The sequence below is a fragment of the Prevotella amnii DSM 23384 = JCM 14753 genome (genome assembly GCF_000378745.1).
Classification (GTDB): Bacteria; Bacteroidota; Bacteroidia; order Bacteroidales; family Bacteroidaceae; genus Prevotella; species Prevotella amnii.
In genome coordinates this window covers 1-42,652 of the sequence record NZ_KB905283.1, presented here as the reverse complement: position 1 = coordinate 42,652, position 42,652 = coordinate 1, and the positions used below count along the sequence as shown (strand labels likewise).

General features: G+C 34.8%; 27 protein-coding genes, 1 tRNA gene and 2 pseudogenes. 16 read left to right on the top strand and 14 right to left on the bottom strand.

Features of this window, described 5'->3' with window-relative positions; translation table 11 throughout:
* Positions 1 to 843, top strand: an 843-nt coding sequence (locus F596_RS10950; protein WP_019036408.1) for a transposase, incomplete at its 5' end; no start/stop codon positions are given.
* A gap of 134 nt (positions 844 to 977) precedes the next feature.
* Here F596_RS10950 and secDF read toward each other — a convergent pair.
* The 3 genes from secDF to F596_RS0107125 form a co-directional block, all read right to left on the bottom strand.
* The gene (secDF, locus tag F596_RS0107135; protein ID WP_019036407.1) at positions 978 to 4,004 is read right to left on the bottom strand and encodes a protein translocase subunit SecDF; all 3,027 of its coding nucleotides are present in this window, start codon (positions 4,002 to 4,004) and stop codon (positions 978 to 980) included.
* A 103-nt stretch (positions 4,005 to 4,107) separates the two neighbouring features.
* Complete coding sequence (locus F596_RS0107130) at positions 4,108 to 5,205, bottom strand: endonuclease/exonuclease/phosphatase family protein (protein WP_019036406.1); 1,098 nt, start codon at positions 5,203 to 5,205, stop codon at positions 4,108 to 4,110.
* A gap of 34 nt (positions 5,206 to 5,239) precedes the next feature.
* Positions 5,240 to 6,196: a rhomboid family intramembrane serine protease gene (locus tag F596_RS0107125; RefSeq protein ID WP_019036405.1), complete on the bottom strand. Its 957-nt coding sequence runs from the start codon at positions 6,194 to 6,196 to the stop codon at positions 5,240 to 5,242.
* 241 nt (positions 6,197 to 6,437) lie between these two features.
* Here F596_RS0107125 and F596_RS0107120 point away from each other — a divergent pair, with 241 nt between their 5' ends.
* The 12 genes from F596_RS0107120 to F596_RS0107065 all read left to right on the top strand — a co-directional run bounded on the left by F596_RS0107120 (position 6,438) and on the right by F596_RS0107065 (position 26,361).
* Positions 6,438 to 6,713, top strand: a complete 276-nt coding sequence (locus tag F596_RS0107120) for an HU family DNA-binding protein (RefSeq protein ID WP_008450638.1) — start codon at positions 6,438 to 6,440, stop codon at positions 6,711 to 6,713.
* Between the two features lie 308 nt (positions 6,714 to 7,021).
* Positions 7,022 to 8,575: a glycine--tRNA ligase gene (locus F596_RS0107115; protein WP_019036404.1), complete on the top strand. Its 1,554-nt coding sequence runs from the start codon at positions 7,022 to 7,024 to the stop codon at positions 8,573 to 8,575.
* A gap of 57 nt (positions 8,576 to 8,632) precedes the next feature.
* Positions 8,633 to 9,265 (top strand): BamJ family beta-barrel-assembly machinery protein, encoded by a 633-nt coding sequence (gene bamJ / locus F596_RS0107110; RefSeq protein ID WP_008450640.1) that lies wholly within the window; start codon positions 8,633 to 8,635, stop codon positions 9,263 to 9,265.
* A gap of 274 nt (positions 9,266 to 9,539) precedes the next feature.
* On the top strand, positions 9,540 to 10,973 hold the full coding sequence (locus F596_RS0107105; protein ID WP_019036403.1) for an MATE family efflux transporter: 1,434 nt from the start codon (positions 9,540 to 9,542) through the stop codon (positions 10,971 to 10,973).
* Between the two features lie 571 nt (positions 10,974 to 11,544).
* On the top strand, positions 11,545 to 12,192 hold the full coding sequence (locus F596_RS0107100; protein WP_008450656.1) for a DUF47 domain-containing protein: 648 nt from the start codon (positions 11,545 to 11,547) through the stop codon (positions 12,190 to 12,192).
* A 3-nt stretch (positions 12,193 to 12,195) separates the two neighbouring features.
* Positions 12,196 to 13,212, top strand: a complete 1,017-nt coding sequence (locus F596_RS0107095; RefSeq protein ID WP_008450616.1) for an inorganic phosphate transporter — start codon at positions 12,196 to 12,198, stop codon at positions 13,210 to 13,212.
* 619 nt (positions 13,213 to 13,831) lie between these two features.
* Complete coding sequence (locus F596_RS0107090; protein WP_008450651.1) at positions 13,832 to 16,831, top strand: SusC/RagA family TonB-linked outer membrane protein; 3,000 nt, start codon at positions 13,832 to 13,834, stop codon at positions 16,829 to 16,831.
* A gap of 67 nt (positions 16,832 to 16,898) precedes the next feature.
* The gene (locus F596_RS0107085) at positions 16,899 to 18,503 is read left to right on the top strand and encodes a RagB/SusD family nutrient uptake outer membrane protein (protein WP_008450599.1); all 1,605 of its coding nucleotides are present in this window, start codon (positions 16,899 to 16,901) and stop codon (positions 18,501 to 18,503) included.
* 52 nt (positions 18,504 to 18,555) lie between these two features.
* Positions 18,556 to 20,283 (top strand): BACON domain-containing protein, encoded by a 1,728-nt coding sequence (locus F596_RS0107080; protein ID WP_019036402.1) that lies wholly within the window; start codon positions 18,556 to 18,558, stop codon positions 20,281 to 20,283.
* Between the two features lie 12 nt (positions 20,284 to 20,295).
* The gene (locus tag F596_RS0107075; protein WP_019036401.1) at positions 20,296 to 23,151 is read left to right on the top strand and encodes a S8 family serine peptidase; all 2,856 of its coding nucleotides are present in this window, start codon (positions 20,296 to 20,298) and stop codon (positions 23,149 to 23,151) included.
* Between the two features lie 14 nt (positions 23,152 to 23,165).
* Positions 23,166 to 24,113, top strand: a complete 948-nt coding sequence (locus tag F596_RS0107070) for a PorV/PorQ family protein (RefSeq protein WP_019036400.1) — start codon at positions 23,166 to 23,168, stop codon at positions 24,111 to 24,113.
* A gap of 253 nt (positions 24,114 to 24,366) precedes the next feature.
* A complete protein-coding gene (locus F596_RS0107065) occupies positions 24,367 to 26,361 on the top strand; it encodes a ComEA family DNA-binding protein (protein ID WP_019036399.1) in 1,995 nt (664 codons plus the stop codon).
* Positions 26,362 to 26,394: 33 nt separating this feature from the next.
* Here the strand turns inward: F596_RS0107065 and F596_RS0107060 are convergent, their stop codons facing one another.
* From F596_RS0107060 to F596_RS0107045, 4 genes and pseudogenes are all read right to left on the bottom strand, one after another.
* On the bottom strand, positions 26,395 to 27,687 hold the full coding sequence (locus tag F596_RS0107060) for an L-cysteine desulfidase family protein (RefSeq protein ID WP_008450635.1): 1,293 nt from the start codon (positions 27,685 to 27,687) through the stop codon (positions 26,395 to 26,397).
* A 153-nt stretch (positions 27,688 to 27,840) separates the two neighbouring features.
* Positions 27,841 to 29,010 carry a M20 aminoacylase family protein gene (locus tag F596_RS0107055; protein ID WP_008450626.1) on the bottom strand — a complete coding sequence of 390 codons (1,170 nt, stop codon included), beginning with the start codon at positions 29,008 to 29,010 and terminating at the stop codon, positions 27,841 to 27,843.
* 295 nt (positions 29,011 to 29,305) lie between these two features.
* Positions 29,306 to 30,364, bottom strand: a pseudogene (ftcD, locus tag F596_RS0107050) (glutamate formimidoyltransferase); the annotation flags it as partial.
* Between the two features lie 404 nt (positions 30,365 to 30,768).
* Positions 30,769 to 31,626, bottom strand: coding sequence for an enoyl-ACP reductase FabI (locus F596_RS0107045; protein WP_008450614.1), 858 nt, complete (start codon positions 31,624 to 31,626; stop codon positions 30,769 to 30,771).
* A 172-nt stretch (positions 31,627 to 31,798) separates the two neighbouring features.
* Between F596_RS0107045 and F596_RS0107040 the strand changes: the two genes are divergently transcribed.
* Positions 31,799 to 31,869: transfer RNA gene (locus F596_RS0107040), tRNA-Gln, on the top strand.
* Between the two features lie 260 nt (positions 31,870 to 32,129).
* Here F596_RS0107040 and F596_RS0107035 read toward each other — a convergent pair.
* From F596_RS0107035 to folP, 6 genes are all read right to left on the bottom strand, one after another.
* Positions 32,130 to 32,897 (bottom strand): UDP-2,3-diacylglucosamine diphosphatase, encoded by a 768-nt coding sequence (locus F596_RS0107035; protein ID WP_008450605.1) that lies wholly within the window; start codon positions 32,895 to 32,897, stop codon positions 32,130 to 32,132.
* 72 nt (positions 32,898 to 32,969) lie between these two features.
* The gene (locus F596_RS0107030; protein WP_008450631.1) at positions 32,970 to 33,290 is read right to left on the bottom strand and encodes a metal-sulfur cluster assembly factor; all 321 of its coding nucleotides are present in this window, start codon (positions 33,288 to 33,290) and stop codon (positions 32,970 to 32,972) included.
* 114 nt (positions 33,291 to 33,404) lie between these two features.
* Positions 33,405 to 34,613: an acetate/propionate family kinase gene (locus F596_RS0107025; RefSeq protein ID WP_008450649.1), complete on the bottom strand. Its 1,209-nt coding sequence runs from the start codon at positions 34,611 to 34,613 to the stop codon at positions 33,405 to 33,407.
* Positions 34,614 to 34,675: 62 nt separating this feature from the next.
* Positions 34,676 to 35,725 (bottom strand): phosphate acetyltransferase, encoded by a 1,050-nt coding sequence (gene pta, locus F596_RS0107020; RefSeq protein WP_019036397.1) that lies wholly within the window; start codon positions 35,723 to 35,725, stop codon positions 34,676 to 34,678.
* A gap of 82 nt (positions 35,726 to 35,807) precedes the next feature.
* Positions 35,808 to 36,572 carry a diadenylate cyclase CdaA gene (gene cdaA / locus F596_RS0107015; protein ID WP_019036396.1) on the bottom strand — a complete coding sequence of 255 codons (765 nt, stop codon included), beginning with the start codon at positions 36,570 to 36,572 and terminating at the stop codon, positions 35,808 to 35,810.
* Positions 36,573 to 36,578: 6 nt separating this feature from the next.
* A complete protein-coding gene (gene folP, locus F596_RS0107010) occupies positions 36,579 to 37,394 on the bottom strand; it encodes a dihydropteroate synthase (RefSeq protein ID WP_019036395.1) in 816 nt (271 codons plus the stop codon).
* 288 nt (positions 37,395 to 37,682) lie between these two features.
* Between folP and F596_RS0107005 the strand changes: the two genes are divergently transcribed.
* Positions 37,683 to 38,585, top strand: a complete 903-nt coding sequence (locus F596_RS0107005; RefSeq protein WP_019036394.1) for a hypothetical protein — start codon at positions 37,683 to 37,685, stop codon at positions 38,583 to 38,585.
* Positions 38,586 to 38,934: 349 nt separating this feature from the next.
* Positions 38,935 to 40,486, top strand: a pseudogene (locus F596_RS11530) (tyrosine-type recombinase/integrase).
* 575 nt (positions 40,487 to 41,061) lie between these two features.
* On the opposite strand, the gene F596_RS0106990 reads toward F596_RS11530, so the two are convergent.
* A complete protein-coding gene (locus F596_RS0106990) occupies positions 41,062 to 42,063 on the bottom strand; it encodes a hypothetical protein (RefSeq protein ID WP_019036392.1) in 1,002 nt (333 codons plus the stop codon).
* Between the last annotated feature and the right edge of the window lie 589 nt (positions 42,064 to 42,652).

Below are 42,652 nucleotides of genomic sequence, written 5' to 3'. Positions count from 1 at the left end.
ACAGATGCGAAGTTGCATAAAAAGATAATCAAAAACGTTCTGAAGATAGTTCATGACAAGTGTCTTCCTCTACGACAGAGTTATACGCGTACGCTGAAAGGAATTTACCGTTCCCAACGTTTTCGTAATCATCCCAAGAATCGTAAGAAAGCTCTTAAGGCAGATAGGCAACTAAGGACCATAGCAGGAAGATTAGTAAGAGAATTAGAGCGTAATCTTGAGGGAAAGAAAGGATATGAGAAGATGTTTGAGCTATATTATAGAGTTCTTTCTCAGAATCGAAAGTCAAAGAACAAAGTATATTCCCTGCACGAACCAGATGTGGTTTGCCTGAGCAAAGGTAAGGAACATAAGCAATATGAGTTTGGTAATAAAGTATCTATTCTTCGCTCATGGTCAGGACTTATTCTTGGTGCATGTTCTTTTAGGAATGAATATGATGGGCATACTATCGAAAAGACATTGGAACAAACCCGAAGGATGACAGGAAAGCAGGTTGATAAGTTAGCAGGAGATAGAGGGTATAGAGGTATAAAGCAGATTGGGCAGACAAAGATACTCATTCCAGACGTTCCTAAAGCTAAAGACAGCTACTACCAAAAGAAAAAGAAACACAAACTATTTTGTAAACGAGCAGGTATAGAACCAACAATAGGACATCTTAAAGCAGACCACCGATTATCTCGCAACTTTTATAAAGGTGTGAAAGGAGATGCTATCAATGTATTATTAGCTGCGGCAGCATATAACTTCAAAAGAGCTATGAGAGCTCTTTTGTGCCTTATAAAAAGAATCAGCATAAAGCTTGTCAGTACAAACTTTATGCTGAAATATAGTTTTTAAGGGACGACTAAGTACTTCCTCTTTAGATAATACTAATGACTTATGCAAATGAAAAAGTGGGCTTACTTAAAAAATAAGCAACCCCACTTAAACTTTTTCTATCTAATTATTTCTTATTAAATAATTTCTGAAAATTATACATGTGATAACACATCAACCTTCTCCTTACTATTATCTATCTTATGCCCCATAACCAAATAAGCTATAGGAGATGCTATAAATATAGAAGATAAAGTACCTATGACTATACCTATAATCATTGCAAAAGAGAAACTACGTGTACTATCTCCACCAAGAATAAAGATAGCAACCAATACTATCAATGTGCTGACTGATGTATTTATGGTTCGAGATAATGTTTCATTTATAGATTCATTAAATAACTTCTGAATACCATACTTTGCCAACGTTGATTTATGTTTTGCCATATTCTCACGTATTCGGTCAAATACCACCACTGTATCATTAATGTCATAACCTATTACTGTTAAAATAGCACCTATAAAAGTCTGATCTATTTCAAGAGAAAAACCTATCCAGCCATGGCATAATGAGAAAATACCTATTACAATAGTAGTATCCAATACCAAACCTACTATAGAACCTACCGAGAAGCCTATGTTTCGGAAACGAAGTAATATATACAAGAAGATAAATACTATTGCCAAACCTACACTTACGAAAGCATTAAAAGTAATATTCTTAGCAATAGAAGGACCCACCTTGGAACTCTGTATTATAGATCCTCCCTCGCGTATATCAGGATTCTTAAATTTAGCTACACTCGACTGCGTAACATAGTTATACTTCTTTAAAGTATTATAAAGAATAGTTTCTGCTAAATCATCATCGTTTGCACGAGAATCAATGTTCCAGTTTGTTGATACACGAATCGTTTTTCCATCTGTACCTATTGCTATAACACTTGTATTAGCTACTTTTCCCTTATTAACTCCATCTGTATTTACAAATGCATTATTAAATACTTTACGAATATCTTCTACCTGTACAGGCTTAGACAACGTAATTACATAGTTACGACCGCCAGTAAACTCTATACCACGACTTAGGCCACGAACATAAAAACTAACTATACATATTATCGCAGCTATAATCCAAACTGTAAAACTCTTCTTATGCATCTTCATAAAGGAATAGGTGGAATTCCTAAACATATTCCTGCTTATACCCGTACTAAATGTAAGATGACGCCACTTATCATTATTTACCCTATTTTCAAAAACTAAACGAGTTAAGAACACTGCTGTAAAGAATGATATTATAAGACCAATTATCAATGTTGTAGCGAAACCTCTAATAGGACCAGTTCCTGTTACAAGAAGAATAATACCAGTTATCAATGACGTAAGGTTAGAATCGAATATGGCAGAAAAGGCATTCTTATAGCCCTCATGTAATGCTTGTTTCATACTCTTCCCTAAGCGTAACTCTTCTTTTATACGCTCGTAGATAAGAACGTTAGCATCAACTGCCGTACCCAATGTAAGCACAATACCAGCAATACCTGGCATAGTAAGTGCCGATTGGAAAGATGCCAAAATACCAAGTGTGAAGAATAGATTAACCAATAATGCTAAATTTGCTAACATTCCTGGAATAAAGCCATACATAGCTATAATATAGAACATTAACAAAACAAAGGCTATAGCAAACGAAATAAGACCTTGCTGAATAGATTGAGCTCCAAGAGTTGGTCCTACTACCTCTTCTTGAACAATCTTTGCTGGAGCTGGCATACGACCAGACTTTAAGGTATTAGATAAATCTTTTGTATCTGCCACTGTAAAAGAACCTGTAATAGACGATTGTCCACCATCTATTTCTCCATTAATACGTGGAGAAGTATATACTACACCATCTAATACTATGGCTATAGCTTTACCTACATTAGCCTTAGTCAATGCTGCCCATTCATGTGCACCTTCTGAATTCATGCTCATACTAACCTCTGGCTTGCCATACTGGTCAAACTGATCTTTAGCATCAGTAATTACATCACCCTCTAAAGGAGCACGCCCATCAGAAGTGGTAACCTTTAAAGCATGAAGCTCATACATATTCTTTACTTGAATATGATCTGCAGGCTTAGCACTCCACAAAAGCTTCAAATTAGCAGGTAGCACCTGTTTAGCTATATGGCTATGAATAAGTCTATTAACAGCAGCCGTATCACGCACATTACAATACCCTACAAGACTTAAAGCCTCACCGGGAACCATTTGTAGCCTTGATAATAAAGGGTGTTGCTTCTTTAACAACTCTGCTCCTGCATCGTTTTTACCATTATCAACAACCTTTCCAAAAGCCTTCTTAGCAGCATTTAAAGATAATTTCTTAACAGATGCAGAACCTATCTTAGCAGAACCAGCCTTAGTAGTATCCGCTTTTGTACTTGCATTAGCAAGACGTTGATCAAGCTGTTGTAAATAAGGAGCTATCTCTTGATTGTTATATGTTTCCCAAAACTCCAAATTAGCAGATCCTTGTAATAACCTACGCATACGCTCAGGCTCACGAATACCAGGCATTTCCACCATCAATCTACCTTCTTGACCTTCTAATTTCTGGATATTAGGCTGCACTACTCCATATTGGTCTATACGGTTACGAACCACATTATATGAGTTGTCAATAGCAGATTTTACCTCCTCACGCAAAGCTTCTATAACCTCTTTATCTGTACTTTGTGTGCTTACTTTGCCTTTTAATTGCTGAGTGGCGAAAACTTCTGCAAGTTTATGCCCTGGAGCATTCTTCTGATAAGCCTTAACAAATAGCGGAATAAAATCTCCCTGACCTGAAGCTTCTTCTGCTTTAGCTTCATTAAGCGACTTAACATAAGCAGCATCTGTCTTATGATCTGCCAACATATCAATAACATCAGGTACTGAAATTTCCAGCACAACATTCATACCACCCTTTAAATCAAGACCTAAACCAATCTGAGTTTCAAGGCATTTCTGATAAGAATAAATACCCAGATATTTCACAGAATCTTTATAATCCTGACGCGCTATAGGGTCTTTAATCTTTGCAGCCTGACTATCATAGTAGCTTGTAGCTACAGAAAAAGACAGGTAAAAGATACTTGCAAGCGTTAATAATACGGCTACGCAAATGACTAATCCTTTGTTTTGCATTTTATTTATTTGATTTAATTATAATTTACTATATAATATAAGGTGTGCAAAGATAATGATTTTTTCACATTATGAGAAATTAATTATATATAAATCATTGTTTTTAAGGCTTTGGATAATATTTCAACCAACAATAAATAGGGTAATGATCCGAATTTTTTATTGATTTATCTACCTTCGCCCCATATGGTTCAAACTCGTTAGAAGCAAAAATATGATCTATCCGAAAATACATTCTATTCTCATTATAAGTCCATCCTATACCATTCCCACTACTCTTATAACTATCATTCAACACCTTACTTATAGTATAATAGCTATAACTTATAGGATTATCATTAAAATCACCACAAAGAATTACTGGTATATTTTTATCTAAATGCTTCTTAACAAAAGTAGCAACAGCATCTGCTTGGGGAGCTCTACGAGCCATTGTGTTTCCTATTTTATCCACCAAAGAAACAAACTTATTAATCCTATCTCTGCCAATTACATTACCCGTTATAATATTATTAAAGTCTGCTTTATCATTGGAACTTAAACCATAGCTCTCAAAATGATTATTTACAAGTAAAGTTTTTGTACCGTTTATATTAATATAATATGCCACACTCATATTAGATTTTGAGGGGTAAGGTATTATTTCTCTATGTAAAATAGGGAATTTACTTAATAGCATTAAATCGTCCGTACCCGTTTTTTTCTTTATATTATCAATATAAGGATAACTCTTTTTTAAATATCGCATTATCTTAGCAGCTTTTGGCGTATATAGTGTTGCTTCCTGCAAACACACTATATCAGCTTTACTTCTAACGATATATTTTACGATAGGATTAATTTGTCCCGACACATCGTCCCATGTATCAAAGAGAAACACGTTATAAGACAATATTTTAATAGTTCCGTGTGGCTTGTCCTTTGGTAAATTAAAAGGTATATAAGCACGAATAGGAAAGTAAGCTAAAAAAAGTCCTAAGATAGGTAACCATAATACCTTTTTTTTAATAAACACCCAAAGCACTAAAAATGCTATATTTACTATTAGCATTAAAGGAAACCACATTCCTATTGTAGCCCAAACAGGATGTTTTGCAGGATTTACAATACCACTATACCCAATAAATAGTAATAAAATAATTGAAAAAATATTTAAAACAACAAGTATTCTAAATGCAAGTTTTTTAAAAAACTTTCCCATCACAAGACTACCTTATTTATTTATATTTACATTATTAATGCTTACTACTATCAAATAACTGCTGCTTTTCGTCTGCTGTTAAACTATCATAACCATTCTTACGCACCTTGTCAAGTATGCGGTCTATCCTCTCTTGCTCCTGCTTTTTACGAGCATTATAATCCCAATCACTCTCTTGCGGCTGTGCATCTTGTGGCTTATCAAAACTCCAACTATCAGTATTTACGTCCTCACTATGCTGATAAGCATCATTATTACGTTGCCTCCAGCTATGTTTTATTTTACTAAAAAAATCGCTATCTTTATTAGAACGGAAATTATTATAACCACTATATGGGTGTTTTTTCCAATATTTTATAAGAATAAAGCCAAACAACATTCCTCCCAAATGTGCCAGATGAGCCACTCCATCATTGCTCGTCCCAATAGCGGAAAATAGTTCCATTAACACAGAACCTAATATTATCCATTTAGCTTTTATAGGAATAGGTATAGGGATAATAAACATTCGCTGATCTGGAAATAACATTCCAAAGGCTAATAATACTGCATAAATAGCCCCAGAAGCACCCACTGTAGTCCACATATTAAGATAAGCATTCATTGTTATAGCTTTACCATACATTGCTACCGACTGATAAGCAGACAACCCCTCTAAAGAATAGCTAACAAGCTGCGCTAACTCTTGACAAATACCAGCTCCTATGCCACATACAAAATAGTAAAAAAGAAACTTCTTTGCTCCCCAAACACGCTCTACTATCATACCAAACATCCATAGCATAAACATATTTATTATAATATGGGTAAAGCCTCCATGCATAAACATATATGTAACAAACTGCCATATATGAAAATCGGAAGCAAGAATAAAGTGTAAACCAAAGATATTTGTGAGGTCTATCCCTACTTTTTCAAATACATAAGTAGCAATGAAAACTATGACATTAATAAAAAGCAAATTTTTGGTTACTATCGGAATATTACGCATCAGTGTTATTTTTTAATTCTAATTATATCTTTTTTAATTCTTAATACCTCTCTCTAATACCGTACAAAAATACAAAAAAAACGCGTTTTAAAGTACGATACGCGGTTAATATCCACTATTTTTCATAATTTTCTACATTTTTCTTTAGAATTTATTTGATTTATAAAATGATTGCCTTATATTTGCAGATGTAAGCAGATCTTTTATCATAAATTAATCCTCAAATACAAATTAAAGAATTATGAACAAATCAGAATTAATCGATCAGATCGCTGCTAATAGCGGTTTAAGCAAAGCAGATGCAAAAAAAGCACTAAATGCAACTACTGAAGTTATCAAAAACGCATTAGTAGAAGGTGAAAAAATACAGTTAGTAGGTTTTGGAACTTTCTCTGTTAACGAACGCCCAGAGCGCGAAGGCATCAATCCTTCTACAAAGGAAAAAATAAAAATAGCAGCAAAAAAAGTTGCTAAATTTAAGGCAGGAGCAGAGCTAACTGATGCTCTTAACAAATAAGATATAAATAACTTTGAAAGAAAACAAGGCAGCCGTTAATGGTTGCCTTGTTTTCTTTATTATCCAACCATAAGATAATATTATAAATAGGTATAAACAATAAATATACTTTTATTATATACAACACCACAAAGAATATCTTTCACCACACATTTTTACTATATCTATTAGTATTTTGCCTTTAGCTTTATAGCAAGAATTTTACAAATTTAATTCTATCTACTAATAAAGTTTATTATATTGTTGTATCTTATTGTAGGTAAAAAGTAGTAACTTTGTAGCAAAATATATAGATAAAAAAGCGAATTATGGCACAAGATGATGTTTTCAAAAAGATCGTAAGCCACTGTAAAGAATATGGCTTTGTTTTTCCAAGTAGTGATATATATGATGGGCTTGGTGCTGTTTATGACTATGGTCAGAATGGTGTTGAGCTAAAGAACAACATTAAACAGTATTGGTGGCAATCTATGGTGTTATTACATAGCAACATAGTAGGCATTGACGCTGCTATATTTATGCATCCTACTGTATGGAAAGCAAGTGGGCATGTTGATGCTTTTAATGATCCTTTAATAGATAATCGTGATTCTAAAAAACGTTATCGCGCAGATGTATTAATAGAGGACCAAATAGCCAAATATGATGAAAAGATTGCTAAGGAAATAGCAAAAGCTGCAAAAAAATTTGGTGATAGTTTTAATGAAGAGCAGTTTCGCACCACTAATCCACGAGTTTTAGAGCATCAAAAGAAACGAGATGACCTGCATGCACGATACGCTGAAGCTATGCAGGATCCTAATCTTAAGATGTTAAAACAAATAATTCTCGATGAAAACATAGTAGATCCTATTAGTGGTACTAAGAACTGGACCGACGTAAGACAATTTAACCTTATGTTTTCTACAGAGATGGGATCAACAGCAGAAGGTAGTCAGAAGATTTATCTACGTCCAGAAACTGCACAGGGCATCTTTGTCAACTTCTTAAACGTGCAGAAAACTGGTCGTATGAAGTTGCCTTTTGGTATAGCGCAGATAGGTAAAGCTTTTCGTAATGAGATTGTTGCGCGCCAGTTTGTGTTCCGAATGCGCGAATTTGAACAAATGGAGATGCAGTTTTTCTGTCAGCCTGGCACAGAGATGAAGTGGTTTGAATATTGGAAAGCTCACCGTTTAACATGGCATGAAGGCTTAGGCATGGGTGATGAAAATTATCGTTTTCATGATCATGACAAGTTAGCACATTACGCAAATGCAGCTACAGATATAGAGTTTCACTTGCCTTTTGGTTTTAAAGAGATAGAAGGTATCCACTCACGTACCAACTTTGACCTCTCACAACACGAGAAATTCTCTGGACGTCAGATAAAATATTTCGATCCTGAGCTTAACGAAAACTACACTCCGTATGTAGTAGAAACCTCTATTGGTGTAGATAGAATGTTCCTTTCTGTAATGTGCCATGCTTACCAAGAAGAAAAATTAGACAATGGCTCTTCACGTATTGTGCTCAAATTGCCAGAACCATTAGCACCTATTAAATGTGCTGTATTACCATTAGTAAACAAAGATGGGCTTCCTGAAAAAGCACAAGAGATAGTAAACGACCTAAAGTTCCACTTTACTACTCACATGGAAGCTAAAGACTCTATTGGTAAGCGTTATCGCCGTCAAGACGCTATAGGTACTCCTTTCTGCGTTACTGTAGACGGTAACACGCTTAGCGAGGGTACTGTTACCTTACGTTATCGCGACACTATGGAACAAGAACGCGTACCTATTTCTAAACTACGCGAAATAATAGAAGACCGTGTTTCTATAACATCTTTACTAAAGAAAATAGACATTGACAATAAATAAATATTAAAAAGGTTATCAGAGCTAAAACTCTGATGACCTTTTTTTGCTTTTATACTTATGAAAATAAATTTCAATAACTTTAGGTTCAACATCGTTACATTACTTACTGCATTGTTTGCAGCATTATGTTTTGCTGCTTGTTCTCAGACCGATAATACCGTAGAAGAGTTCCCTAATTGGCAACATAAGAACGATACTTATTGGACTAAACTATATAATGATACTAAAAAAAAGATTGATGCAGGAGATACCTCATGGCGATTGATTCTTAATTATTCAAAAGATGGGCAACATAGTGCTTCTGATAAAGTTCTATCTTATAACCCTACTGACTATATTATTGTAAATGTTAAGAAATCAGGAACTGCTTCTCAACGTCCTATTTATACAGACTCTGTCAGCTATCACTGTCAAGGACGCATAATTCCCTCTGTAAAATATACAAGTGGGCTTATCTTTGAGCAGTCTTGGACAGGAAAAAAGTTTGATAACAGGCTTGATCTTCCTTTTAAAAATTATGTTAGAACTTGTACAGATGGGTTAGCTACAGCTCTTCAAAATATGCACTTAGGCGATCACTGGACCGTTTATGTACCATATCAGTTAGGTTATGGTAGTACGGATAAAGGTAATATTCCACCATACTCTATACTCATTTACGATGTTACGCTTGTAGATATAATAAAATGATAGCCTTTCTTTTTTCATAATATTAGGTGTTATAAATATTTCTTTTTTCTAATTGCAACTATACTAAAAAGGAAACATGGTGTTATTAGAAACGCAATAATCATATAAATATAATTCTGCCACATCAAAACTCTTTTAGATTTCAACGTTTACTATAATATACCTATATAAGTGGAATTATTATCCTTTCTTTGAAATGCAAATTTCATTGGATATTTTTTTATAGCTTACATGGAATATTCCTTTTTAGTAACAATTGGATTTATATAAGTAAATGCTAAAAGTCAGTAATAAAAAGGTTAACATACTATTAGCTAAAATACGTAACAGAAAAGAGCTAACAACGCTTGAGAAGCTCAATCTGATTATTCAGTTGAGTATACCCTCTATATTAGCACAGATCACCTCTGTTATGATGTTTTACATTGATGCATCAATGGTAGGGTCTCTTGGTGCAAGAGCCTCAGCGTCTATAGGTCTTGTTGAGCCTGCAACATGGCTTTTTGGCTCATTAGTAGGTGCGTTTACTATGGGTTTTTCTGTGCAAGCCGCTCATTTTATAGGTGCTAACGACTTTGCTAATGCCCGTTCTGTAATGCGCCACGGATATATCTTTGGTGCTTTTTGGAGCATACTTTTAGCTACCATAATGGCTCTAATATCCAGATCCTTACCAATATGGCTCGGTGGAGGTATAGATATTCAGAAAGATGCATCTGTTTACATCTTAATTTTTTCTATAGCAATACCAATACACATGATAGAAAGCATGTCAGCTGCCATGCTTAAATCATCTGGCGACATGCATCACGCAAGTATTATTGCCATTATGATGTGCTTATTTGATATCGTTTTTAATTTCTTTTTTATCTTTCCTACACGTGTTATAACTTTCTTAGGTCATAGTTTTAGCATGTTTGGTTTGGGGTTAGGCGTAGAAGGGGCTGCTTTGGGTACACTATTATCCTTCGCCGTTGCAGCTATACCTCTATGCTATTATGCTATATATAAAAGTCCTATCCTCGCATGGAAACTTGATACTAACCGTTTTGTTTGGGTATGGGCATATATACGTAATGGCATAAAAATAGGTGCTCCTATGGCTCTTCAGTATATACTTATGAACGGTGCCCAAGTTATATCGATGGCTATTGTAGCTCCTTTAGGCAATATTTCTATAGCAGCCCATTCGTTTGCCATCACGGCAGAAAGCCTTTGTTATATGCCCGGTTATGGCATTGGCGAAGCAGCTACTACGTTAGTAGGTCAAAGCGTAGGTGCACAACGCAAAGATCTATGCCAAAGCTTTGCACGAATGACCGTGTTTTTAGGTATAGCAGTAATGGCTCTAATGGGCATTATTATGTATATTTTTGCAGCAGAAATGATTAATATGCTCTCTCCTGTAGGTGCAATAAGAGAATTGGGTACCTCTATACTTCGCATAGAAGCCTTTGCAGAGCCTCTCTTTGGTGCATCTATTGTAGGCTATAGTGCCTGCATTGGTGCTGGAGACACGTTTATACCTTCTGTTATCAACCTTGGCTGCATGTGGTTAGTACGCCTTACTGTAGCTTATGGGCTATCTTCGCACTATGGTCTGCGTGGTGTTTGGTTTGCTATGGCATTAGAATTATCGTTGCGTGGCGTACTCTTTCTTATACGCATCTTTAGAGGAAAATGGATAAAAAAGAGTATTATTAAATAAACACTATTATAAAGAAAACTTTATAATAACAAAACTATACCCTTAGGAAAAGGGTATTTACAATAAGAGCAAACAACAAGTTTTTTTATATTAAAGTTCACTTATATATACACTATACACACTTCATTTAGTTAAAAAATAATTTATTTTTAGTAGAAAAATAAATTAAAAACAAAGTAAAAATAATCTATTTTTCTTTCATGTATATATCCTTTCGTTTATCTAAAGATAATTTATCATATTACGAAAGACTACTGTTTAAAGTGTCTTAAGATATTACTGCTATGCAAAATGGGTTATAACAATATTGTAACTATGATAAAGCCTCCATGCTTTTAAGTTTTATATAAAAAGATATTATAAAAACGAAAAAGAGGAAAGCACCTTTATAAAATAAAAAAAATCCACCTCTTCACACCTTAAATAATCACAACACCTTATATAATATTCCATGGTATTGAAGCAAATTATATTTAACGAATAGTTAAACAATTTGTAACAAAGATGTAACACTCTTTCCTTATTTTTGCAGCAGATAATAAAACAATGATTTAACAATATATTATACAATATGCAAAATTCTATTTTAAGCAGGTTCACTCCTAAAGAACCTAAGTTTTTTAATTTCTTAAAGCAAGTTAGTTCTATAAGTAAAGAAGCATCATCTCTTTTAGGAGAAGCCTTAAAAACAAAAACTCAAGAAGAGCATTTAGACTACTTCCATAAAATAAAAGATAAAGAGCACAAAGCTGATATACTTGCTAATAAAATATTTGAAGCATTAGAAGCCTCGTTTATAACCCCATTTGACCGTGAAGACATCTCAGAGCTATCAAACCGTTTAGATGACGTTATAGATTATATCAACGGCTCTTCTAAGAGAATAGCTATTTATAATCCTCACGTAATACACCCTGCTATTATTAAGTTAAGCGATCTTGTTATTGCTGGAGCTAAAGCAGTAGACGATGGTATTAACATGCTTTCATCGCTTCGTAATAATAAAAAAGATGTAAAAGAGATAGTAAACAGTCTTCATAAATTAGAAAATGAAGCTGACGAGGTATACGAAATGGCTATAAGAGAAATATTTGAAAAAGAAACCAATGCTATAGAACTTATGAAGACAAAAGAGGTTTTAAGCGAACTTGAGAGAACTACCGATGCTATAGAGCATGTTGGCAAGATTTTAAAAACTATCATCGTAAAATACGCATAACCCATGACTCTCTTAATTACTATAATAATATTGGGGTTAATATTCGATTACATCAATGGTTTTCATGATGCAGCTAACTCCATTTCTACCATTGTTACCACTCGCGTGCTAACTCCTTTTCAAGCTGTTATTTGGGCAGCATTCTTTAATTTTGTTGCATTCTTCATATCTAAATATATCATTGGCGAGTTTGGTATTGCTAATACTGTTTCTAAAACTGTTTACGAACATTATATTACCCTACCCATCATCTTAGCTGGTGTTATAGGAGCTATAATATGGAACCTTCTTACATGGTGGAAAGGAATACCCTCTTCCTCTTCACACACATTGATCGGAGGGTTTGCTGGTTCTGCTATCATGGCTAATGGTCTTACAGCTATACACCTATCAGTTATTTTAAAAATAGCAGCTTTCATCTTTTTAGCTCCCTTGGTAGGTATGATTATAGCGTTCTTTTTTTCGCTAATCGTTTCTTACAGTTGCAAGCATATCCCTCATAGTAAAACTAATGTATGGTTTAGGCATTTACAACTTCTTTCATCGGCATTATTTAGTATAGGACATGGCATGAACGATTCGCAAAAGGTTATGGGCATAATAGCTGCAGCTATGGTAGCAGCACACCCTTTAGGAATAGGAATGGGAATACAGTCGGTAGAGAATATTCCTGACTGGGTAGCATTCTCCTGCTTCGCTGCCATATCTCTCGGAACAATGTCAGGCGGATGGCGTATAGTAAAAACTATGGGTACTAAAATAACAAAGGTTACTCCTTACGAAGGTTTTATATCAGAAACAGCAGGTGCTCTTACCCTTTACATTACAGAATATTTTCACATACCTGTCAGTACCACACATACCATAGCAGGGTCAATAATGGGAGTAGGAGCTACAAAACGTCTTTCTGCCGTACGTTGGGGAATAATGAAAAATTTATTATTCGCTTGGATATTAACCATACCTGTTAGTGCTATATTAGGAGCAGCTATTTATTATGTAGTGCAATTGCTTGCTTAAAACATTTCTTTTATATTAAAATAAGAAATAAAGGATTTTTATAGCTGTTTGCCTTATAAAATGTCCTTTATTTTTCTCGTTTTGTAACATATTGATATTAATTTAAAACATAAATGTTAGCTAATTATTAACATAAAAGTTTTAAGAAAAACATAATTATTAAGATAAAAAAATATCTTTTTTTCAAATATCATACCTTTATTGCTATTTTAACAAAATCTATTTATAATACCTATATATCATAGGAATTATACACCATTTACTATAATAAAACCACTACTAAGTGATATAAATACGGTAAAAAAACAAAAAAAATATTAACAATAAAAGCAACTACAAAATATATATATACTTTTGTAACTTAATTTATAATTTACATTATTATATGTAACAAAATATCAATAATACATAGCTTATAACAAATAAACATTATGAAGTATATGGCTATTTTTATCATTAAAGCTATATAATATACATTTATAGAATTAAAATTATAAAACGATAATAAAAGCGTTATATATTTCTTATTTGTGTATTTACTAAAATATATCCACAAAGCTGGTTGTGAAATTATTTCCAAAATTAGTATTAAAAGTATAAAAACTGATTATTACATTTTATGAAAATTAGAATTTGGCTGTTTACCCTATTTTTATTAACAGGACTTAGCACCATTTCAGCTCAAACCATTACAATAAATGGTAACATTGTAGATGAAAATGGCGAAGCATTACCTGGAGTGTCTATTGTTACTAAATCAGAGCCTAAGAAAGGTTGTGTATCTAATACTGATGGTACATTTACACTTACCGCACACAGTGGCGATCTGCTTATCTTCAATTTTATTGGATATAACCGTATAGAGCAGGCTGCACAATCTCAAATGCACATCAAGATGACACCTACAGAGCAAATGATGAACGATGTAGTAGTGGTAGGATATATGGAGCGTAAAGTAGCTAACACTTCTGCCTCTGTTGTTAAAATAGGTGCAAAAGACTTGGCAATGAAACCCGTTGCTAACCCCTTAGACGCTATACAAGGCAAGGTAAGCGGTTTGCAAGTATTCTCCTCGTCTGGAGAACCTTCTTCACAATTGTCTATGGCTTTACACGGACAAGGCTCAATAGGTGCAGGTACAGGCTTGTTAATAATCATGGACGGTATGCAAGTAAGTATGGCTGTGCTACAATCTATGAACGCTAACGATATAGAGAGCATACAGTTTTTAAAAGATGCCGCAGCCACTTCTATTTATGGTGCACGTGCCGCTAACGGTGTTATGTACGTTACAACAAAGCGTGGTAAGGTAGAAAATCGTCCATACATTTCCTTTAGAGCGCAATATGCTGTTTCTTCATTAGCTAATACCGATTATTTTGACCAGCTAATGAGTGGTCCTGAGCTGTTGCGTTATTATGAAGAGACAGGTATATATACACCAAAAGAAATTGCAACCTTTAAGGATAAATATTTTAAGGAAACAGATTTTCAATGGTATAAATACGTTTACCAGCCAGCACCTATGTATAGTGCTGATGTATCGTTATCAGGTGGTACACCAGCAATGAGATATTATATCTCAGGAGGAGCACTAAGCCAAGATGGTTTACGTATGGGCTCAAGCTATAAAAAAATCTTTGGACGTATTAATCTTGACACAAAGCTAAACAATTGGCTTCGTACTAATATAAATACCCAAATAGCATACGACGATACAAAGGTATCACCTTTTGGCAGCAAGAATGCTGTTGGTGGTGGAGTAGCCGCTATGAATGCACCTTTTGCATCGCCATACGATCCTTATACAGGAAAAGAATTAGAGCGAGTGCCACTGCTCGACATTAGCACTCCGCAACATGTCATCTCTACTAACCCTGCTAAAAACAATGCTTTAATATTATCGCTTAATGGAAACGCAACCATTACACCATTAAACAACCTAACCCTACGCTCTTTAGTAGGCTTAGAGCTTAATTATGGCAACAATAGTTCGCGTACACTACCAAGTTATTATCGTGCTTATGGCAATGGTAGCTCACAACGTGGATACTCTATGGTGTCTAATATTACCATTACCAATACCGCTACTTACGAGGTCAATTTAGGTAAACATTATATCACCACACTCTTAGGACACGAATATACTAATTACAAAGACGATAGTTTTAGTGCAGGTGGTTCTGGTTTGCTTGATAACAGACTATATTTACTTAATAATGTTACCAAAAATAAGTGGCTAAATGAAGATAATAACTCTTTTGCCTTTCTATCTTTTTTTACACAAATATCATATGATTATTTACATAGATACTTTTTAGATATAGTTTTACGTAATGATGCCTCATCAAGATTTGGTAGAAATAAGCGAAATGGCTTGTTTTGGTCGGCAGGATTATTGTGGAAAGCTAAAAAAGAAACACTTCTTAAAGATTTAGATTGGCTAAACAATTTAGACCTTAAAGCAAGTTATGGTACTCAAGGAAACTCATCTATACCTCCATATAGCACAGATGCATACGTGGGAAAGGTGGGACAAAAGAGAGGTGAAATAAGCTTAGGGCTTATCAGTCAAGGAAATCCTAATTTAAGTTGGGAAAAGCAAAGCAAACTAACACTTGGCATAAAGACACGATTATTAAATAGTTTTGATATAGACATAGAATATTATCACCGCATAACAAGTAACATGCTTTTTCAAATGCCATTAGCTTTCACATCAGGATTACCTGTTGGTGCTGAAGGATATCCTTATAGATATGAAAACGTAGGTAGATATTTAAACCAAGGTATAGACTTTCAGTTAAATGCAGACCTTGCACGTGGAAAAGATTGGAGCATTTCTTTTAATATGAACTTTAACTATAACAAAGATAAAGTTTTAGAATTGTTTGAAGGAAGAAAGTCGTGGCATGAACCTGGAGGACAATTAATATACATCGTTGGTAAACCTATTACATATATATTACCAATATATAAATGGGTAAATCCAAAGACAGGCGCACCAGAATGGTACAAACCTGGGACAGATAAAAACGTTATGCACTGTGATGACAATGATGTAATAAGCGAGTGGTCAAGCACACTTGAACAAAACACAGGTATCAGTGCTTATACTCCATTTACAGGTGGCTGGGGTATAGCTGCCCGTTGGAAAGGCTTTTACCTAAATGCCGATTTCTTTGTAGCATTAGGCAAGCACATGATTTCTATGGATAAGCAATATTACGAAAACGATTATTTTGTACGTGACCGTAAAGAAAACTCAAATGGCTCACGCCGTTTATTTGACTATTGGAAACAACCAGGCGACAAGACCGAATTCCCTTCATTAAAATGGGTACGCAATCCTGCACATCAAAGTACCTATCTTGATACAAAAATGTTAGAAAACGCATCGTTCATGAGGCTTAAAAACTTTACATTAGGATATGAGTTTCCTAAAAAAAGCATAGGTTGGCAACATATAATACAATCGGCTAAAGTGTTCTTTACTGGGCGAAACCTCATTACCTTTACTAAGTTTAGAGGTATTGACCCAGAGATTAATCGTAATGTATCATTTGGTGTAAATCCAAATACTAAACAAATGAGTATAGGTGTGGAAATTACATTATAAAAACCTTTATGTATAACATAAATAATGGTGTATAATATTAATCAACATAACTAACAAATAGATTAAAATGAAAATAAAATATATTACTTTTATAATATTACTTTTTGGCTTTATCTTGCAAGGGTGCGACCTTGACAGGTATCCTGCCGATAATATACTATATAGATATTCATATAAAAACATGCAAGATGCCAAAGAATGGGACAATGGAATATATTCCACCTTACGAGGTAAATTTGGCGGAGGATATATTTTACCACAAGAAGTACAAGCAGATATGCTTAATGCACATGCTGCATTTGGAAACTTATACTCCGATTTTCACGGTTGGACTATAAAAGCAGATAATGAAGTCATACAAGAGATTTACCACTCTTATTATTCTGCACTAAATGATGTAAATGTTGTTATAACGCAATTACCACAGTTAGAAGTAAAAACAAATGACCAAACTACCAAAAACCATTATTTAGGTAATGCTTATTTCGCACGAGCGTTTTACTATTTTAACCTTGCTATGCGATGGGGAATGGTGTATAACGAAAAAACAGCTGATAAAGATTTGGGAATAATATTAGTTACACAGCCTGCTACTATAGATAAACCCAAAAGAGCTACCAACTCACAAACATATAAACAGATATTAAGCGATTTGCATAAAGCTGACTCTCTATTAAGCGATGTACCTGTAAAAGCAGGAAATAGCGAGATAAGTGCTGATGCTGTTAAGGCTTTACGCGCACGTGTTTATTTATATATGGGAAAGATGCTTCCCGCTTTTAACGAAGCAAAAGAGCTAATAGACAAAAACACTTACCCTCTAATACCACCATACGAATCAAAACCTGGTAGTAAAATTAACCCACGTGAAGACGCTTTTGCTCAAATGTGGTTTTATGATAATGGCACAGAACAAATTTGGCAACCATTTGTTGATAAAGAAAACGAAATTCCTACAACAACTCCTCTTTATGGAGCTGATTTAAGCACAACAACATATTGGGACGAAAAACAACCATCTGATGACATCACAAACTATAATAAGCCTCCATATGTTCCTACACGTGAAGTTATTAACGACCTTTTTAATAGCGAAACAGATCATCGTGCCCTGACGTTATTTGAATATGTATACACCACTGTTAATGATAAAGAAGATCGTACACCACTATTTGTTATATCAAAATTTAAAGGAAATCCAAATTATGCAACTCTTACAAGTAAACATTGGGGTGGATACGTACCAAATGGTAACCAGGCTCCTAAACCTTTTCGTATAGCTGAACAATATCTAATTGCATCAGAAGCCGCATATAACTTAGGTGATATTCCAAATGCAGAAAAGTATCTTAACCTATTACGCTTATCAAGAGGAGTAGCTGTTACAAACGCCACAGGAGAACAATTATATCAAGAAATAAAAAAAGAACGATCACGCGAGCTTGCCTATGAAGGATTTAGATTGTGGGATTTACGCCGCTGGAAGCAGGGATTCAGTAAACGCTCTTTCCAAGGCGCAAAAGATTATTATAAAGTCCCTGCAAAATTTTATGCTCCAGGATTTGACGTAAACATTAAACCTGATAATTATATGTTTATTTGGCCTTTCCCACTAAACGAGACACAGATTAATAACAACATAATTAACAATCCCGGTTGGGAAGATAAATAAAATATTTTTCTCAATTTATACACATACATTATTATCTATAAAGTTATAACTTATGCATAATAGTCATATAAAAACATTTATTTTTTTACTACAGATAGTATTTATGGCAACAGCATGCCAAAAAGATATTACCTTAGGAAATACAGATAACTTGTTAAGTCAACAATTACAAGCAGTAACACTAAACAAGCAGGAGACAACAAAAACTATCGACCTAAGTATGCTCGGTGATAATTGGCAAATACAAGATAACACAAGTGCTTGGCTCACTGCTACTAAAAAAGAAGGAACTCTTCTATACTTACATGCTAAAGAGAACAATAACGCCAACGAGCGTTATGCACAAGTGATATTATCTACCTCGTATGGTAAGCAAATAGTATCTATAACGCAGTTTGGCAGCGACCCTATAATAAAAGTAGCCGAGTGTAATGGAACTATAATATATAACCACGAATCTCATAAAGACATAGAGCTAAATATTATTTCAAACTCAGAAGAATGGAGTGTAGAACAAATAGAGCCAGAAAATAACTCATGGCTAACATTTAGCGCAAAGCAAAAAGAAAAAAAACTCTTACTTAACATCTTACCCATTGAACGCAATAGCAAATGGGCTCAAACAAGCAGAAGTAGTAGATTGTTTTTAACAAATGGAAATAGCCATTATCAACTTATTATTACTCAAAATGGATATGTTCAGTTCCAGTTTCCTGTGTGGGACTTTAACAACTTTGATATTAACAAAATCACTGATTTAGAAAACAAACGTAATAATCAACGAGATAAAGCATTTGAGAAAGACTTTTTATTACCATTTAAACAAGATGTGGAAAAGGCTTATTATGCTTTTCACTCATCAGGTGAACAAGCTCCATATATATTTTATCAACCTACCAATAGTAGAAATGGTATATTTTGCGCATGGCTGAAAGCTCCTAAAGAAAAACTCTTCCAAAAGGAATCATACGACTCTTGGCTAAAACAAAATGGGTTTAAATTAGGTAACAAACAAATGTTTGACACAGAAACAGAATATTATAGTGAAGATATAAATAAGACTCGATTAGTACATGTATACAATTCTGTAGATAATTATAAAATGCATGGAGGTATTTACAGAAGTGCATGTATGAAATATATCGAATCGCCTAATAGTCTTACTTTAAATACAAACGGAAAAGTAGAAAGCCTGCCAGTTTTCCCATTAGCTTATCTACACAATAAAGCTTTTAAATTAGAACAGGTCATAGAATATGAACGCAAAAGAGGTATGAAACCCGACTTTAATAACAACTTTAACACCGAAAAAGTTACTGCTACCACACAAGATCCTCTTTGCAAATACTCAAGACTGCTTTTCGTTCCAAATAACGAAAGTAATGAAAGAGGAGCACTAGCCTACGTTATATACTTTTTTAATTGGCAAGGTGTTACCGCAGAAGATATTGATGCAGGATTAGTAGCTAATCGCGATCTAAGTGGAACTGTTGGATCATGTCAAGTATTTTATAAAGGTAACGATATTTTTTATACCGTTGAGGAACAAGGAACGCCAGGCGTTTACACATGGAACGATTACTCTATACCTTTTAGTACACGTAATGCTTTTCAAAATAAAGGATATAACGTAGTAAGAGAGGCTGATGGCGGATTTGTATCCTTCTACAGAGGCGATGAAGATCTTATAGATATGCGACCACAAGAAACACGTACAGTTGTAATCTATTACAAGAGTAAACACTATGTAGACCTTGTTAAGAAGAAGTTTAACTATTAAAAAGAGTAAATAATGAAAGTGATTAAAAACATATATTCTTTAGTAGTTGGTATTATCTTATTATCAACGGTAATGTTTGGCTGTTCTGATAATACATTAACTGAACCTACAAACACAAATACCACAACCTCTCAAGATGACATCTCATTACCTTGGGAACCAGGAATGGCTTATATAAAACTAAAAACAAGTATAACGCCTACAACACGAGCTGTAACAAGCCATATTACACGAGCTGCTATATTTAATAAGCAAAATGTAAAAGTGGAACAAGTGTTTAATATGCACAACGAATATGCCAACTTAAAACATAAAAGGGGATTAGATAGATGGTTCATCGTGAAATTTGATAAACATGCCGATGTAAATAAAGTTATTAAAGAATTAAAGAATGATCCTGCTATAGATATTGCTCAAGGCAGTATAAAAATAGCACCTGTGCAAACATCGTTTACTCCTTTTACACGCGCATCTATAAGACAAGACCAGTTACAAGCAGCTAACAATGGTACTGGGAACTTAAATTTTACAGATCCATACCTTAAATATCAATGGCATTATACTACTACTAATGATGTATATATGACATTTAAGCCTGGTGCAGACATAAACTTGTTTCCGGCATGGCAAAAAGAAACCGGAAATGAACATGTAATTGTTGCAGTGATGGACTCTGGTATAGACTTTTCACATGAAGACTTACAAGGTGCTGCATGGGAAGGAAAAGATCCTACTACTGGAGAAATAATACATGGACGCAACTTTTGGGCTGATGAAACAGGTAACGGGAGAGCTAATGATATAATACCCGGAGCACATGGCACTCATGTTGCAGGTACTATTGCTGCACGTAACAATAATAATATAGGTGTATGTGGTATTGCTGGTGGCAATGGTGATAAAAACTCAGGTGTAAGACTAATGAGCTGTGAGATATATGGACATGATGGCACTAAAGAAACAGCAAGCACAGCATCTATTGTAAAGGCTTTTGAATTTGCTGCTGAGCATGGTGCATCTATCATGAACTGTTCTTGGGGGTATGCTTTCGATCGCTCTAAATATCTTAACAACGAAAACTTCCAAAGCATCTTTAAAAATCAATTTCAACTTTTAAAAGATGGTATAGATTATTTCACCGATGTAGCAGGATGTGATGGTAATGGAAATAAAAAACCTAATGCTTATATGAAAGGGGGATTAATCTTCTTTGCTTCTGGAAACGATGCACAATACGACATAGACATGATACCAGCATCATATAAACGTGTAATAGCTGTAGGTGCTATAAATAGTCAAGGTATACCTACAGACTACATGAACAAAGGTACATGGGTAGATATATTAGCTCCCGGAGGCACTACTGAAACAGGAGAAGTAAACAAAGGTGTACTAAGCACAGTGCCAAAAAATTATGTCTATGGTAAAACAGGCCCATATCCTAATACCGACTTTACTTTACCAGATAATAATCTATATGCCTTTGCACAAGGTACATCTATGGCTACACCACATGTTACAGGTATTGCCGCCTTAGTAATATCAAAATTCGGTAAACAAAACAATAATTTTACCAACGAAGATCTACGTAAACGCATATTAGGTGCAGTAAAAACTCAAAGCCCTTATGCTATAAAGAGTGACCAAAACTTAGCAGGTAAAATGGGAATAGGATTTGTAGACGCCAACTTAGCTTTAGCTGATGCAGAAACAGAAAAACCTGCAGCACCTGTAATTTCCGTTACCGACTATTCGACAGATGCTATAAAAGGCTATTACGATGCCACTATAACATGGAACGTAACTTCTGACAACGATGCTCCAAACGAGCAACACACTGCTTTTGCTTACGACATAGAACTATACAAAAAAGATGATATGTCTAAACCTGTACAAACGCTCACGCGTTACTCATACGATTCGCAGGTGAATGATAATATGGAACAAACTTTTTTAAATCTCGAAACTAACACTCGATATGTAGTAAAGATGACGGCACGTGATAGATCTAACAATCGTTCTAATACTGTTACAACAGAATTTAAAACACGTTTAAACCATGCACCTATATTTACTACACATCTGCCACAGGCTTTGAGTTTGCTCAATACTAAGCCTTATTATCATGAGATATTTACCATTAAAGATGAGGATAATCACAGCTGGACTTACACTACTACAGAATTACCACAAGGAGTAGAACTAAAACGTATAGGTGATAAATTTGACTTACTTATTAAAATAGGAAAAGTAGGTAAATACGAGTTCTCTGTAACACTAACCGATCAGCTTGGTGGAAAACATACAGAGAAGTTTGCCTATGAAGTTGTTGAACAAAAAGCGCCTCAGATAACAACAACATTAAGCGATATTTCCCTATTTAAGAGTGATAAGCCTACAATAATAAACCTTAATAACGTTTTTGCTACTAATGATATTGCACATTTACGATATCATGCCATATCAAGTAATAAGCAAATAGCAGATGTTGCCATACAAGGACATAATATTATAATTACACCTGTTTCTTATGGTATAGCAACCATTAAGCTTACTGCTACCAATGGAAGTAAAGAAAGCTCTGTTAGCTTTAATGTTCGTGTAACAAATGATAATGCACCTGACGTTCATGCAATATACCCTATACCTGCGCATAGCTATATTAAGGCACTTATGAGGAGTAATGTTAATGATGTTGAAGTTATTGTTACTATGCTTAACGGAAGAAAAGTTATAGAGACAAAGCTAATCCCAAATGATATTACACACGAAATAACTCTTGGTATCGACAGGTTAGCTCCTGGCACTTATTATTTGCTATTGAAGACAAAGCGAGTAACAAGCAAACACACTTTTATTAAAAAATAAGATACTACAAAACTATGAATAAAATAAAGAGCATACTACTAATAATTGCCATAAGCATAACCTATAAAGGTATGGCTCAGAGCAGGATTTTACCAGTATTAGAAGGTACTACCAGTGTAAAAAGCTCAGCTATGGGTGGAGTAACAATGGGAAATACCAACGAAATGTATATTTATGACAACCCTGCTGCAATGTCATTTAATAAAAAAACATTTGCTATAAATGCCTGCATTACAGCACAAGAGAAAACCGATGCAGGACGTTTGATGCAATATAACTTAGGAGGAGGTTATAGATTTAATAGCGGTACGGCTATCATGGCAGGCGTGCGTTATCTTGGTGGCTTACATGTAAACAGCGTTAAAACTATTAATGAACCTCAAACTTTCCATCCATATGATGCTGCAATAGACCTTGGATGTTCGTTTCTGGTTACACCAAAAATAGCTGCATTTACTACTTTTAGTTATATTAAAAGCGAAGCTGCTACTAAAACTACAGCTTTATCTCTATCAGTAGGTGCTGCATACCAAAACATATTTAATTTAACTGCATCATTACCCACATGCTTAACTTTTGGCGTACGACTATTAGATTTTGGTAAACCGGTAAAATATAATAATACTGGTACCCCACAATCTCTACCTACATCAATAATTATTGGAGGAGATTGGAAATTTAATCTAAGCGAGCAGCATACCTTAACCTATGCCTTATCTTGTAGATATTTTATCCCAAAAGATGCTACTGAGAAACTATTATCTACTGGTGTGGAATATATCTATAAAAATAGTCTTTCGGCTTGTATAGGATATCAATATAGCAATAAGGGCAATAAAGCAATTACCTTTGGTGCAGGTGTACAACTGCTTAAAGATATAAACCTTCGTGCAGCATACCACCACGCTATGACATACTACGATGTGGATTACCTCTCTTTAGGAATTGGGTATAACATGTAACCAAACTGTTAGCTTATAAAAACTTGTAAAAGGTGGCGCAATAGACCTTTGGTATACTGAAAAAATATCCAGATGTCTATTACGCCTTTTTTTATACAAATAGATAGTTAGAATGAATATATCTTCTTTTGTTCCGAATGGTAATATCCTATAAAATAAAACACTTAATATGTATATTATCTTTTTAAAATAATTCTTGTATATTTTATAAAATTATACGACATTTGCAATAATTAAACCTAAGCTATTTTTCATGAAATATATTGCCTTAACGTTTTTATTATGTTTTATAAGTGCTCTTTCTTTGGCACAAAGTAACAAAAGCTGGGAACAATATATTTATGAACTTTCATCTATAGAAGATGAAAGTAGTTATACTAATGAAGAAACATTAGAGCTTTTAGCTGATCTCGCAGAACATCCTATCAATCTAAATATAGCTACTCGGGAGGATTTAGAGCGTTTCCCTTTCCTAAGCGCACAACAAATAGAGGATATTTTAGCATATATTTATCAATATCATGGTATGGAAACACTGGGAGAATTAACAATGATAGAATCGTTAGATGATATTCGGCGAAAGTTACTTAGTTTTTTTGTTTATGTAAAACAAATAGAGAAAAAGAATTTCCCATCTATAAAAAACATTTTAAAATATGGAAAACATTATGTTATGTTTACTTATAAAATACCATTTTACGAGCGTAAGGGCGATAAAAACGGATATTTAGGTTATAAGTATCAGCATTCTTTTCGTTACACATTCCATCTATCCGACTATATAAAGGCAGGATTAATAGGAGCACAAGATGCAGGAGAACCTTTCTTGGCTAACAAGAATAGTGCAGGGTATGATCATTATAGCTTTTATGTTTTAATTAAAAAACTTGGCGTATTAAAAACACTTTCTATAGGAAGATACAAGATCTCTATAGGACAAGGACTAATAATAAATTCCTCATTTAGTCTTGGCAAACTTACGATGATGCAAACCTTAGGCAGACAGTCTACCATTATTAGTGCACATTCTTCACGTTCAGCATATAACTACTTGCAAGGAGCTGCTGCCACAGTAGCTATTAGCAAACACATAGACCTCACAGGATTCATATCTTACCGCAATATAGACACAACACTTAATAAGAAAGGAGGAGGTATACAAACTATTCTGAAATCAGGATATCACAGAGCAAAGAACGAAATGATGAAAAAAAATAATGCTACACAATTAGCTACAGGAATGACTACACGTTGGAATAGTGGTGGCTTTCATATTGGCGCGTCAGTACTATTTACTTGTTTTGATAAACCTTTACAACAAAATAAAAATGAAAGTTACAAAAAATATGCTCCTCAAAATAATAACTTTTGGAACATAGGTGTAGATTATGGATATCTTACACCCCACTGGAATTTGCAAGGAGAAACAGCCACTAATAATATCGGAGCCATAGCTACCATGAATATGCTTTCGTGGAAAGCTGCCTATAACCTTACCATTATTGGCGTACAACGTCTTTATGGACATAAATACTACTCTTTGTTTAGTAAAGGTTTTAGCGAAGGAGGTCATGTACAAAACGAAAGCGGTATACTTTTAGGAGTTAATTACAACCCTATACGCGGACTGTCTTTACAGGCATACACTGATATAATACAGTTCCCGTATCCTAAATATAGAGTTCATATAGGTAGTAAGGCTTGGGATAATTTTATTTCTGCCATATACACATATAAAAATATTATTCTATCAGCACGCTACAGATATAAGATAACAGAAAAAGACGGAGTTAATAAAAAAGGATTAATTAAAGATATTACTCAAAGAGGACGATTAGCTTTGAGCTATATTAATAATAAATGGAATTGTAAAACGCAAACAGATATAGTTTTAAACAATTATAAAGAGTATAGCTTGGGATATATGATAAGTGAAAATATTAGTTATACACCACTACAAAAACTATCTATTACAACCACATTAGGATATTTTAATACCGACAGCTATGCATCTCGAATATATATATACGAGCGGGCTCCGCTATACACCTTTAGCTTTCCTTCATTTTATGGGCAAGGGATTCGTAGCTCATGCTTTGCACGTTTGTCTACAGGAAAACATTTTGTAGGAATAGTACGTATATCTAATACTAAATATTTTAATCGTGATCATATTGGTAATAGTTACCAAAAGATAAACTCTTCTGTTATAACAGATGTAGATTTACAGATAAGATGGAAATTTTAAAATAACATGAAAAGCAAAAAAAAGTAAGTTTCACTAACAATTACTTTTACTTGTCATTATCTTTAAAATCATATCATCGGTAAGGCACATTGCTTCTTTTCCTATAGATGTTAAGTTGCTAATAGTTTTATCAACGTCCTCTTCTATAATACCTTCTGCAGCAGAAACACACTTTCCTTCTATTGAAAGCATGGCAGAAAGCACTGCTGTAGAAACACCTGAAGATATTTTAAGCGCACAGCTTGGCTTAGCACCATCACAGATAATACCCGTAAGATTAGCTATCATGTTTTTTACCGATCTACAAATACTATCATAATCACCTCCCATTAAATAAGTAATACCACAACTTGAGCCTATACTTGAAACAACGCAGCCACAAAGGGCAGATAATCTGCCTAAACTTTGCTTAATATAGATAACTGTAAGATGACTTAAAGTTAAAGCGCGAATTAGCTCTTCTTTAGTGTTTTCGTTCTCTTTAGCAAACACTACTACCGGATTAGTAGCACAAATGCCCTGATTACCAGACCCACTATTACTCATTACAGGTATTAAAGCCCCACCCATACGAGCATCACATGCTGATGCTGTCTTAGATATTATATGCGAAAAGATAGAATTTCCAAAGATACCACGACCTAAAGGGCGTTCCATCAATTTACCTAAACAATGCCCATAATTTTCCTTTAAAGCGGCTTGAGCTGCACGCATATTATAACGTTTAGCCTCATGTATAAATTCAATCTCTGATATTGGTGAGGTGATAGCAAAATCGTATACCATGCGAAGATTTAGCTTTATGCCATTATCTTCCACTTCTTCGCTTTCCTCGTTACGTCTATCTAATAACACATTATTATCTATACTCTCATATACAAAATTGGTGTGCGACTTAGTAATTATAGACGTTGCACATCTATCACCTGCTTTACACCTCACTTCTATATAGAGCTTATCAGAAATATTCTCTTTTAGCTTAATATCTATATCATGTTTAGCTATGTAACGCTTACCTTCTTCTAAACTTTCTGAAGTAAGATCTTTTATAACTTCTAACTTATATTCAGATTTTCCTATAAGTGCACCCAAAGCAATAGCTATAGGCAAACCTATCATTCCTGTACCAGGAATGCCCACTCCCATAGCATTTTTAAGCATATTGGGGGATAAGTACACCAAGATAGATTCTGGACAACAACCTAAAAGCTCTGCACTACGAGCAGCACTAAGCGCTACTGCCATAGGCTCTGTACACCCAATAGCAGGTACCACCTGCTCTTTAATGAGCTTAATAATCTGTAATCTAATGTTTTTGTTTAGCATTGAATTTGTCGATAAAGATACTATTGCAAAGGTAAATAAAAATAAGGAACAGAGCAATTATGTTCCTTATTTTAGATATAAATTATTCTTTATAATAAAAAGCCGAGCAACTAATAAAATGCTTTCTTTCTCTATTACTATTCACACTAAGTGTTACCTTAAATATTCCTCACATAAAGCTACCCACAGAGAAGCACCTATAGGAAGTATATCTTGATCGAATATATACTTTGGATTATGTACCATAGGAGTTTCACCATTACCTATCATAATATAGCTTCCCGGTCTTTCTTGCAGCATAAAAGCAAAATCTTCACTGCTCATAAACGGCTTGCATGGATACACTACATTTTCTTTTCCAAAATATTTACGAGCCACTTCAGCTGCAAAGGCAGTTTCCTCATGCGAATTGAATAATACTGCTCCGGGCTGACCTTCTTTTATCTCATACTTACAGCCAAAACTTTCTGCTTGTGCTGCTGTTATCTCACGAATACGCTTTAACACCAGTTTTCTACCATCTGCCTGCATATTACGCATAGATAGCTTTAAAACAGCTTCATCAGGAATAACATTTCCTGCATTTCCTGCCTGAAATGACCCTATTGTAACCACACCGTTATGCCACGGTGATAGGTTACGCGACACTATTGTTTGTAATGCCATTACTAAAGAAGCTCCAGCTACAACAGGGTCGACACTCAATTCAGGCATTGAGCCATGCCCCCCACGCCCCATAAGACGTATTTCCCAATTGTCTACAGCCGACATTGTCTCACCATCATGAAAATGTAACATTCCCTTAGGTAACCCTGGTATGTTATGTATAGCATATATTCGGTCAGCATCAAACTTCTTAAAAAGTCCGTCATCTATCATTGAAGGACCACCTTGCATAGTTTCTTCTGCTGGTTGGAAATAAAAATAAACAGTCCCATTGAAATTTTTAGTTTCCGATAGATATTTAGCAGCACCAAGTGCCATAGTGCTATGCCCATCATGACCACATAGATGAGAGATTCCATCATGCCTACTCTTATAAGGTAAATCGTTTATTTCTTGTATAGGAAGAGCGTCCATATCTGCTCTAATACCTATCTTTTTTTTACCTTCCCCATTGCTAAGCACTCCAACGACACCTTCTATACCATTTTTACCAATATGCTCATATACCTCATAGCCCATATCTTTTAAAAGTTTAGCTATGTATTTACCTGTATTTACCTCTTGTGTAGAAAGCTCAGGGTCTCGATGCATAGCTTCCATCCACTGCTTCATTTGTGGCAACATATCTGCCAACTCTTTTATAGGTTTTACACTCATTTTACTCATTGTCTATATATATTACTATGTTTTATAAAATGTATCTTAAGTTGCAACGTGAGCTAACAACACAATACAACACTCTTTTGCAACGTAAGAAAAGAATCTATACAAAGGTAACTAATTAATGGCATTATAATAAAAAAAAGAAGAGAGAAAAATAACCTCCCTTCTTTTTCTAAAACTAATACTTCTCATCTTATCATTTTTATAAGATCCATTTACGTTATTAGTAACTACTTATATGTTTTCATACTTTTATAACGTTTTTTTTAGTTAGTTTTTTAGTAACTTATAAAAGATATTCTATAATTCTATCATGTGGATTAAATTGTTTTATATCGTTTAACCCCATCGTTTTAATAGCTACTTGTATAATCTCATCTTCCGAAACATCATCATAACTGTTTTGTTTCTTAAGAAAATATCTACCTGCATCTATCAATGTTTGTTTAGGTATTAGTCCGATAATCTCTGTGCCGGTTACGCTAATACCACGCTTTTGTGCACAACGACACACTTCTTCAAAGGCTATATGAAGAGGAGTAACATTAATATCGGTGATATTCATTGATACTTGTGCTATGCCATATTCGTCAATATACCAACCGATAGCCTTTGTAGCTTTTAATGTTCCCGGTATCATAATATTCTTGCCATTAACATCTTTCATTATCTTGCCCACTAACGAGCCTCCTATACGTAGCGGTCTACCCTTCTCTCGCACATCAAAAGCTATTTCGTTAGCATAAGGTATGGAAGTAGTGTTTAAATTAAAGTTTGTTGCTATAAGAAAATTGCGTGCGCCAACAGCTGTGCAGCCTGTACGTGCCATAGCCTCGTCCCAAGGACGTGCGCCAAAATCGGGATACTCCTTTGGTATCATCATTCGCTCTTTCAATCCTTCATATTCACCCTTTCTACATACTGCAAGGTTTCTTCTTTCTGGTATCTTTGCTGCAGCTTCATAGCAATAACAAGGCACTTTCAGCTCTGTAGCTATACGTTCGGCTAATGTACATGCCAACGATGCACATTCTTCTAAAGTGATTCCTGATATAGGGATTAAAGGACATACATCTGTAGCACCAATGCGAGGATGTGCACCATGCTGCTGGCGCATATCTATAAGCTGAGATGATTTTTGTACACAACAAAAAGCTGCTTCTACAACATCTTCAGGACTACCTACAAAAGTCATTACCGTACGATTAGCAGCTTTCCCAGAATCTATATTAAGGAGCTTTATTCCTTTTACTTTTTCTATCTCTGTAGCTATCTCTTTTATTATTTCCTCATCACGACCTTCACTGATATTAGGTACACACTCTACTATTCTTTTTGCTTGTGCCATCTTATATATGTTATTGTTTTTATTTTTAGATTTATTTTTAGTATATTATCAAGTTTACTTTATATAGATATGACATATTACATAAACCAACACAAATTTACATATAATTCTCTTTAACAGGCTCTATTATTATGTTTAAAAAGGTAATACCTTTATTTTTTTTCATACTTTATATATACTTCTTATCGTTAATATATAGCAACAAAAAAAAAGGCTGATTGCTTATCAGCCTTTTTTTTAATATGTTTTATAAGTTTTTATCTGTTCCTCAAATGTTTAAATGCTTATATCTACAAATAAAATCTATACTGTTTTGTTATTAACTTTTATGCATAGATAAGTATAAACCACTTGCACTTTATTTTATATAAGCATAACTTTTTAAGGACATAAACTTACTTTTATTATCCATAAATAATTTTTCCATCTTTATCCATAAACTCTTCAAGACCTTTCTCATAAGTCGTCATAGCCCTAAGACTCATACCTACATTAGAGAAACCTCCATCATGAAAAAGATTCTGCATAGTAACCTTACGTGTAAGATCAGAAAACATAACAATACAATAGTCGGCACATTCTGCGGCTGAAGCATTTCCTAAAGGAGACATACGGTCAGCAAAGTCAAACAAGCGATCCATACCTTTTACGCCAGAGCCTGCAGTAGTCATTGTTGGACTTTGAGAAATAGTATTAATACGTACATTATGCTCACGACCATAAATATATCCAAAGCTACGTGCTATACTTTCTAATAAAGCCTTAGCATCTGCCATATCATTATAACCGAAGAAAGTACGCTGTGCTGCTACATACGATAACGCTACAATAGAGCCTCCATCAGCTATGGCATTAAGCTTTTTAGCACTTTGTATCATTTTATGAAAAGATAAAGCCGATATATCAAGCGTAGTATTAAGCATTGTATAATCGAGGTCGTCATACGTGCGATGCTTACGAACGTTTGGAGACATACCTATAGAGTGTAAAACAAAGTCTACCTGACCGCCTAATATTTCCATAGAACGCTTAAATACATTCTCTAAATCTTCTACATTTGTAGCATCGGCAGGTATTACCTCACAATGAAGTTTTTTCGATAACTCGCTTACAGTGCCCATTCTTACAGCTACGGGGGTATTAGAAAGAGTTATTGTAGCACCTTCCTCAACAGCTCTCTCTGCTACTTTCCATGCGATAGAATTTTCATTAAGAGCTCCAAAAATTATTCCCTTTTTACCTTTTAATAAGTTATAACTCATAATATTTCATTTGATTAATGAGGCAAAAGTACTTAAAAAAAACAATATATATCTAAAAGTAACTATAAAAAGTAGATTATATACAGAAATCTTATCTACAAAAAGATAAAAGAAAATTTGTTGTTAAATATTTTGGAAAATAGCGAAAAAAAGCATACCTTTGCAGCGCAATTGTCCTATGGTGTAATGGTAGCACTACAGTTTTTGGTTCTGTCAGTGGTGGTTCGAATCCGCCTGGGACAACAAAAAGGCATAATGTTATTTAACATTATGCCTTTTTGTTGATTATAAACATATCTTTTTAATAAACAAGCACGAATATTTGAAGATAAAAATAAATTATTTTTTATATAAAAATAAATTAAAAATGCAATAAAAATAAATTATTTTTGGTGCGCAACGTTTAGCTTTTCCCTTTATAATGGTTATCTTTTCATGCCAAATATATAACTTGTTTTCATATAAAAAATAACAAGACTACTTTTTTTTATAACAATTCTTGGTTAGCCAAGGTAAGTATCCCCTTCTACATATTGTTCTAAAAACAGATGTTCTCCATCAAAAACTGCATAAGAAAACTGCCAAATCCAGTCGCCAAGTATAAGCATACGAGCATTATGATTAAGCTTTAAATCGAGCATAATATGTCTATGACCATAAATAAAATAATCAATATCAGGATATTGCTCTATATACTCTTTAGAATAGCGCACTAAAAATTCTTTCTCCTCTCCTAAGAAAGACGCCTCTTTCCCATTAATACGCTTCATGCGGCTATGCTTTGCCCACTTTAACCCTAACTGAACTCCATACCAAGGATGAAAGAAATTGAGTAAACGCTGACAAAACCTATTATGAAAGACACTACGAAGTAACCTAAATTTAACATCCGGATCGCCTAAACCATCGCCATGAGCAAGGTAAAACACCTTATCATGAAGCTCTATAGTAACAGGCTTTCTATGAATAATTACCCCACACTCTTCTTCTAAATATCCATATGTCCAAATATCATGATTACCTATAAAAAAATGAACTTCTATTCCACTATCTGTAAGCTCTGAAATTTTACCAAGAAAACGTGTAAAACCTTTAGGAACAACATATCTATATTCGTCCCAAAAATCGAACATATCACCTAAAAGATAAATAGCCTCCGCCTTATCTTTTATACTATCTAAGAAACGTACCAAACGCCTTTCTTGTGTACGCTTATGCTCAACTGCCAACGAACCAAGGTGAGCATCTGAAAGAAAATAGATGTTCTTCATAAGTAGCCTTTTGCGTATAACTTTATTATATAATATTGATAGTCATGATAATGCTTTTATATAAGACAACAGCTAATCAAATCCTAATTCCACCTTTGCTTCCTCTGACATCATACTTTGATCCCATGCCGGTTCGAAGACAAGATTAATATTAGCAGATTTTACTCCTTCTATGCTCTCTACTTTAGTACGCACGTCCTCAAAAATAAAGTCGGCAGCAGGACAAGAAGGTGAAGTAAAGGTCATATCCATATCAAGATTACCATCATCATCTATATCAATCTTATAAATCATACCTAAATCATAGATATTAACAGGTATCTCTGGATCGTAAACAGTCTTAAGCACTTCTACTATCCGCTCTTGAATGGCTAATTTTTCTTCTTGAGTCATAATAAAATAACAAGTAATTATAACTATTAGGATATAAGGAACTATAGAGATATAAATAAGTTCAGTCGTTAACAGACTTTTCTAACAATACTCATATTCTATAGTTCCTAATAACTAATTTTTCTCTAAACTATTAACAACATCTCTTGTATCACGAGCAATAACTATCTCTTCGTCAGTAGGAACAAGTACTACTTTTACTTTTGAGTCGTCAGATGAAATTATTGTTTCTTTGCCACGAACATTATTACGCTCTACATCTATCTTAACACCAAGGAACTCTAATCCTGAGCAAGATTCTAAACGAGTGGAAACCTGATTTTCACCAACACCTGCAGTCCACACTATAATATCTACACCACCCATAGCAGCAGCGTATGCTCCGATATATTTCTTAATACGATAGTTATACATTTGTAAAGCTAAGGTAGCACGCTCATTGCCTTGCTCGTATGCATTTTCTATTTCACGCATATCCGAACTAATACCAGTAATACCTAATACTCCAGATTCTTTATTTAAAAGATCTGCCATTTCCTGTGGCTTTTTATCTAATTTTTCCATCAAATAAGTAACTACAGAAGCATCAATATCACCAGAACGAGACCCCATCATCAAGCCTTCAAGTGGAGTTAGACCCATAGACGTATCAATAACCTTTCCTCCCTTAATAGCAGCAACAGATGCTCCGTTACCTATATGGCAAGTTATAATACGCTGTTTTTTTATATCCACTCCAAGCATATCACATACACGTTGTGATACATAACGATGACTAGTTCCATGAAAACCATAACGACGAACATGATATTTCTCATAATATTCATAAGGAATGGCATACATATAAGCATATTGTGGCATTGTACTATGAAATGCATTATCAAAAACTGCTACTTGTGGTGTTTTGGGCATCAAAGCATTAACAGCACGAATACCTCGCAAATGACCAAGATTATGCACCGGGGCGAGATCTATCAACCCCTCAATGCCAGCTTCTACCTCTTTAGTTATTAAGCAACTCTTTTCAAACAAATCGCCACCCTGAACTACACGATGACCTACTGCATCTATATCGTCAAGGCTTTTAATAGAACCTATTTCCTTATCTAACAATAAATCGAAAACAAATTTTACACCTTCTTTATGATCGGGCATATCATGCATTATTTTCTTTTTACTGCCATCTTTTAACGTTACTTTTACAAAAGCCTCATCTAACCCTATGCGTTCAGCTCCACCTTGTGCCAAAACACTTTCGCTATCCATGTTATATAGCTTATATTTGATGGAACTGCTTCCACAGTTTAATACTAATATATTCATTATTATTGTTTTTTCTAATATAGTTTTTACTTATATTTTATATTTTCTTTTTTGTATATTTCTTACTCATTAGCCTTTGCGTTTTGAGCCTGACAAGCAGTGATAGCCACCATATAATAGATATCATCTACAGAACAACCACGCGAAAGATCGTTTACAGGACGAGCAATACCTTGAAGAATAGGACCTATAGCCTTAGCACCGCCTAAACGCTGAACAAGCTTATAACCTATATTACCTACTTCCAACGTAGGTACAACGAGGACATTAGCCTTACCTGCCACTTCTGACCCTTTAGCTTTAATAGATGCAACCTTTGGGTCGAGGGCAGCATCAGACTGCAATTCACCATCTACCTTAAGATTAGGATACTTTTCTTTAGCTATCTTTGTAGCCTCTACCACTTTATCAATAACATATACACTCTTACCCGTTACCTTATCTATAGCATCTTTAGCAGACCCCTTAGTAGAATAACTTAACATAGCTACCTGCGGATCTTTAAATCCGGCAACGCTCTTTGCCGTTTCTGCAGAGGCATAAGCTATCTGTGCAAGCTGGTCAGCAGTAGGATTAGGAGTTACTGCTACATCGCCCATTACTACTATACCATTCTCACCATAATGTTGCTCATGGGTTAGTACAAGCATCGCGCCACTAACACAAGATATGCCTGGGGCACATTTTATTATTTGTAAAGCAGGGCGAAGCGTTTCACCCGTAGTAGATAAAGCTCCAGAAATCTGCCCATCAGCACCACCTGTCTTTATTATCATACAGCCTAAATACAGATTGTTTTTTGTAACAAGTTGGTGAGCTTGCTCTATGGTCATTCCCTTAGACTTTCGTAGCTCTACCAATTTCTCCGCAAGCTCTCCTGTATGAGGGTTGTTCTCTGGGTCTATAATAGTAGCCTTTCTAATATTATTTAACCCCCATTTTGTAGCAGCTCCCTGAATGTTAGCAGGATTGCCTATAAGAATAAGATTAGCTATATCATCAGCTAACACTTTATCTGCTGCTCTAAGTGTACGCTCCTCTTCAGCTTCGGGGAGCACGATACGCTGCTTATCAGCTTTAGCACGCGCAACGATTTGCTCTAATAAGTCCATATTATATATTTAAAAATCTTGTTTAATATCAGTATTTGCAATGCAAAGATAGCAATTATAAGTGAATAGCACAAGTAAGATTTTACATTTCCTTTGTTAAAATACTTTCTAACTGCTCTGCTGATAATCGCAACTGAAACTCTCCATGCATAGCTACACTTATACGTCCTGTCTCTTCTGAAACAATTATAGCCAAAGCATCGGAATCTTGTGATATACCCATAGCTGCACGATGCCTAAGCCCAAGCTCACGAGGAATATCTTGCTTATGACTTACAGGCAGAATGCAACCAGCTGCTTTTAATCTTTTATTCGAAACAATCACTGCTCCATCATGTAATGGAGAGTTCTTGAAAAATATATTTTCTATTAAGCGTTGGTTTATACGAGCATCTATAAAATCGCCTGTAGCTACTATATCATCAAGTATAACCCCTCGCTCTATAACAATTAAAGCTCCTATCTTAGCACGACTCATACTCATACAAGCCATCACAATGGGCATTATTGTTTCTTTATCAGCTTCACTCTTCTTGTCCCTACCAAAGAGTTTCATAATACTTTTTAATTTTCCATGAGCACCTAAGCTATAAAGAAAATGACGTATCTCTTCTTGAAAAAGGACGATTAAGCCAATCATACCTACAGAAACTAACTTGTCCAAAATACCACCCAACAAGTGCATTTCTAATACCTGACTAACTATAAGCCACACTATAACAAATACCATAATACCGATAAACACGTTTAATGAGCGTGTCTCCTTCATTAAACGGTAAATATAGTAAAGTATTAATGCAACTAATACTATATCAATAACGTCCTTTATACCAAATTCAAAAAACATATATTCTTACTTTCCTCTTAATCTGTTTACAATTTTTACAGCCTCAACAGCTTGTTTTACATCATGGACACGCAAGATATTAGCACCTTTTAATAGTGCAATGGTGTTTAATACTGTTGTTCCATTCAAACTCTCTTCAACCGTAATTCCAAGAAACTGATGAATCATTCTTTTCCTACTAATCCCCACAAGAATAGGAAGCTCCAATATTTGTATACGCTCCATTACACTCAATATCTCATAATTACCTGAAACTGGTGTTTTGCCAAACCCAAAGCCCGGATCAAGAATAATATCTTTTTGCCCTATAGAACGCAACTCTTCTACCTCGCGTGAGAAATTTATAAGAAGATCTTGTAAATTAGCAGCCACAGACATTAATATATAAGGAGTTTTTAGTTTAGCTACCGTCTTAAACATATCAGGATCTTTACCTTCTTCTACATCATTAATAATATCAACGCCAAACTCTTCAACACATCTTCTTGCTACAGACGCACGAAAAGTATCTATAGAAATAATGGCATCAGGCTGTGCTCTTTTTACTATAGGTAAGGCAAAGGCAAGACGAGCCATTTCTTCTTCTTCTTCGCTTACGACCTCTCCCCACGGACGTGTTGAACAAGCACCTATATCTATAATTGATGCACCTTCACTTACTATTTGGTTTGCTCTATTATATATTTCTATTTCAGTCTGCTTACGGCTATCTGCAAAAAACGAATCAGGTGTAACATTTAAAATACCCATTACCTGTGGATTACCTAAGTTTATCAACTTTCCACGTACATTTACACTATAGTCAATTGGTTCTGTAATCATATTTTTACATTTTGTCTTTATTACAAAGATAATGCAAATACTCCACAATATATGTCATATAGCATGAAAACTTATTAAAAAAAATATTTAAATGCTTTATATTATTCTTTGAAAATATAGAACTTCTTTGCTTTTAGAATGTTTTAACTTAAGGGTTTCGTTTTTTTTAATCATATCATTATAACTTTACATCGTTTTTTTTATCATATTAAACTTATGACTAAATACCTATTAATCCTTTCAAGTGTCTTGTTATTAACATACACTTTTAGTTCTTGTAGTAAGCCTATGCTCGAAGAAGGCGAAAATAGTACAGAAAAATCAACGCTTACAAAAAAAACAGTAACATTAAGTTTAGCTCAAGAAACATCTCCTATGAGAGGAGAACCTAATAATGTTCAGCTAAGCCCTGAAATTGTTTATGGCATAAACGTTTATGCTAAGAAAAGCAAAGACACAGAATATTCTAAATACGCTTATGGTCTTTTCACTGATCCTTCAAAAATTACACTTGAATTACCAGAAATAAATACTTATAAATTTGAATGTATCGCCATACAAGACTATGAGGATAAATTATTTCATGAAAACTTATTTTATGAAAAGCCTTTCCTTCATGGAGATCAAAAACCAACAGAAGCTACTAATACCTTTATTTATTCTACATCTGAAAACCTTTGCGTATTAAAAGAAGGTTACATAAATATTATGAAGCAAAAAGAACCAACTAAGTTTCCTTGTATTTATAAATATTATGGTTTTATAGAAGATTACAAGCCTACATCAAATATTTTACCTGAAATATATTTAAAAAAACTTGTATATGGGTTACATTTTAAGATTAAACCTCCTAAAGAAGGAACTATAGAAATATCTTATAACAATAATGAAGAATATATAAAGATAAGTGCACAAGATACTTTTTATGATCATTCTTATATCCAGCCATTTACTAATAAGTTAGATGAACTTTATTTAAACAAATTTAATGGAAAACTCATATTGGATCTAAAATGGACTAAAGCTGACGGAACTGTTTATCAAGACCAAAAGACTGTTGATATAACACGAAATACTATGCACAATATATCTATAGAAGTTTCTGGTCCAGACCCAAAACAATGTAAACTAAAATTAGATAATGATGAAATGAAACAGAAAGACATAGAATGGCATTTCAAAATAAAATAACAAAAAAAAATAAATCCCTAAGATAAAAAACTTAGGGAACTATCAGCGGAAAGGGTATTAGGTTATAGATGAGAGGTAAGTAAATGGAAATGAGAGGGATTTGCAGTATATCTCTATGATTTGCATAGGGTGTAAAAGTGCAGAAAGCGTGGATTTATGCAGAAGTTCCGTTACCAAATCGTTAGTCTATTCTCTAAATGATAACTAAGAGTAAGGAGAAGGTAACTGACAGAAGAGAGTTCGGTAACTCATCTTTTCTCTATTATGGTGCTTATGCTTTGTATTAAAATGTTTTGTATAGCTGAAAACGCTTCGGTAACGGTTAACTTTGCCCATAAAAAAGAAGTGTATGCAAACAGACAAATTCAAGGTGTTGCTCTACCTGAAAAAGAGCGGCTTGGACAAGTCGGGACAAGCTCCTATTATGGGACGGATAACCTATGGTAGAACAATGGCACAATTCAGTAGCAAGCTATCGTGCGACCCCAAGTTATGGAACGCTCGTGAGAGCAGGCTAAATGGTAAGAGCCGTGAGGCGGTGGCAACGAATGGCAAGTTGGAACACTTGCTACTCTCGGTACAATCTTCTTATCAAAACCTTTGCGACCGTGGTGTTACGTTTACAGCATCGGACATCAAGGAGCTGTTCCAAGGAAGTATGCAAACTCAAACCACATTTTTGGAACGATACGACCGAATGGTCAAGGAAATGGATCAAAAGGTGGGTGTTGAAATAAAGGCAACTACTCTGAACGGTTACTACACTACTCGAAAGCTCCTGCAAGCCTTTATTTGTGAGAAGTACCACACGACAGATATTCCATTCGGTCAAATTGAAGAAGATTTCTTAGAATGCTTGCAACATTACTCTGTCGGAAAGTTGGGACATTCGCAAGGTCATTATCGTAAGATGGCTTTGGCGGTGAAGAAAGTCTGCCGATTGGCATATCGTGAGGGCTTGACAGAGCGACAACTATTCGCTCACATAGAAATAGAACGAGGAGAGAACAAACAACCTCGTGCGTTGGACAGAGCTTCATTGGATAAGTTGCAAGCCTTGACTTTTGAACCGTATGAAATAGAGTTGGAAACAGCTCGTAATCTCTTTCTCTTTTCCTGCTTTACGGGCGTAGCCTATTGTGATATGGTTGCCCTTAATCGAGAACACCTTTTTACAGACGATGAGGGGGGCGTTGTGGCTGAAGTTCCGCAGACAAAAGACCGAGAACCTTTGTCGAGTAAAACTCTTGCCTGAAGCGGTGCACTTGATAGAGCGTTATCAATCTGACGAACGTGCCACACTCTTTGCCCCCATTGCTTATTCAGCTTACCTCATTCAGCTCAAAGCCCTGCAACTTCGAGCTGGAATCTCTATTCCCCTTTCGGCACACGTCGGAAGGCATACATTTGCTACTTTGATTACTTTGGAACGAGGTGTTCCCATCGAAACGAATAGCGAAGGGAAGCGGTATATCCGCAAAGCAAGACTGAAAACAGAAGTAGAGAGCCTGATACCATTGCATCCGATAGCGGAGCAGATTCTTTCACACTACACCAAGGAGAAACACAAAGGAGACTACAAGATATTCCCTGATACAATGAGCAAAGGTAAACTATCCACACACCTCAAAACCGTGGGCTTAGCGTGTGGCATTCGCACTCCGCTAACTTGGCATGTAGCAAGGCATAGCTTCGGTACGCTGACTTTGAAGGCAGGTATTCCAATGGAGAGCATCGCCAAGATGTTGGGACATTCGTCTATTGCCAGCACTCATATTTATGCGCAGGTAACAGACAAGAAAATTTCGGAATATATGGACAGACTGTTTGCAAAGCAATCGGCAAAGAAAAAAGAAAATGAAGAAAGAGAGGGGGAAACTTCCAGAGATTATAACAACTAATAAAATGGAAGAACGGCATGAGGTCTAAAAAATAAACCAAAGGCTTTGAATGAGATCGGTTGCAATATTTAGTCGTTCTCAATAGAAAAGGAAACATCTTTATAACGGAGAGAGCTTACGAAGTTCTTCGGTAAAACGAGGAATAAAATAACCTCAACCACAGACTGCAAACGACAATAAAATCATCCTATTTGCCTCCTGATGAATACTTACAGGGGGAGGAGGATGTCATCATAAACGAGCGATTCAAAGGTTATGGTCTGCTCTATCCACTTCCAATCATGATTGCCCTATTCTTTCATAGCAAATTGCAATTTTCATTAAAATCACGACATTGCAAAAGGGATCACCCACGTTATTTAAACGTATTGGCTACTTCTTTTTTCTCTTGATAAATTTTGTAATATACTTAATTATAAGGACTCCAAAAATGAATCCACAAGCTATTTCAGCTGCATCTATAATATCCACAATTGTATTATTATATTGATGAACGTATACAGAAAAAATCTCACTGTACAAGAAAAGAAATGATATTGATTTAAAACATCACTTCTTTTCTTTTTATTCTTATTTTAGAAATTTCTCTTCCAGCAAAGAGAACTATTAATAGTTAAATCCGCAGACTTTTTTAAGCTTTCCTTAATAGAGTTTGATACGCCTGAGTGTTCAATTATACGATTCAAGTCTCTTGAATAATTTACAATTTGATTATCAGACAAAGTTGAGCATTTCTCGTATAAGGTAACATTGAAATCCTTATATAACTTAACCTCTGAATCTGACAAGTTGCAATTGAATTTTAGGAATTCACATTGCTCTTTTACGAAATTCTTGTCCGTCGGATTCATCTCGTACTTCTTTGAGATTTCACAAAGTTGTCTTATCTGATTAATGACTCCTGATTTTATCAAAGGATTATCCAATGATGGGTCATATTGTCCTATTTCATGACAATAACTGACGATATCATCATACATTAGTTCATAATTAACTGATCCTAATTGGTCAATATACCTTGAACGATTATTCCCAATTTTAACCATCATTTGATTGTGATAATAACCAATAGAGTCTTTATCAGAAATTATACTCACAAATTCAAACTTTTCATCAACATCTGTTGCAGCTCTAGTAGAGATTTTAGAGCACAGCCATCCAGCTGCACCAGAAGCCAAATATGTACAAATGTAAGGTCCCACTTTGCGACCAATAAGATGACCAGCTATTGCTCCCCACGGACCTGCCGCAGAGCCAATCGCACTGCCAGCCCAAGCTCCAATCCTTCCTCCAGCAGCGTATCCTGCGGCATCAGCAAGGCCCACTGCAGCATTCGATGTAAATGCTCCACGCGTGCTAACTGATGGATACTGGGCATTCAAATCACTAATAGAACTTAGAAGGTTTTCTACAGCAATCTGATCCTGAGAAGACAGGTTTTCAATTTGAGTAACGCCCTTAGGTTCTACTTCATCATAGCGAACGTCAGAACTACATGATGCAATACCTAACACCAAACTGCATGCAAATAGGTATGCAGTGACCTTAGCATTGATTAGTTGTTTAATTAATCTCATAGCTTTTAGGGAATTAAAGATTGTTTTTATTAATTATCAATAGAATCGTAATTTGTCATGAATTTTACTGCTCCTGCGAAATTCTTGTTGTTTAGGTAGAAACAATAATTTTTACTTGTAAAAATACTGATAACAAACTAAGATTGCAATACCTAAAAGTTGGTATTTTTAATATCAAATATAACATGTTTTAATGACCAATATGAAACCTTACTTCTCGGACAGTTTATACCTCAGTTCGGGATGAGAAAACGCAAAAGAGTAAATAAAGAATAAGGTAGTCTCATAAATATTTTGTACCTCTTACCTTTGCATCCGATTATAGAATTAACTTCTGGTAACAGAAGTGAGGCTTATTTATCGTAGTTTTGCTAGTGAAATAGGCCTTGAGGGGCGAGGAGATTTCGTACCAGGTAGGTGTAATCCATATCGCTATAAAGAGATGCCCGTCCCTCTTTTCATTATCTTCTAGAGTCAGGACAAAGTATCTAAGGACATTTCTAAATGATCAAGTGTAGATCCAAGAGTTAAGGCGCAGGAAGGTTTTGGTCTATATTCATAACATTATTAACTTAAAGTTTTAGCTTAT

Coding starts and splice junctions, on each gene's coding strand:
- secDF (WP_019036407.1), bottom strand. CDS start 4,004: ATGCAAAACAAAGGATTAGTCATTTGCGTAGCCGTATTATTAACGCTT.
- F596_RS0107130 (WP_019036406.1), bottom strand. CDS start 5,205: ATGGGAAAGTTTTTTAAAAAACTTGCATTTAGAATACTTGTTGTTTTA.
- F596_RS0107125 (WP_019036405.1), bottom strand. CDS start 6,196: ATGCGTAATATTCCGATAGTAACCAAAAATTTGCTTTTTATTAATGTC.
- F596_RS0107120 (WP_008450638.1), top strand. CDS start 6,438: ATGAACAAATCAGAATTAATCGATCAGATCGCTGCTAATAGCGGTTTA.
- F596_RS0107115 (WP_019036404.1), top strand. CDS start 7,022: ATGGCACAAGATGATGTTTTCAAAAAGATCGTAAGCCACTGTAAAGAA.
- bamJ (WP_008450640.1), top strand. CDS start 8,633: ATGAAAATAAATTTCAATAACTTTAGGTTCAACATCGTTACATTACTT.
- F596_RS0107105 (WP_019036403.1), top strand. CDS start 9,540: ATGCTAAAAGTCAGTAATAAAAAGGTTAACATACTATTAGCTAAAATA.
- F596_RS0107100 (WP_008450656.1), top strand. CDS start 11,545: ATGCAAAATTCTATTTTAAGCAGGTTCACTCCTAAAGAACCTAAGTTT.
- F596_RS0107095 (WP_008450616.1), top strand. CDS start 12,196: ATGACTCTCTTAATTACTATAATAATATTGGGGTTAATATTCGATTAC.
- F596_RS0107090 (WP_008450651.1), top strand. CDS start 13,832: ATGAAAATTAGAATTTGGCTGTTTACCCTATTTTTATTAACAGGACTT.
- F596_RS0107085 (WP_008450599.1), top strand. CDS start 16,899: ATGAAAATAAAATATATTACTTTTATAATATTACTTTTTGGCTTTATC.
- F596_RS0107080 (WP_019036402.1), top strand. CDS start 18,556: ATGCATAATAGTCATATAAAAACATTTATTTTTTTACTACAGATAGTA.
- F596_RS0107075 (WP_019036401.1), top strand. CDS start 20,296: ATGAAAGTGATTAAAAACATATATTCTTTAGTAGTTGGTATTATCTTA.
- F596_RS0107070 (WP_019036400.1), top strand. CDS start 23,166: ATGAATAAAATAAAGAGCATACTACTAATAATTGCCATAAGCATAACC.
- F596_RS0107065 (WP_019036399.1), top strand. CDS start 24,367: ATGAAATATATTGCCTTAACGTTTTTATTATGTTTTATAAGTGCTCTT.
- F596_RS0107060 (WP_008450635.1), bottom strand. CDS start 27,687: ATGCTAAACAAAAACATTAGATTACAGATTATTAAGCTCATTAAAGAG.
- F596_RS0107055 (WP_008450626.1), bottom strand. CDS start 29,010: ATGAGTGTAAAACCTATAAAAGAGTTGGCAGATATGTTGCCACAAATG.
- F596_RS0107045 (WP_008450614.1), bottom strand. CDS start 31,626: ATGAGTTATAACTTATTAAAAGGTAAAAAGGGAATAATTTTTGGAGCT.
- F596_RS0107035 (WP_008450605.1), bottom strand. CDS start 32,897: ATGAAGAACATCTATTTTCTTTCAGATGCTCACCTTGGTTCGTTGGCA.
- F596_RS0107030 (WP_008450631.1), bottom strand. CDS start 33,290: ATGACTCAAGAAGAAAAATTAGCCATTCAAGAGCGGATAGTAGAAGTG.
- F596_RS0107025 (WP_008450649.1), bottom strand. CDS start 34,613: ATGAATATATTAGTATTAAACTGTGGAAGCAGTTCCATCAAATATAAG.
- pta (WP_019036397.1), bottom strand. CDS start 35,725: ATGGACTTATTAGAGCAAATCGTTGCGCGTGCTAAAGCTGATAAGCAG.
- cdaA (WP_019036396.1), bottom strand. CDS start 36,572: ATGTTTTTTGAATTTGGTATAAAGGACGTTATTGATATAGTATTAGTT.
- folP (WP_019036395.1), bottom strand. CDS start 37,394: ATGATTACAGAACCAATTGACTATAGTGTAAATGTACGTGGAAAGTTG.
- F596_RS0107005 (WP_019036394.1), top strand. CDS start 37,683: ATGCTCGAAGAAGGCGAAAATAGTACAGAAAAATCAACGCTTACAAAA.
- F596_RS0106990 (WP_019036392.1), bottom strand. CDS start 42,063: ATGAGATTAATTAAACAACTAATCAATGCTAAGGTCACTGCATACCTA.